Consider the following 57171-nt stretch of genomic DNA (forward strand, 5'->3'; position numbering starts at 1 on the left):
TCGAGGGGGCGCGTGCGCAGGGCCTCGACCACGGCCGGCGTGATGTCCACGAGCTCGTAGCGCGCGAAAACGCCCTCGGCGGTGGCCACATCCGCCCCATCCGCAACCGCTCCCGCCGTCGGGCCCGACGCAGGAAGAATCGAGCAGCCCGACACGAGGCAGGCCATCAGCGCCACAGGCGCCGCCATACGCACCATCACACGTCCTCCGGGCGGCTGTCGACGGCCGCCGTTTCGGGTACAGGCCGCGCGCCCCGTGGAGGCCCGCGTCCGGCGATAAGCTTAAGGGTCGATCACTGCGATCGGTTTAACGGCCGCTAAAAGAGACGGCACGGCGTCGGCGCGACTTGTCGCGGCGCAATGCGTCACGACCGTGGCACCGCCACGCTTGGGCCCGGCCGGCCCTCCGCTCCGGGGTCGAGCGTGGCGCGAAGGGCACGCCCCAGCGCGTCGGCCGCGAGGTCGACGCGGCGCGGGGCGGCGGCCGGGCGGCCGAAGCGGAAGATCGCGTACTCCGTCGCGGTCCCGCCGAAACCGGGGCGGCAGTTCGGCAGGGCGGGCGCGTGGTCGCCGTAGACGCAGAGCACCGCATCGGACCCCGACAGGCCCGCCACGAGATCCTCGACCATCCGCCCCGTATGGACGACATGGTGGAGATACTGCGCCAGCGGGTCGTCGATGCCGGGGAGCCGCCCCGGCTTCCACGGCCCATGATTCTCCATCGTCACCGAGAACAGGAAGAGCGGCCCCGTCCGCCCCTCCGCCTCGGCGAGGATGCGCCGCCCGAGCGCCACGTCGCCGACATAGGGCCCGATCCGCTCGGCGCCGGCGAAATCCTCCTCCATCACGAGGCGATGGAATCCGATCTCCGTGACCACCCGCGCCCGGTCGAAGAAGTCGCGATGGAAGGGATGGACGAAGGCCGTGTCGTAGCCGGCCGCGAGGGCCCGGCGCGCGAGGCTCTCCGGCTCCCGGCCGCCGGCGCTGAGATAGGGATCGAAGACGCCGAAGCCGAGGCTTTCCGCGTCGCGCCCCGTCAGCACGGCGTGCTCGGTGCGCATGGTGTAGGCCCCGTGCGCGGGCACGCGCAGGCGCCCGTATTGCGCGGCGCGGCTGCGGATCAGCTCCATCGCCGCCAGGGGCGGACCGCCGAGCCGCTCGGGATCGACGAAGGATTCGAGCTGGACCACGACGACAAGGCCCGCCCCCGCGAGCCCGAGATCGTCGGCGGCCGCCTGCGGCAAGCCGGTTGCCGAAAGCGCAGCATCAGACCTCGTCCGCCGCCAGCGCAGCGCATAGGCGAGGATCGTCGCCGGCAGCCCGAACCGGGCGATGTCGGCTTCGAGATCGGGCGCCGGAAACCGGCGGGCCAACCCATCGGACAGGGGCGGCCGCCCGGCGGCGAAGGCGAGACCGGCGAGCGCCAGCGGCAGGCCGAGGATCGCCAGAGCCGAGCCGGACACGGAGCGCGGCAGCGCGGTCGGCTCGATCCAGTACCAGAGCGCCACCACGGCGAGGAAACCGGCGAGCGGCCCGGCGATGGTCGGGTGGCTCAGCGGCTTGGTGTAGTAGAGATCGGGATGGCGGGGCACCTGCGGCAGCAGGGCGAAATCGCTGAAGACCAGGGGCTCGCCGATCACCCCGCGCTTGAGGCGGCTGACCACGCAGAGCGCGGCGACGGTGAGGACGAGGGACACCGCCGCCAGCCACGGCCGCCAGGAAAACGCGAACCAGAACAGCATGACGAGGGCATAGGCGCCGAGCCGCAGCGCGAGATCGCCGGGCGCGAGCCGGGCCGGGCGCTCCCGCCCTCCCTCGGCGGCCTCGATGCCGAGGGAGAGGGCGAGCGCGAGGCCCATGGCCATGAGAAAGGTCATCGCGGGCGGCCGTCAGCGTTTGTCGGAGGGGCCGCGGGCCACCCCGCGCCGCGCCCGCAGACGCCGCAGGATCGGGTTCACCACCGCGTAGCGCGCGCGCATGAACAGTTGCCTCGCCCGCCCGATGGAGAGCGCGGAGGCGGGGGCGAGGTCGCGCGCCTCGCTCAGCCGGTCGAGCAGGTGCTCGGGCGTGCAGGGCTTCATCGCCACCGGGTCGAGATAGCGCGGATAGAGGATGAGCGCGGCCGCCGCGAGCTCGTCGAGGGCCAGCCTGCGGCCCCGGTCGGCCCCCGGCGCGAGATCCTCCGTGAGCCCCCAGCCCGCGTAGAAGGGCCGGCCGTGGACCGCGACGGTGAGCCCCCGGATCAGCGCCTCGAACCCGGCAAGCGAGGTCATGGTCTCGACATGGTGCACCCGGTCGAGCAGGTCGACGATGCTGATGCCGGAGACGATCCGGTCGGCGAGCCGCAGGGCCTCCGCCTCCGGGATGGCGCCCACCCGAAAGCCCGCCTCGACGTCGGGATGCGGTTTGAACAGCAGGAAGGCGTCCGGGTTGCGGGCGCGCGCCGCTTCGAGCAGCGCCCGGTTCGAGCGCACATGCGGCGAGCCGTGGAGGACGGAGGCGTCGTCCTCCACCTGCCCCGGCACGAGCACGATGCGGCGCCCCGCCGGCCAGTCCGCGCCCGAGCCCGCGAGCCCGACATTGTACTTGCTGAGGCGCCGCGCCACGATCGATTCGCGCAGCGCCTTGCCACGCGCGACGAGTTCGGCCGGGAACTGCGCCTCGGCGAGGAGACGCGCCAGCCGGCTCTCGCGGCGCGGATCGTAGTAGATGCCGAGATCGTCCACCACGATGGAGGCGCCGGGCTGGAGGCTGGCACCGAGCCCGACGGAGCGGATGAACCCGTCCTCCACCCGCGCCAGCGGCAGGCCGGCCTCCGCGCAGAGCCGTTCGAGCTGCTGCGGCGCGCGCGTCGCCCAGGCCAGCACCTGCCCGCCGTGGCGGCGGCCCTGTTCGACGGCGTCCTCGGCCTTCATGGTGTGGATCGGCCGCCCCCACGGGCCGGCGCCGAAGACGTCCATCGCCGGCCGCTTCCAGCGCGACATGCCGACATAGACCACCCGCCGGTCGTTCCCGGCGAAGCGGTCGCGCAGCCACGCGACCCGCTCGACGCAGTCCCGGAAGTCGATGGGCCGACGCGTCCAGGGATCGAAATAATGGACCCCGGCGCCGTAGGTCCGGGCCAGGAGCGCCGCGTCGGAGGGCTGCTCCTCGGGCAGGATCGGCGCGGCATCCTCATCGGCGACGACATGGGCGAGGCGATGCGCCCGCAGGAGGGAGATCAGGTCGGCGCCCAGCGCATGGCCGCCGATGGGCCGGCCGCCGATGGCGAGCCTCAGGCTGGCGAGCCCGGTCTCGGGGGTATCGTAGGGCGAGAGCAGCGGGCCCGGCTCCACCAGCACCACCGGCCGGCCGGAGAGCGGCAGAAGCCGCGCGCCCGTGCCCCTGCGCCAGACGGCGGCGCCCGCGCCCCGGCTCAGCGGCGCGACGAAGGACAGGCCCGTCGCTCCCGCGATCTCGGCGCGCAGGTTCAGGATGGTCCGGCTGGTCGCGAACAGCGACGGGGGGAGGTTCGGTCGCATGGTCCGTCCGGCGGCAGGCCGCTGCATTAACCCAACTTCGTAACGCTCTATGACCACCGCCAGTGGCAGAGGTGGACCGACACAGGGTTGCCGCGATTGGTCCCTAGCCTGGCATGGTCGAGTCTCTCGCCGCGATGGTGGCGCAAAGGTCACGCGGTGGGAAAAACGCCCGCCGCCCTCAAAGCGCCAGATTGCCGCATTGTCCTCTTCCATGCGACCCGTTGGACCGGACCGTAGGGCCGGGCTTCAAAACCCGGTTAAGGAAAAGCGCCTCAGGAATGCTTGAGACACGCCCCGCCTTCACCCAGGACCGGCCCGCCGCCTTCCTGTTCCTCCAGGGACTGGCATCCCCTTTCTTTTCCGATCTCGGCCGTGCCCTCAAGGCGCGCGGACATTCCGTGCGGCGGATCAATTTCTGCCCCGGCGACTGGCTTTTTTGGCGCCTGCCCTCGGACAACTACCGCGGCACCCGCGACGGCTGGCAGAGCTATCTCGACGCCTATGTCGAGCGCCACGGCATCACCGACATCATCCTGTTCGGGGACTGCCGCCCCTTCCACATGGCCGGCCGGCAGGTGGCCGAGGAGCGGGGCCTGCGCGTCCACGTCTTCGAGGAAGGCTATATCCGGCCGAACTGGATCACCTGCGAACTCGGCGGCGTGAACGGCCACTCCTCGCTGCCGAAGACGGCGGAAGCGGTGCGGGACCTCGCCCGCCGCCTGCCCCAGCCCGGCCGCGCCATGCCCTCCACCGGCGACATGGCCCGGCGCAGCGTCTGGGACGTGGCCTACAACGTCGCCAATATCGGCTTTCCCTATCTCTACCCGCATTTCCGCAGCCACCGGCCGACGCATATCGCGGCCGAATACGCGGGCTGGATCAAGAAGTTCAGCCGGCGCGGGCGCACGAAGCGCGAGGCGCAGCGCTGCAACGAGATCTACAACGCCGTCGGCGCCGACTACTTCCTGCTGCCGCTCCAGCTCGACAGCGACTACCAGATCCGCGTCCACTCGCCCTTCCTCGGGGTCGAGGGCTTCATGGACCGGGTGATCAAGTCCTTCGCCGAGACCTCGAGCGCGCCGACGCGCCTTCTGGTGAAGCTGCACCCCCTCGACAGCGGCCTCATCAACTGGCGCAAGTTCGCCCGTGCCTCGGCCCGCCGCCACGGCGTCAGCGAGCGGCTCGACTTCATCGACGGCGGGGACCTGCCGAGCCTGATCGCGGGCGCGCGCGGCGTCGTCATCGTCAACAGCACGGTCGGCATGCTCTCGCTGGAGCTCGGCTGCCCGACGCTCGCCACCGGCACGGCGATCTACAATATGCCGGGCCTCACCCATCAGGGCGGCCTCGATACGTTCTGGACCGATCCGACCGCGCCCGACATGGGGCTGATGGCGGATTTCCGCCGGGTGGTGCTGCATCGGACCCAGGTGAACGGCGGCTTCTTCGCGCGCGAGGCGATCGAGCGGGCCGTCGCAGGTACGGTGCCGCGCATCGAGGCGAGCCTGCCCGACGCGCTGCTCGCCGCCGCCCGCGCCCTGCGCGAGGACGGCGAGGGCAACGGGCGCCTCGCCCCGGTCTATTGATCGCGGCCCCGCCGCCGGGCTAGCAGCGGGCGGATGTCCATCCTCTTTCCGCGATACCGATGCCCGTCGTCCTGATCACGGGCGCGTCGAGCGGCATCGGCGCCTCCCTCGCCCGCCTCTACGCGCGTGCCGGCGGCACCCTCGTCCTCGTCGCCCGCGAGCCCGCGCGGCTGGAGGCGGTGGCGGCCGAATGCCGGGCGCTCGGCGCCACGGTCGAGACCGCGCGGCTCGACGTGCGCGACCGCGCCGCCACGCGGGCCCTGCTCGCCGAGACCGATGCCCGGCATCCCCTCGACCTCGTCATCGTCAACGCGGCCGTCAACGGCGGCCATCCGACCGGCGATGTCGAGACCGAGGAGACGGGGTTCGAGACCATCGACATCAACCTCGTCGGCGCCATGAACGTCGCGCTGCCTTGCCTCACCCTGATGCTCGCGCGCGGACGGGGCCAGATCGCGCTGATGTCCTCGCTCGCGGCCTATGCGCCGCTGCCCGACGCGCCGGCCTATAGCGGGGCCAAGGCGGCGCTGCTCCTCCACGGGCTGGCGCTGCGCGAGAAGGTCCGCGCGCGCGGCGTGAAGGTCAACGTGGTGACGCCGGGCTACGTCAAGACGCCCATGGGCGGCGACTATAAGGGCTGGCGCCCGCTGGAGATGAGCGCCGACCAAGCCGCCGAGCGGATTGCTCGCGGATTGGCGCGCGACGAGGGCGTGGTCGCCTTCCCGTGGATCATGTTCCACCTGGCGCGTGGGGCCTCGCTGCTGCCGGAATGGCTTCGACGGCTCAGCATGCACGGCTTCCGCTTCCAGATCCGCAAGCGGCGCTGAGATGGCACGGCCCCGCATCGCACTCCTGGTGCTCGAAGCGCTGCCCAACGCGCGGGCGGTCCGGCGCTTCGTCGCCGATCATGCCGCCGAGATCGCCTTCGTCGGCCTTTCGAACGCCGAGCGGCCTTCCAGCGGCGGGCTCGTCGGGCAGGTCAGGAAGCACATCGCCCGCTCCGGCGCGGGCTTCCTGCCCTATCTCGCGGTGAATTTCGGCCTGCCGGACCTGCTGCGACCGATGGCGCCGCTGACCCAGCGGCTCGCCGGCAGCGGCGACGCGCCCGAGGCGACGCCGCTCGCGCCCCTCTGCGCCCGGCTCGGCATCCCGAGCCTCGCGATGGACGACGTGAACGGGCCGGAGGTGCGCGCCGCGCTCGGGCAGCACGGCGCCGACCTGATCGTCACCTTCCACTGCGACCAGATTCTTTCAGGCGAGACGCTGGCCGCCGTGCGGCTCGGCGGGATCAACGTGCATCCCGGCCTGCTGCCGCGCCATCGCGGCCCGGTGCCGACCATCCATGCCCTCGCCGAGGGGCCGGACGCCTTCGGCGTCACGGTCCACAGGCTGGCCGTCGCCATCGATGCGGGCGCGATCCTGGCACAGGAGGCGACGCCTCTACCGGCCGACGTCACGGCATCCCGCGCCTCGGTGCTGCTGCACGAGCGCGGGCGGGTGCTGCTGGAGGGGGTGCTCGGTGCCGTCGCCCGCGACGGCGTGGTGCCGGAGGGGCGCCTCGTCCCCACCCTGCCCTATTGCCCGTTCCCGGATCGCGCCCTGCTGAAGGACCTCCGCCGCCGCGGCCTCAAGCTGACCGACATGGGCGATCTCAGGGACGCGGTGTCGCTGAGCGCACGCGGGTAACGCGCGATCATCCTTCTCCCCCTTGCGGGAGAAGGTGGCCCGCGAAGCGGGTCGGATGAGGGGAAGCGACGGTGCCGGAGAGGGCGTTCCCCTCTCCCGACCCTCGCTGACGCGAGGGCCACCCTCTCCCCGCCCGGCGGGGAGAGGGAAATCCGGTCAACGCGAGAACTTCTTGTACTTGATCTTCTTCGGGATGATCGAGTCGAGTCCGAGGCGGCGCTTCTTGTCGGCCTCGTAATCCGAGAAGTTGCCCTCGAACCACTCCACATGGCTGTCGCCCTCGAAGGCGAGGATGTGGGTCGCGATGCGGTTCAGGAACCAGCGATCGTGGCTGATGATGACGGCGCAGCCGGCGTAATCCTCCAGCGCGTCTTCCAGCGCGCGCAGCGTCTCCATGTCGAGGTCGTTGGTCGGCTCGTCGAGGAGGAGGACGTTGGCGCCGCCCTTGAGGGTGCGGGCGAGATGCACGCGGTTGCGCTCACCGCCCGAGAGCGTGCCGACCTTCTTCTGCTGGTCGCCGCCCTTGAAGGCGAAGGCCGCGCAATAGGCGCGCGAATTGATCTCGCGCTTGTTGAAATAGATGATGTCGTTGCCGCCCGAGACCTCCTGCCAGACGGTGGCGTTCGGGTCGAGCGCGTCGCGCGACTGGTCGACATAGCCGAGCTTCACCGTCTCGCCCACCGCGATGGAGCCGCCGTCGGGCTTCTCGGAGCCGGTGATCATCTTGAAAAGCGTGGTCTTGCCGGCGCCGTTCGGGCCGATCACGCCGACGATGCCGCCCGGCGGCAGCTTGAACGACAGATCCTCGATCAGCAGGCGGTCGCCGAAGGCCTTGTTGAGATGGTCGAACTCGATGACGTTGTTGCCGAGCCGCTCGTCGATGGGGATGACGATCTGGGCCGCAGCATCGACCTTGTTGTTCTGCTTGGCGACCAGTTCCTCGTAGCGGGTGATGCGGGCCTTCGACTTCGACTGCCGGGCCTTGGGCGAGGCCGAGATCCACTCCTGCTCGCGGGCGATGGAGCGCTGGCGGGCCATGTCCTCGCGGCCCTCCTGCTCGAGGCGCTTCTGCTTCTGCACCAGCCAGGCCGAGTAGTTGCCCTCGTAGGGGATGCCCTTGCCGCGATCGAGCTCGAGGATCCAGCCGGTGACGTTGTCGAGAAAGTAGCGGTCGTGGGTCACGATCAGGATCGCGCCCGGATAGGTCTTGAGGTGGCCCTCCAGCCAGTTCACCGTCTCGGCGTCGAGATGGTTGGTGGGCTCGTCGAGCAGCAGCAGCTCCGGCTCCCAGAGCAGCAGACGGCAGAGCGCGATGCGGCGGCGCTCGCCGCCCGAGAGCGTGGCCACCGGCTGCTCGTCGCTCGGGCAGCCGAGCGCCTCCATGGCCTGGTCGACCTTGGAATCGAGTTCCCAGAGGTTCTTGGCCTCGATCTCGTCCTGGAGCCGCGTCATCTCGTCGGCGGTCTCCTCCGAGTAGTTCATGGCGAGCTCGTTGTAGCGCTCGAGCAGCGCCTGCTTCTCGGCCACGCCCTCCATGACGTTCTCGCGCACGGACTTGTTCGGATCGAGCTGCGGCTCCTGCGGCAAGTAGCCGACGCGCGCTCCTTGAGCGACGAATCCGTCGCCGGTATAGTCCTTGTCGATGCCGGCCATGATCTTCAGCAGCGTCGACTTACCCGAGCCGTTGATGCCCAGGACGCCGATCTTGGCGTCCGGGTAGAACGACAGGTTGACGTTCTCGAGAACCTTCTTGCCGCCGACATAGGTCTTGTTCAGACCCCGCATGTGGTAGATGAATTCGCGCGCCATCGTCGGTGTCCTTGGGTGCGGCGCGGCCCTCGAAGGCCGGCTGCCGGTTCGCGTCGGGAGGATCGGCCGCATCGCGGGCTCGTCGCCCGCCTCCGCGCGTCGCTGCCCGAGCAAGACCCGAACCGCGCGCGACCGTAACCCGCTTGTGATGATCGCGCCCGAGTATCAGGGTGGCCCGCGCCCGGCAAGGATCGCGCGAGGGGCGCCCCTCAGGCGAAGGGGTTTTTCACGCGCACCGGCGGCTCGTCCGCTTGCGCCGTCTCGGCGGGAAACGCCGCGCCTTCCAGCGCCTCCACGATGGCGTCGAGGGCCGCCTTGAGGCCGCGGGCGCGCTCCAGCCCGGTCCTGTCGCGGGGGATGTCGAGGGAGCCGTGGATCGCGATGCCCTCGGTCCCGTTCTCGATGGTGAGGCCGCCGATGGTCCGCGCCGCCGCGTCGTCGGCGAAGGGCGAGAAGCGGGGAGGCTCGGCCGGTCTGCTCATCGCGCCAGCCTAGAAGATCGAGCGGAGGATGTCGCGCAGCGCCTTTCGCAGGGCGCGGCCGAGCTCGGCGAGCAGCCAGTCCAGCCAGGATTCGGCGGGACGGCGCTCCGGGCCGCCGCGCGAGAAGGCATGCGGCTCCGGCAGCGCCATAGCCCTGGCCTTCACGGCCGGGGGCGCCGAGGGAAACACCTCGATCCCGGAGCGCTCGCGCAGTTCGTCGAGGGAGAGCGCGCGCCACTCGGCATCGTCCCGGTTCGCCGCCACATAGGCGCCGGCCTCCCCGCGCGCCGGATCGTAGACCGCCTTGTAGATCTCGCCCGGCACCAGGACGCGGCCTTTCAGCGCCTCCACCGAGCCGCCGGAAAAGATCGGCCCCGTCACCACGAAGATCTCGCCGCGCCGCAGGGCCATGCGCCGAACGCTCTCCTCGATGGACGACCACAGGAAGCGGTTCAGGGTGCGGTCCTGCGGGACGATGTTGGCGAGGCTGAAGGACTGCGCCTGCGCCCGGTCGGTGGGCATGTCGCCGGCGGGCGCCATGTGGCCCCGGTCGTAGCCGCTGCGGACGTAGTCGGAGAGCTCGGCCCGCGCCTCGGGCGCGAGCCGCTCCTCCTCGTGGAACGAATCGACGCGGTCGACCCGGCGCGCCGCCTCGACCCCCGCCCGCGTCAGGCGCTCGGCCGCGTAGAGCGGCGCGCGCGCGGTGCCCGAATGCAGCACGGCGAAGGCATCGAAGCAGAGCGGGACCGTGCGTGCGGCGAGCTTCGGGTTGCGCAGGACCGGCGCCGCGCCTCCGGCAAAGAAAGCCGGACAGGTCTCTCCCGCCCACCCCGGCCCCCCGACGAGCAGGAAGGCGAGCACGGCACCCGCCCGAAGGCTCAGGAGCACACGCGCACCTTCCGGGTGCCCGACGGCGTCGGACGCCAGCGCCAGCCGCAGGGGCGGCCGAGGGTGCCCTGGAACGGCGCGACCTGACGGTCGGGAGGGCCGGGAATCGTTCGCGGGCGGCAGTCATGCGAGAATTCGCACGGAATCGTGATGGTGCCGGGATCGAAGAGCGGCGCGGCCTGCGTCTCGCCACAGATCAACGCCGATGCCAGAACCAGAAAACACCGTCGAACGACGCGATTCCAGACCGGTAACATGTTGCAGTCCCGGCACGTCGGGGAAAAAACCAGGCGCATAATATTGATCCGCGGGCCTGAGCCTCGTACCTGAGGCTCAATGGTCGTGGCGACCCTTGCAGGAGACGCCTGCCGGATTGCGACGACACCATGGCGCAGACGGCCCGCCTCCGCGCAAGCGGCCGGCCCGCCTGCCGCCGGGAACGCCAGCCAACGGGTCCGTGTAGTGTCGCAGAATCCTCCTTCCCTTCTAGACGGTTTGTCTGACCCGTCGTCGCTTCGGTTGTTGCCGGAGTCTGAGTTGCAGGCTGTTGCGGACGCGGTTCGGTCGGAGATGATCGACGCGGTGTCGGTGACGGGAGGGCATCTGGGCTCGGGGCTCGGGGTGGTGGAGCTGACGGTGGCGCTGCACCACGTCTTCGACACCCCCGACGACCGCATCGTCTGGGACGTCGGCCACCAGGCCTATCCGCACAAGATCCTCACCGGGCGGCGCGACCGCATCCGCACGCTCCGCCAGGGGGGCGGGCTGTCGGGCTTCACCAAGCGGAGCGAGAGCGTCTACGACCCGTTCGGCGCGGCCCATTCCTCGACCTCGATCTCGGCCGGGCTCGGCATGGCGGTGGCGCGCGATCTCGACGCGGCCGCCGCCAAGGCCAAGGGCGCCGAGGCCCCCAAGCGCAAGAACGTGGTGGCCGTGATCGGCGACGGCTCGATGTCGGCGGGCATGGCCTACGAGGCGTTGAACAACGCCGGCGCCATGCATTCGCGCCTCATCGTGGTGCTCAACGACAACGACATGTCTATCGCCCCGCCGGTGGGGGCGATGTCGGCCTATCTGGCGCGGCTCGCCTCGGGGGGCGCCTATCGGGGCTTGCGCGAGACGGCCAAGCAGCTCGGCAAGCTCCTGCCCAAGGCGATCTACGAGCGCGCCGCGCGCGCCGAGGAATACGCCCGCAACCTGATCACGGGGGGCGGCGGCACCATGTTCGAGGAGATGGGCTTCTACTATGTCGGCCCCGTCGACGGGCACAATCTCGACCACCTGCTGCCCGTGCTCAAGAACGTGCGCGATTCCGACCAGGGCCCGATCCTGCTCCACGTCGTCACGCGCAAGGGCAAGGGCTACGGCCCGGCCGAGGCCAGCGCCGACCGCTATCACGGCGTCGTCAAGTTCGACGTGCTCTCGGGGGTGCAGGCCAAGGCCAAGCCCAATGCGCCGGCCTATACGCGGGTGTTCGGCGAGAGCCTGATCAAGGCGGCGGATGCCGACGACAAGGTGGTGGCGATCACCGCCGCCATGCCCGGCGGCACCGGCATCGACCTGTTCGGCAAGGCGCATCCCGACAAGACCTTCGACGTCGGCATCGCCGAGCAGCACGCGGTGACGTTTGCCGGCGGGCTGGCGACGGAGGGCTACAAGCCGTTCGTGGCGATCTACTCGACCTTCCTGCAACGGGCCTACGACCAGGTGGTGCACGACGTGGCCTTGCAGAACCTGCCCGTGCGCTTCTGCATGGACCGGGCGGGGCTCGTCGGCGCGGACGGGGCGACGCATGCGGGCGCCTTCGACCTCGCCTATCTGTGCTGCCTGCCGAACATGACGGTGATGGCGGCCTCCGACGAGGCCGAGCTGGTGCACATGGTGGCGACGCTGCACGCGCATGACGGCGGCCCGAGCGCGCTGCGCTATCCGCGCGGCGAGGGCGTCGGGGTCGACCTGCCGGAGAAGGGCGAGGTGCTCGAGATCGGCAAGGGCCGGATCGTGCGCCGCGCAGGGGAGACCAAGGGCGGCGCGCGGGTGGCGCTGCTGTCCCTTGGCACGCGCCTCGCCGAGGCGCTCAAGGCCGCCGACAGGCTGGAGGAGGCGGGCGTCGCCGTCACCGTGGCGGACGCGCGCTTCGCCAAGCCGCTCGACGAGGCGCTGATCCTCGATCTCGCCGCCACGCACGACGTGCTGGTGACGCTGGAGGAGGGCTCGGTGGGCGGCTTCGGGGCGATGGTGCTGCATCTGCTCGCCGAGAAGGGCGCCCTCGATGCCGGCCGCGTCCGGGTCCGCACCATGACGCTCCCCGACCGCTACCAGGACCACGACACCCCCGACAAAATGTACGCCGACGCGAAGCTCGACGCCGACGGAATCGTCGAAATCGTCAGCAATACGATCCCCGAGAAAAAGGACGGCCGGGCCGGGCGCCTGCGCCTCGCCTGATCCGGGCCCGCTCCGCCCGAAACCTTGTCCGCCGCCCGTTTCGATGACAGAAAGCGCGCGGCGCGCCCGCGGGCGTCCGGCATGGGCGATGCGCGCGCCCCGATCCTCATGACGATTCGAGCGTGATGCCTGAGGCGACCCCGACCGGCCCCTCCGATCTCGGCCTCCCCGATGCCGGCCCGTTCGATCCCGGCCCCGTGCTGATCACGGGGGCGAGCGGGTTCCTCGGCCCGGCCCTGGTCGACGTCTTCCGCGCGGCCGGTTTCCCGGTGCGCATCCTGGTGCGCAAGACGAGCCCGCGCCGCAATCTCACCTGGAACGACGTCGAGATCGCCGAGGGCGACATGCGCGATCCCGTCGCCGTGGCCGCCGCCATGCGGGGGCAGCGCTACCTCGTCCACGCCGCCGCCGATTACCGGCTCTGGGCGCCGGACATGGAGGAGATCGTCCGCACCAACCGCGACGGCACCCGCATCCTCATGGAGGCCGCGCTGAAGGCCGGCGTCGAGCGGATCGTCTACACGTCGAGCGTCGCCACCATCAAACCGCATGACGACGGCACCCCCGCCGACGAGACCCGGCCGCTGACGCCCGAGACCGCCATCGGCGCCTACAAGCGCAGCAAGGTCGTGGCCGAGCGCGTGGTCGAGGAGATGGTGGCCCGCGACGGCCTGCCGGCCGTCATCGTCAATCCGTCGACCCCCATCGGCCCGCGCGACGTCAAGCCGACGCCCACCGGCCGCATCATCCAGGAAGCGGCCATGGGCCGGATGCCGGCCTTCGTCGACACGGGGCTCAACCTCGCCCATGTGGACGATGTGGCGAACGGGCATCTGCTGGCGCTGCGCAAGGGCCGCATCGGCGAGAAATACATCCTCGGCGGCGAGAACGTGCTGCTCTCCCAGATGCTCGCCGACATCGCCGGCATGGTCGGCCGAAAAGCCCCGACGGTGAACCTGCCGCGCGCGGTGGTCTACCCCATCGCCTTCGTCTCGGAGCAGATGGCGCGCATCACCGGCAAGGCGCCCTTCGCCACCATCGACGGCATCCGCATGTCGCGCTACCGGATGTTCTTCTCCGACGCCAAGGCACGGGCGGAGCTCGGCTATTCGGCGCGGCCCTATCGCGAGGGGCTCTCCGACGCGATTTCCTGGTTCCGCGAAGCGGGGTATCTCAAGTGAGCAGCGCGCTCGCCACCGCCTCCGAGACCCGCTCGGGCAAGGGCCATCGCGACGAGAACTTCCCCGTCGCCTCGCACCTGATCCATCCGAAGCATCGCGGCGCGATCCTGGCCTTCTACAATTTCGTGCGCGCCGGCGACGACATCGCCGACCATGCGGGCCTCAGCCCCGAGCGCAAGATCGCCATGCTCGACGCGCTCGCCGATGCGCTCACCGGCCAGGGGCCCTCCGACCCCGAGGCCGAGCCGCTGAAGCGGGAACTCGCCGCGCGCGGCCTGCCGCCGCTGCACGCGCTCGAACTCCTCGACGCCTTCCGCATGGACGCGCGCAAGAACCGCTACGCCGACTGGGACGAGCTGATCCACTATTGCCGCTACTCCGCGATGCCGGTGGGCCGCTACGTGCTCGACGTGCATGGCGAGGATCCAGCCCGCGTCTGGGCGGCGTCGGACGCCATCTGCGCGGCGTTGCAGGTCCTCAACCACCTCCAGGATTGCGGGAAGGACTTTCGCGGGCTCGACCGGGTCTACATCCCGCAGGACGCGCTCGACCGCCACGGCGCCACCGTCGCCATGATCGGCGCCGACAGGGCCTCGCCGCAGCTGCGCGCCGTGATCCGCGATCTCGCCGAGCGCACCCTGGCCCTCCTCGACGAGGGCGCCGTGCTGCCGCATCTCATCGACGACCTGCGCCTGTCGATGGAGATCGCCGCCATCCACCGGCTCGCCGTGGTGCTGACGCGCGGCCTCTTGGAGCGCGATCCGTTGAGCGAGAAGGTCCATCACGGCAAGGCCGCCTTCGCCATGACAGCGCTCGGCGGCGTCATCGGCACCCTGGCGCGCCGTCCGTTCCGTGGCCGCGTGCGCGCCGCGCAGGGAGCGCAGCGTTGAGCGCCACCGCCAATCCCGTCTCCCCCGAGACGACAGCGGAAGCCTCCGCCCTGCCGGCGGCGGGCTCGTCCTTCTACACGGCCATGCGGCTGCTGCCGAAGGAGCGCCGCGAGGCGATGTATGCCGTCTACGCCTTCTGCCGGGCCGTGGACGACGTCGCCGACGACGGCGGCGCCCGCGAGGTCCGCTCGGCCGAACTCGCCCGCTGGAGCGCCGATATCGACGCGCTCTACGAGGGCCGCGTCGCGGCGCGGGTGCGCGACCTCGTGGAGCCCATCACCAAGTATGGCCTGAAGCGCGAGGATTTCCACGCGGTCATAGACGGCATGGCCATGGACGCGCTGGAGGACATCGTGGCGCCGGACGAGGCCACCCTCGACCTCTATTGCGACCGGGTCGCGAGCGCCGTGGGACGGCTGTCGGTGCGCATCTTCGGCATGCCGGAGGCGGACGGGATCTGCCTCGCCCATCATCAGGGCCGGGCCCTCCAGCTCACCAACATCCTGCGCGACATCGACGAGGACGCCGAGCGCGGCCGCCTCTACCTGCCGCGCGAGAAGCTCGCCCTCGTCGGCCTGACGCATCCGACGCCCGAGGCGGCCATGCGCCATCCGCGCATCGGCGAGGTCTGCGCCGCCGTGGCGGCGGAAGCCGACGCGCATTACCGCGCGACCTGGGAGATCATCGCCCGCTCGCCGCGCAAGGCCACCAAGGCGGCGCGGCTGATGGCGGCGGCCTACCGGCTCTATCTCGACGCCCTGCTGAAGCGCGGCTGGCAGGCGCCCCGCCCGCGCGTGAGGCCGGGCAAGCTCTCGCTCATCGCTGTCGCCCTGCGCCACGGGATCGTCTGATGGCGACGATCCATGTGGTGGGGGCCGGGCTCGCGGGGCTTAGCGCCGCCGTGGGCCTCAGCGGAGGCGGCCGCCGGGTCGTCGTCCACGAGGCGGCCAAGCAGGCGGGCGGGCGCTGCCGATCCTATTTCGACCCGACCCTCGGGCTGACCATCGACAACGGCAACCACCTGCTCCTGTCGGGCAACGCCTCCGCGCTCGCCTTCCTCAAGACCGTCGGCGCACCGGACGACGCGTTGACCGGGCCCGAGGAAGCGGCGTTCGATTTCGCCGATCTCGCCACCGGCGAAAGCTGGCGCCTGCGGCCCAATGCCGGCCGCCTGCCCTGGTGGGTGCTTGATCCGAAGCGACGCGTGCCCGGCACCCGCGCGCGGGACTATCTCGCGCCGCTCGGCATCCTGCGCGCGGCCTCGGGCAAGCGCGACGGCGAAGGCGGCACCATCGGCGAGGCCATGGACTGCGAGGGCACGCTCTACGAGCGGCTCTGGCGGCCGGTGCTGCTCGCGGCCCTCAACACCGATCCGCGCGAAAGCGATGTCGGGCTCGCCGCTACCATCCTGCGCGAATCGCTGGGCGCGGGCGGCCGGGCCTGCCGGCCGCTGGTGGCGGCGGACGGCCTGTCGACCGCCTTCGTGGACCCCGCCCTCGCCTTCCTGGCGCGGCAAGGCGTCGAGGTCCGGTTCGGGCGGCGCCTGCGCGGGCTGGGGCTCGCTGGCACTCGCGTCGAGCGCCTGGACTTCACCGACGAGCCCATCCTCCTGGCGCAGGGCGATTCGGTCGTGCTGGCTCTGCCGCCCTGGGTCGCGGCCGAGATCCTGCCGGGCGTCGCGGCGCCCCAGGAGTTCCGCTCCATCGTCAACGCCCATTTCGCGCGGCGTCCGCCGGCGGGAAGCCCGCTCGTTCTCGGCGTGGTGAACGGCCTGACGGAGTGGCTCTTCGCCTATCCCGACCGCTTCTCCGTCACCATCAGCGGCGCCGACAGGCTGCTCGAGACCCCGCGCGAGGAGCTCGCGCACCGGATCTGGGCGGAAATTGCTGCGTTGCACGATCTTGCACCGGAACCGCCAAGCTGGCAGATCGTCAAGGAAAAGCGGGCCACCTTCGCGGCGACGCCCGCCGAGGCCGCGCGACGCTCCCGCGCCGCAACGGCCTACGACAACCTCGTCCTGGCGGGCGACTGGACCGCGAACGGCCTGCCCTCGACCATCGAGGGGGCCATTCGATCCGGCGACACCGCCGCGCGCGCTCTACGGCGATGACGCCGGGGTGCGGGCGCGCACTGGGACGCGGCGCCGCTTGAGGCATCACGGCTCCCGGCGACGGGGGCCCGTGAAGGAAAGGACCGATGCGAGAGGCTGTAAAGAAGATCGAGGCGCTTCAGCGCCCCAAGACCCAGGAGATCTCCCTCGACGAGGTCGAGCGCGGCGTGGCGAGCGCCACACGGGCCCTGGGCGCGCTGGCGCAGGCCGACGGCCATATCTGCTTCGAGCTGGAAGCGGACGCCACGATCCCCTCCGAGTACATCCTCTTCCATCAGTTCCGCGCCACCGCGCCCCGCGACGGGCTGGAAGCCAAGATCGGCAACTACCTGCGCCGCACGCAGAGCAGGCAGCATGGCGGCTGGGCCCTCGTCCATGACGGCCCCTTCGACATCAGCGCCAGCGTGAAGGCGTATTTCGCCCTCAAGATGATCGGCGACGACATCGAGGCGCCCCACATGCGCCGCGCCCGCGAGGCCATCCTTTCGCGCGGAGGAGCGGCGTCCGCGAACGTGTTCACCCGCTTCCTGCTCGCCCTCTACGGCGAGGTGCCGTGGCGCGCCGTTCCGGTGATGCCCGTCGAGGTGATGCTGCTGCCGAAGTGGTTCCCGTTCCACCTCGACAAGGTCTCCTATTGGGCGCGCTGCGTGATGGTGCCGCTCTTCGTCCTTCAGGCGACCAAGCCGCGGGCGCGCAACCCGCGCGGCATCGGCATCCAGGAGCTCTTCGTGAAGCCGCCGGAGCATGTCGCCGACTGGCCCGGCAGCCCGCACGCGACCTGGCCGTGGACGCCGATCTTCGGCTCCGTCGACCGCGTGCTGCGCAAGGTCGAGGACCGTTTCCCGAAGGCGCCCCGGCGGCGCGCCATGGAGAAGGCCCGCGCCTGGGTCAGCGAGCGCCTGAACGGCGAGGACGGGCTCGGCGCGATCTTTCCGGCGATGGTCAACTCCGTGCTGATGTACGAGGTGATGGGCTACGGCCCGGATCATCCGCAGGTGCGGATCGCCTGCGAGGCCATCGAGAAGCTCGTGGTCGTCAAGGAGCACGAGGCCTATGTGCAGCCCTGCGTCTCGCCGGTTTGGGACACGGCGCTCGCCGGCCACGCGCTGCTGGAGGCCGGCGGCCCCGATGCCGAGCGCAAGGCGCGCGCCGGGCTCGACTGGTTGAAGCCCCGGCAGGTGCTCGACATCAAGGGCGACTGGGCGGCCGCCAAGCCGAACGTGCGTCCCGGCGGCTGGGCCTTCCAATACGCCAACGCGCATTATCCCGATCTCGACGACACCGCCGTGGTGGTGATGGCCATGGACCGGGCCATGAAGCAGCACGGGCTCGTCGCCGGCATGCCCGACTACAAGGCGGCCATCGCGCGGGCCCGCGAGTGGGTCGAGGGACTCCAGTCGAAGGACGGCGGCTGGGCGGCCTTCGACGCCGACAACAACCACATGTATCTCAACCACATCCCGTTCTCGGACCACGGGGCGCTGCTCGACCCGCCCACCGCCGACGTGACGGCGCGGGTGGTCTCGATGCTGTCCCAGCTCGGCGAGACCCGCGAGAGCTCGAAGGCGCTCGATCGCGGCGTCGACTACCTGCTCAAGGAGCAGGAGGCGGACGGAAGCTGGTACGGGCGCTGGGGGATGAACTTCATCTACGGCACCTGGTCGGTGCTGTGCGCGCTCAACGCGGCGGGCGTCGACCACGCCTCGCCCGAGATCCGCAAGTCCGTGGCCTGGCTCGCCAGCATCCAGAACCCGGACGGCGGCTGGGGCGAGGACGCGTCGAGCTACAAGATTAACCCCGCCTTCGAGGCCGGCTACAGCACCGCCTCGCAGACGGCTTGGGCGCTCCTCGCGCTGATGGCGGTGGGGGAGAACGACAATCCGGCCGTCACGCGCGGCATCAACTACCTGAGCCGCACGCAAGGGGCGGACGGCTTCTGGAACGAGGAGCGCTACACGGCGACCGGGTTCCCGCGGGTGTTCTACCTGCGCTACCACGGCTACCCGAAGTTCTTCCCGCTCTGGGCGATGGCGCGCTATCGCAACCTCAAGCGCAGCAACAGCCGCGCGGTCGCCCACGGGATGTGACTTTGTTCGGACTTCGCGCCGGGATCAGGCCCGCAGGCTCCGTGCCGGCGGGCCTTTTTCGTGGCGCGGCCGGCACATCGGCCGCCGTCGGCGCCTGATATGAGCGGGCCCATGCGACACCGGAACGCCCCGCCATGAGCCCCCCCGCCACCGCGCCGGTCGTCCTCGCCGTCACGGGGATGGCCAAGGAAGCCCGCTTGGCGTCGCGCCCCGGCATCGTTGCGGTGGGAGCCGGCGGCAATCCGGACCGGCTGCGCGCCCTCCTCGCCGGGCGGGACGCCTCCGGCTGCCGCGCCGTCCTGAGCATCGGCATCGCGGGAGGGCTCGATCCGGGCCTCGCCCCCGGCGACGTGGTGATCGCTTCCGGCATCTTAGCGGGCGAGCGGCGCTACGAGGCCGATCCCGCGTCGGCAGCGGCCCTGGCATCCCGGCTCGCCGCGGCGCCGGCCTTGCGGGTGATCCGCGCCGACCTCGCCGGGGTCGACGCGGCAGTGATGAGCCGCGAGGCCAAGGCGGCGTTGCGCGCCGCCGCCGGCGCGGCGGCCGTCGACATGGAATCGCATGTCGCCGCCGATTTCGCCGAGCGCCACGGCCTGCCCTTCGCGGCGCTCCGCGTGGTCTGCGATCCCGCCGAGCGCGCGCTCCCGGCCTTCGCGGCGACGGCGCTCAAGCCCAATGGCGAGCCGGACATCCTCGCCGTCCTCGCGGCACTCGCGCGCGGGCAGGCGAGGATCGGCGAACTGGTGCGGCTCGCCCGCGATTCGTCGGCGGCCTTCGCCGCGTTGGCACGGTGCTGCGAGACGCTCGGCCCCGGCCTCGGCATCCCGCCGCGCTGAAAGCGGACACGAAAAAGCCCCGCGCCGCTCGTCGCGGCACGGGGCTCACATCGTTGCCGGCCTGAAAAGGATCAGGCGGCGGTGCGGCTGCGGGCCTCGCGCTTGGTGTCGACGCCGGAGGCTTTGATCTCGGACAGCTTCTGGGCGACGTTGCGCGAGAACACGAACTCGGCCGGGCGCTGGTTCTCCAGGCTCACCTCGGGGGCCATCTCACCGTCCGTCTTGATGCCGCGGATGGCATGGACGAGGGGCTTCCAGGGCTTCCTCACGGAATCGACCACCGAGGAGGCCTCGTAGCCCGAATGGACCATGCAGTCGGCGCACTTCTCGTAGTTGCCGGTGCCGTAGGCGTCCCAGTCGGTCTCCTCCATCAGCTCCTTGAAGGTCGCGGCGTAGCCCTCGCCGAGGAGGTAGCAGGGCTTCTGCCAGCCGAACACTGTTCGGGTCGGGTTGCCCCAGGGCGTGCAGTGGTAGGTCTGGTTGCCGGCCAGGAAGTCGAGGAACAGACCCGACTGCTGGAAGGTCCACTTCTCGCGGCCCTTCTCCTTGCCGTGCCGGAAGACGCCCCGGAACAGGTCCTTCGTGGCCTTGCGGTTGAGGAAGTGCTGCTGGTCGGGCGCGCGCTCGTAGGCGTAGCCGGGCGAGACGGTGATGCCGTCGATGCCCATCTTCGTCACGCTGTCGAAGAAGTCGGCGATCTTGTCGGCGGAGGAATTGTTGAAGAAGGTGCAGTTGATGGTGACGCGGAAGCCCATCTCCTTGGCCTTCGCGATCGCCGCCACCGCCTTGTCGTAGACGCCGCGCTGGCACACCGACTGGTCGTGCATCTCCTTGTCGCCGTCGAGATGGATCGACCAGGTGAAGTACGGGCTCGGCTTATACTCCTTGATCTTCTTCTCGAGGAGCAGCGCGTTCGTGCACACGATCGCGAACTTCTTCTGCGCGATGATGCCCTCGACGATCTGAGGCAGATCCTTGTGGAGGAGCGGCTCGCCGCCGGCGATCACGACCACGGGTGCGCCGCACTCGCGCACCGATTCGAGCGCGTCGGCGACCGGCAGGCGCTTGTTCAGGATCTCGTCCGGATAGTCGATCTTGCCGCAGCCGGCGCAGGCCAGGTTGCAGCGGAACAGGGGCTCCATCATCATCACGAGCGGGTATCGTTTCCGCCCCGTGAGGTGCTGCTTGAGGATGTAGCCGCCGATCTTCGCGACGTACCGGAGGGGAATACCCAAGACGCGACTCCTTGTTCTTGGCCACGATCAGCCGGGCTGCTTAACGTGAAAAGCGCTCGACTTCCAGTGATGTAGATTGGAACAGCTCTCGAAACCGCCTGTTCGGCCCGATTGCGTTCCGTCTTTCGGCGACAGACGCAAGCATGTCACAGGCCGCTTCCGCCGCCTGGACCGACCCAGCGCAATCGCAAGATTGCAGTCCTCTCCGGCGGCACGCCGTCCTAGGCTGCCCGAGAGGAGGATGAACCCATGTTCGGCCCGGACCAAAGCACGGAACGCCCGGCCGGATAACCTTGCCGCAGTGCGAAAGCGCACATCGCCCCGCGCCGCCGCCGCTCTCCGGCCCCGCGTTGCATTCCTGACCGCCGCCCTTTACTGAGCGGCCGACCGAGACGGCGTGCGGGACGACGAAACCCGTGCGCCCGAGGCGGCTCAGGCTCGAGGCCGTCTCCGCCGCGAAACGGCGCTGGATACGCCGGGCCGGCGCGTTCGTTTCCCACGAACGTGTCTTCGTGGCAATCGCCGCGAGCCCCCCGCGGGGGCCTTCTCTCACGGAGCCGCGGCCGTTCGGACGGCGGCGGCTCAAGGCAGGTAGGACCCTCGTGATCGACCGTCTCGTCGCGTTTTCCGTCCGTCGGCGCTGGGCCATCATCGTCGTCGCCGCGCTGCTCACCGCCGCCGGCGGAGGCATCGCCGCCCATCTCTTCCGCATCAACACCGACGTCGAGCGGCTGATCGACCCCAAGGAGCCCTGGCGGCAGGACGAGGTCGCCTTCGAGAAGGCGTTTCCGCAGCGCTCGAACGTCGTCGTCGCCGTGATCGACGGCCGGACGCCCGAGGAGACCGAGGAGGCCGCCTCCAAGCTCACCGACGCGCTGGCGGTCCACAAGAACCTGATCGAGACCGTCTACCGGCCGGACGGCGGCCCGTTCTTCGACAAGAACGGCTTCCTGCTGATGTCCCAGCCGGAGCTGGAGAAGACCACCGAGGAGCTGATCCAGCAGCAGGGCCTGCTCGGCTCCCTCGCGCAGGACCCGTCCCTGCGCGGCGTGATGCGGGTGCTCTCCATGGGCGCGGGCGGCGTCAAGAGCGGCGACGCCAAGATCGAGGATCTCGACCGCCCCCTCGGCAAGATCGACGGCACCCTCAAGAAGGTGCTCGCCGGAGAGCCGGCGCGGCTGTCCTGGCAGCAGCTTCTCGGCGGCGGCGAAACGCGCAGCACGGACCTGCGCAAGTTCGTGATGATCCAGCCGCTGCTGGACTTCAACGCGCTCCAGCCGGGCTACACCGCGACCAAGCTGATCCGCAACGTCGCCAAGGACGTCGGCATCACCGAGGCCAACGGCCTGCGCATGCGGCTCACGGGGCCCGTGGCGGTGGCCGACGACGAGTTCGCCACGCTCTCGGACGACGCGCTCGTCAACAACAGCGTCACGGTCGGCGCCATCGTGCTGTTCCTGTGGCTGGCCCTGCGCTCGCCGCGCCTCGTCGTCGCCGTCATCATCACGACTTTCTGCGGGCTCGTGGTCACGGCGGCGCTGGGGCTCGTCATGGTCGGGGAGCTGAACCCGATCTCGGTGGCCTTCGCCGCGCTGTTCGTGGGGCTCGGCATCGATTTCGGCATCCAGTTCGCCGTGCGCTACCGGGCCGACCGCTACGAGCAGCCGACCCTCGAGGCCGCGCTCGGGGCCGCCACGCGCGGCGTCGGCTGGTCGCTGACGCTGGCGGCGGTGTCGCTGCTGGCGGGCTTCTTCGCCTTCATCCCCACGGCCTTCCGGGGGGTGTCCGAGCTCGGCCTCATCGCCGGCGTCGGCATGATCGTGGCCTACCTGTTCTCCCTCACGTTGCTGCCGGCGCTCATCGCCGTGATGAAGCCGAAGGGCGAGAAGGCCGCCGTCGAGACGACCTGGCTCGCGGGCGTCGACCCCTGGATCATCCGCAACCGCAAGGCGGTGCTGCTCGGCGTCGCGCTCGTCACGCTGGCCGGGGCGCCGCTGCTGTGGAAGCTGCCCTTCGATTCGAACCCGATGCACCTGCGCAGCACGAAGGTGGAATCGATCTCGACCTATCTCGACCTCATCAAGGACCCCGCCACCAGCCCCAACGTCATCGACGTGATCGTGCCCTCGGTGGCCGACATCCCCGAGATGACGAAGAGGCTCCTGGCCCTGCCGACGGTGTCCGGCACCAACAGCGTCGACACCTACATGCCGCGCGACCAAGACCAGAAGCTCGCCACCATCGCGGAGACGGCGGAGCTGCTCGATCAGGTGCTCAACCTGCCGAAGAAGCCCGCTCCGACGGATGCCGAGAACGTCGCCGCCCTGAAGGAGACGGCTAAGGCCCTGCGCGGCATCGCCACCGGCGACAAGCCGGGCGTCGCCAACGCCAAGGCGCTCGCCGGCACGCTCGACACCCTCGCCGCCGCCCCCGAGGCCAAGCGCAAGGCGGCGACGACGGCCCTCGTGACGGATCTCGACCCGATGCTGGCGCGCCTGCGCGGCCTGCTCCACCCGCAGAAGGTCAACCTCGACAGCCTGCCGGCGAAGCTGCGGGCCGAATGGGTCGCGAAGGACGGTCAGGCCCGGATCGAGGTGCATCCGAAGGGCAACTCCAACGACGACGAGGTGCTGCGCGCCTTCGCCAAGGAGGTGCAGAGCATCGCGCCGCACGCCACCGGCGCGCCCGTCGCCACCACCTCGTCGAGCTACACCATCCTCGGCGCCTTCGTGCAGGCGGGCCTCACCGCCTTCGTGCTGATCTTCATCATCCTCTCGGTGGCGCTGCGCAAACCCTGGGACGTGGCGATGACGCTGGGCCCGCTGGTGCTGGCGACCCTGTGGACGCTGATGGCGCTCTACATCCTCGGCATGCCGCTGAACTTCGCCAACATCATCGCCCTGCCGCTGATGCTGGCGGTGGGCGTGGCCTTCCACATCTACTACGTCATCGCCTGGAGGGCGGGCGTCACCGACATGCTGGCCTCCAGCCTGACGCGGGCGATCTTCTTCTCGGCGCTGACCACCGGCACGGCCTTCGGCTCGCTGGTGCTGTCGAGCCATCCGGGCACGGCGAGCATGGGCAAGCTGCTGGCGCTGTCGCTGTTCTTCACCCTGGTGGCGGCGTTCTTCGTGGTGCCGGCCTTCCTCGGCCCGCCCCCGGCCAAGCCCGACGCGGACCGCCCCGAGGGCGATGCGGCCGCCAACGATCCGCTGATCGGCAAGAAGGCGGAAGAGGCGCTGGCGAAGTAGCCGGCGCCGTCCATCCTCAGCGCGTCCGGAAATCCGAGAAGCCGCCGGTCGCGATGCCGTCGCGCCGGACGATCTCGCGCGCTTGCGGGGACACCAGCGCGTCGCGCTCGGCGGCATAGGCGTAGCCCGGCGCCTCGCCGGGAAATCCGCCCGCCGTGGCGGGGTGCGTGTAGAGCTCGGTCAGCCCCTCCGGCAGATGGGCCAGCAGCCCGGCCACGCGCTCCGGCGTCATCGCGCCGGACCATGCCAGCCCGAGCGTCCGATCCGGGACCAGCAGCCCCTTGGCGCGGGCACGGACGGCGAGCAGGGCCGCCCAGGGCGCCGTATCGAGCGCCGCGCGCGGGGCCGCGCCGGGCTCGGCCGCCCGCAGCACGGCGCGCGTCTCGCGCGGCACACGGATCGCCCGCATGCCGTAGCGCGGGCCGATGGCGAGCACCGCGCCGGCGATCAGCGGATGCACATGGAAATGCTTGTGGGCGTTGACGTGGTCGAGGGGCAGGCCGGTCGCACGATACGCCTCGAACTGCGCCGCGATCTCCGCCGAGAGCTGCCGCCGCGCCGAGGGCTTCAAGGCGAGATCGAGCCCGAGCCGCTCCATGTCGGCCCGCATCAGGCCGCGCGCGTCGGTGAGGTCGGGCAGCTCGGAGGGCGGCAGCGTCGGCCATGCCTCCACTAGCACGAGATGCAGCCCGACCCGCAAGGACGGCATCCGCCGGGCGCGCGCCACCGCATCGGCGGCGGCGGGGGCCGAGACCATCAGGCTCGCGGCGGTAAGGATGCCCTCGCGATGGGCCTGCTCGACGGCCTCGTTGACCTCCGGGCTCAGCCCGAAATCATCCGCCGTCACGACGAGCTTCTTCACGTGATGGCCTCGTCAAGGTGTCGAGAGGGCACAAGCCCTCTCTCGGGTCGAGGGCGGAGCCCTCAAAAACGAAAACGGCCGGGCGATGAGGCCCGGCCGCGAATTCGATAGTCCGAAGGCTCAGGCGGCCTTGGCGGTGCCCTGACGGTCACGGAGGAAGTGCCAGAACTCCACGCCCTCGCGCAGACGGCGCTTCATCATGTCGGGGGAGCGGACCATCTCGCTGACGATCGAGGCGATCTTCGGCGCGCGGAAGTAGAACTTCTTGTAGAACTCCTCCACCGCCGCGAAGATCTCGGAATGCGACAGGTGCGGGTAGTGCAGCGGCGCGATCTGCACGCCGTTCTCGTCGACGAGCTCGGCGTTCTCCACGTCGAGCCAGCCGTTCTCGACGGCCTGCTTGTAGAGGAAGGTGCCCGGATAGGGCGCCGCCAGCGAGACCTGGATCGTGTGCGGGTTGATGCGCTTGGCGAAGGCGATCGTCTCCTGGATCGTCTCCTTGGTTTCGCCGGGCAGGCCGACGATGAAGGTGCCGTGGATGGCGATGCCGAGGTCGTGGCAGTCCTTGGTGAAGCGCTCGGCCACCTCGACGCGCATGCCCTTCTTGATGTTGTTCAGGATCTGCTGGTTGCCGGACTCGTAGCCGACCAGCAGCAGGCGCAGGCCGTTCTCCTTGAGAACCTTCAGGGTCTCGCGGGGCACGTTCGCCTTGGCGTTGCAGGACCAGGTGACGCCGAGCTTGCCGAGCTCGCGGGCGATCTCCTCCGCGCGGGGAAGATTGTCCGTGAAGGTGTCGTCGTCGAAGAAGAACTCCTTCGTCTGCGGGAACTCCTTCAGGCAGTACTTGATCTCCTCGATGACGTGAGCCACCGAGCGGGTGCGGTAAGTATGGCCGCCGACGGTCTGCGGCCACAGGCAGAAGGTGCAGCGGCTCTTGCAGCCACGGCCCGAATAGAACGAGATGTAGGGGTGCTTCAGGTAGCCGATGAAGTACTTCTCCATCTCGAGATCGCGCTTGTAGACGCTGGTCACGAACGGAAGCTGGTCCATGTCCGTCATGATCTCGCGGTCCTCGTTATGGACCACGGTGCCGTCGGCATCGCGATAGGACAGACCCTTGATCTGCGACATCGGGGTGCCGTCCGCGACTTCCTTGACGGTGAAGTCGAACTCGTTGCGGGCGCAGAAATCGATTGCCGGCGCCTGAGCCATGGCGCCGGCGGCGTCGACGGCCACCTTCGCGCCGATGAGGCCGGCGATGAGCTTGGGGTTCGCCGCCTTCAGCGCCTCGACCGTCTTCACGTCGGACTTGAAGGACGGCACCGAGGTGTGGAGCACCACGAGATCGAAGTCGTTGGCCTGGGCCACGATTTCGTCGAGCTTGATGTTGTGCGGGGGGGCGTCGATCAGCTTCGAGTTCGGCACCAGGGCGGCCGGCTGAGCGAGCCAGGTCGGATACCAGAACGACTTGATCTCGCGCTTGGCCTGATATCGGGAACCGGCGCCGCCGTCGAAGCCGTCGAAGGTGGGAGCTTGCAGGAAGAGCGTGCGCATGGGGTTCAAGGCCTCAGGGCAAAGCGGGTTGATTCGAAGACGAAGCGAAGGTCAGACGGAGGGCGCTTCAGCATCGCGGCTGAGATTGCCTTCCGGAATAAGCGTTCCATCCGCAACGACGCGATAATCGTGACCTTTCCATGTCACCGCACCCGAGACGAAGCTCCATGAGAAGTTCGCGAAGGAGAGGATGTCGCGAATCGGCAACAGCCAGTAGGCGTGCGGCTCCAGCCCGAACACCCGCTCCAGGCGGATGCACAGGATGATCCGGCAGGCGAGCGCCAGCGCGGCCACGGCCGGAGCGGTCTCCAGGGCCCCCGGCACCAGCGCGCCGATCAGCGCCAGCGGGAAGGCGTGGGTGACGAGGGAGCCCGCGTAGCCGGCGGGATCGACGTTGCGGATGGTGCGGTTCCAGCGCAGCTCGTGCCGCCACAGGCCGGCGAGGTCCGTGTCGACGCAGGTATGGCCGATGGAGAAGTTCGGGATCGCGACGCGGTGGCCGCCCTCGCCCCGGTTCCGCAGCGCCTCGCCGAGCGCGTAGTCGTCGGCGAGATCGTCGCGCAGGGTCTCGAAGCCGCCGATCTCGGCGAGCGCGGCCCGCGTGAAGGCGATGGTCGAGCCGAAGCAGGGCTTGGCGAGGCCGAGCGAGGTGCCCATCACCACGTTGGGCAGGAACTGCACGTCGATGGCGAGCGCCGAGAGATGGGCGAACACGCCGCGATTGGCCGGCACGCCGTGATAGAGGCAGGTGACGCCGCCGACGCCCGGCACCGACAGCTCGGCGACGATCCGCTCCAGGTAGTCGGGCTTCACCACCATGTCGCTGTCGGCGAGCACGATCACGTCGTTCTCGATCAGCGCAGACATGTTGATGAGGTTCGAGACCTTGCGGTTCGAGCCGTGCTGGCGGGAATCGATCACGAGATCGATGCGCAAGGCCGGATGAACCTCGCGCAGGCGCTCGACCACGCCGATGGCCGGATCGGTGGTCTTCTGCACGCCGAACACGATCTGGACCGGGCCGGCATAGGTCTGGCGGCAGAAGCTGTCGAGGTTCTCGAACAGGTTCGGCTCCGAGCCGCAGAGCGGCTTGAGCATCGTCACCGAGGGGCGCGGCGCGTCCGTCGCGAGCGCGGGGGCGGCGGCGCGGGCGACGCGCCCGGCCAGCAGCGCGGCCCCGAGCGCGTAGAGACAACCGGCCAGCGCCAGAAGCAGAAGGATCGCCGAGAGCCAGTTCAGGTCCATGGGGGGCATCGCTCGGTGAGGCATCTCGTTGGCGGAACGGCGCGGGTTTCACCCCGACGCTGTCCGCATGTCGGCGTCGTTCAAGGCGTAGGTGGGGCGGACAGCATCCGGTCGGTGCGCTCGCGCAGGAATTTCAGCAGGCCGTCGACGCCACCCGCCTTCAGGGGCTTGGCATAGAGCGCGTGCTGGCTGGCAACCTCGCTCACCGAGCCGTTGAGGAGCACGTCCTGCACGCGCCCCTCGGGGTTCACGACGAAATCGACCTGGGTGCCGTCGCCGCCCACGCGCACGATCTTGGAATGGACGATCCGGTTCTCGCCGCGCGCCTCGCTCTCGGGCGCGATCTCGACGCGGCCTCCCCCGGACTCGCCGAGGCGGCTGGTGTAGAGCACCGCGAAATGCCGGGCGAAGGCCGCCGTCAGCGCGTCCTGCTGCGCGGGCTCGAGCGCCTTCCAGCGCGGCCCGACGGCCAGCCGGGTCATGGCGGCGAAATCGAAGGCGTCCTTGAGGGGCTGGTCCACGGACGCGCTGCGGCTGCGCACGTCGCCGGGAGCGGTCATCACGCTGTCGAACCGGGCGAAGAGCGCGCGCACCCTCGACACCGCCGCATCGTCGGCTCGGGCAGCCGGCGCGTAGGCGATCGCCGCCCCGGCCAGGGCCAGGGCCAGGGGCGCCGCGAACATCAGGCGCACTTCCTCATCTCTCCCCGCTCGGCCTCGCCGGAACGGCCGCCATGCGCGGCGCTGCGCGGAGGGGCGTAGCTGTAGAAGGGCCCGAGGGTCGCGGGCTGGAGGACGGGCTGGAGCCGCCTGTCGAGGGTGGCGGCGCGCTCCTCGACGCCCTCGGCGCGATCCTTCCGGTCGAGGAGATGCCAGCCGATCAGGCCGGGCACGCCGACGCACAGGTCCGCGAAGCGCTTCACCAGGGAGAGCGCCAGAGCGACCTCGGCCGGGATTCCGAACAGGCCGCAGAGCGCGATCAGGCCGCCCTCCTGGGCGCCGAGCGCGCCGGGAACGGCGAAGGCGGCGCCGCGCACGGCCTGGGCCAGGCTCTCGATCACCAGGGCTTCGCCGAAGCTCACCGGGTAGCCCATGAAATGCAGGCAGACATAGACTTCGAGGGTGCCGATAATCCAGCCGAAGAAATGCACCGCGATCCCGCCGAGGATGCGCGAAGGCCGCGCGTAGAGGCTGCGCAGGCTGTCGTAGAGCACGTCGACGGCGCCGAGCGCCCGCCATTCGCGACCCGAGGCGAAGCGCGAGATCAGGCCCTGGATCAGCCGGTGCCCGGCCCGGCGCTGGATCAGGTAGAACGCGCCGACCGCCGGCACGGCGACGGCGAGGCCGCCCGCGACGGTGCGCGCGATCGGCCCGTCGCCCACCAGCACCACGAGGATCGCCAGCCCGGCGACGGTGAAGAGCAGCTGCGTCACGGCCTGGGTCATCAGGTCGACGAACATGCTGGCCCCGGCAAGCCCCCCCGACACGCCGCGCTTGGCGAGCAGGCGCGCGCCGATGAAGTCGCCGCCGACGGTGGCGACGGGCAGCAGCGTGTTGATGCCCTCGCGCACGAAGCGCAGGCCGACGCAGGTCGCCACGCTCGGGCGGCCGGCGGCCGGGAAGATCGCGAACCAGCCGAGCCCGGCCCACGCCACGGCGGCGGCACGAGCCGCGACGACGAGCAGCGTGCCCCAGCCGGCGGCCAGCACGGCGGTGCCGACGTCTTCGAGACCAGAGGAGACGAACAGCCAACCCGCCGTCAGCAGGCCGGCGATGAGTCCAAGGGTCGTCAGGTGCTTCATGACCCGCTTTCGGTTCCGTCGAAGGCTGGGGGACAACACGTCGCAGAACGCGGTTTCATCCGAAAAATCACTGCGTTGCACGGTCGCGCAAGGTGAAGTTGCAGCTTCGGTAGAGGTTGTCTATCACCCGAGAGACACACTGCGGATCAAAGCAGCAACCGGCCGGGAATCCGGCGAACTAAAGCCTGCCTGAGACCGCCCGAGGGGGGACTGCCATGGACCGCGAATCGCCCATCACGGCCACGGAGGCCGTGCTCGACGACGCTCACCCCGCCGCTTGGACGGGCGAGGGCCGCGGAGCGCCGGGCACCCCCAAGCCGCAATCCCCGGTGATGGCCTGGAACGAGTGGGACCCGCTGGAGGAGGTCATCGTCGGCTCTCTCGACGGTGCCACCATCCCGACGCACCACCTCACGGTGATCTTCAACCTGCCGCGCGCGGCGCAGCCCTTCTACCGCTTCGCCTCCGGGTGGAAGTATCCGAAGTTCATGAAGAAGCTCGCCCAGCAGGAGCTCGACAACTTCATCTCCATCCTCGCCGGAGAGGGCGTGAAGGTCCGCCGTCCCGACACGGTGGATTTCTCGCGCAAGTACAAGGCGCCGCGCTGGTCCTCGCGCGGGTTCTGCGTGGCCTGCCCGCGCGACCCGTACCTCGTCATCGGCGACGAGATCATCGAGAGCCCGATGTGCTGGCGCTCGCGCTACTTCGAGGGCGACGCCTACCGCTCGCTCTTCAAGGAGTATTTCCGGGCCGGCGCGCGCTGGACCTCGGCGCCGCGTCCGCAGCTCACGGACGAGCTCTACAACTACGACTACCGGGTGCCGAACCTGAAGGCCGGCGAGCCCATGCAGTTCACCGTCAACGAGTTCGAGCCGGTCTTCGACGCGGCGGATTTCGTGCGCTGCGGGCGGGACCTGTTCGTCACCCGCTCGAACGTGACCAACCTGATGGGCATCGAGTGGCTGCGCCGCCATCTCGGGCCTGGCTTCCGCATCCACGAGATCGAGAGCCGCTGCCCGCAGCCGATGCATATCGACTCGTCCTTCATGCCGCTGGCGCCGGGCAAGGTGCTGGTCAACCCGGACTATATCGACGTCGAGAAGTTGCCGGCCGTGCTCAAGACCTGGGACGTGCTGATCGCGCCGCGCCCCGATCCGGTCTCCGGCTTCATGAGCAAGATCTCGATGTGCTCGCCCTGGACCTCGATCAACGTCCTCGCCATCGACGAGAAGAAGATCGTCGTCGACGCCAGCCAGCCGACGCTGATCAAGGCGCTGAAGGACTGGGGGTTCGATCCGATCCCGGCGCCGTTCCTGTCCTACGGCCCGTTCGGCGGCTCCTTCCATTGCGCCACCCTCGACGTGCGCCGGCGCGGCCCGCTCAAGTCCTATTTCTGAGGCGCGGCCCCTCGCGAAATCGCAGCGAAAGACCGGGGATACCGAAGGACATCCCGATCGCGCCGCTCTGTTGTTGCCGTTTCCTTAAGGAGGGGGCCGGCTATGTCCCGCGGCGGGTGCGGCAATGCCGAATCTTGACGTTGCCGGTCCGACACAGCCCTTCCGCAATCCGGTCGCCGCCGCAGGATCAGGCGTGCGGTTGTGACCGTATGTGTCCATACTCTCGGCGATCCCGTGCAAGGAAGATTCATGGATTCGCCCCTGTCGGCCCGTTCGATCGCATGCGCCGCCGCCCTCTCCGCCGTTCTCGGCACGGGGAGCGTGAAGGCCGCCGACATGCCGATGGCCGCCCAGCCGCCCGTCTTCACCCAGGTCGACCAGAACCTCTGGATCGTCACGATCACCGGCAACGTGCAGGCCACGCCGCGCTATCCGGGATCGGGCGACTACACCGGCATCGGCTACCCCTCCGCGAGCATCCGTCCGGCCGGGACGCCGGCGCGCTTCTCGGCCCCCGATGACGGCATCAGCTTCTCGCTCTACGACGGCCCGAACTTCCGCATCGGGCCGACCGCGCGCTACGTGCCGGGCCGCTACTACGGCGACGACCGCCGGCATCTCTTCGGCCTGCGCGATGCCCGCTTCGCCATCGAGCCGGGCGTGTTCGCCGAGTTCTACCCGGTCGAATGGCTGCGCGCCCGCGCCGAGCTGCGGCACGGCACCATCGGCCATCACGGCTTCGTCGGGTCCATCGGACTCGACGTGATCCAGCCGGTCGGCGCCTTCCGCGTCTCGATCGGGCCGCGCTTCAATTTCGGCGACGAGTCCTTCGCCCGGCGCTATTTCGGGGTGCTGCCGGTCGAGGCCTTCGTCAACGGGCGCCTGACGGCCTTCCGGCCCGACAGCTTCACCACCGTGGGCGCGCTCGGCGCCGTCACCTACCGCTTCAACGAGCAGTGGGCGGCCACCGGCTATGTCGGCTACAACCGCATCGTCGGCTCCTCGGCCGACAGCCCGCTCCTGAAGCGCGGTTTCGGCACGCCGAACCAGTTCACCTTCGGCGCAAAGGTCGACTACTCCTTCACGATGCCCGCCCTGTTCTGAGGCGGGACGCCGGACCGGCCCGGAGCCGGCCGGCACGCGGGAGATCCGAGCGGTGGCGGACGCGGACGCGCCGGGACCCGAGCGACGCGGCGTCCTCACCACGCTCCAGGCCGGGCGGGCGCTCGCCGCGCTCGCCGTCGTCGCCTACCACTCGGCCATCGCGACGCAGGATTTCGCCGGGCGGATGCCGGAGGGCGTCTTCCGCGTGCTGGAGCGGGGCACTTTCGGCGTCGATTTCTTCTTCGTCCTCAGCGGTTTCATCATCCTGCACGCCCATGGCCGCGACCCCGCCGGCACGCGCGCGGCCCGCGCCTATGCCTGGAAACGGCTGCGGCGCATCTACGTGCCCTACCTGCCGGTCTCGCTGGGGCTGATCGGGCTCTACCTCACCTTGCCCTCGCTCTCCGCCAGCGGGCGCGACTGGGGGCTGCTGACCTCGCTGACGCTGATCCCGACGGGGCTGCCGCCGGCACTCGCCGCCGCCTGGACGCTCGAGCACGAGATGCTCTTCTACGCGCTCTTCCTGGCGTCCTATTTCGTGCGGCCCTTCGCGGTCGTCGTCGCGGCCTGGGTCGGGCTGATCCTTCTCGGCATGCTGGCGGGGCTGCACACGCCCTATGCCGCGCCGACCCTGCTGAGCCTGTTCTCGCCGATCAATGTCGAGTTCGTCGCCGGCATGCTCGCCGCCGCCGCCCTGCCGCGCCTGCCGGCCGGCTGGGCGCTGCCCTGCATCGTCGCCGGATTGCTCGGGCTTACGGCGTTCTTCGGGCTCGGCGTCGATCCGGCGGGCCCGTTGCGCATGAGCTTCGGCTTCGCCGTCGCCCTCGTGGTGCTCGGCGCCGCGCGCCTGGAGACGCAGGGCCGGACCGCGGCGCCCGCCGGCCTGATCCTGCTCGGCAACGCCTCCTATGCGATCTACCTCGTCCACAACCCGCTCGCCTCGCTCGGCGCCCGGATCGCGGGACGGTTCGAGCCGCTGCGCTCCTGGCCGGCGAGCCTGGCGCTGTGCATCGGGCTTGGCGTGGCCTGCGGCCTCGCCTACCACGTCGCCTGGGAGAACCCGGCGCTCAAGCGGCTCGGACGGCGCCGGGGCGCGAACCCCGGCGTGTCGCCTCAGTAGAGACCGCCGGCCTGGGCGGCGCGGTCGGCATCCGGCGGCACGGCGGCCGGCGCGGAGGGCTGGGCCACGTAGGCGTCGGGAGGCGCGGTGCCGGGCTTGAAGGCTTCGAGGATGGTGCCGCCGCCCTCGCCCGAGCCGGCGCGCATGCCCGAGGCCACGTTGACCCGGATCAGCTTGATGCCCGGCGGCACGCGGAAGGGCGTCGGCGGCTTGTCCTTGAGGGCCTGCTTCAGGAAGTCGAGGGCGATGGGCGCGGCCAAGCCGCCGCCGGTGGCGCGGTCGCCGAGAGAGCGCGGCTTGTCGAAGCCGAGATAGACGCCCACCGCCAAGTCCGGCGAGAAGCCCACGAACCACGCGTCCTTGGCGTCGTTGGTGGTGCCGGTCTTGCCGGCGAGCGGCTTGCCGATCTGCTTGAGGATCGTCGCGGTGCCGCGCTGGACCACGCCCTCCATGATCGAGACCATCTGGTAGGCGGTGAGCGGGTCGAGCACCTGCTCGGAATCGTCCACCAGCTTCGGCTCGTCCTGGCCCGACCACTTCTCCGCGTCGCAGCCGATGCACTTGCGGCCGTCGTGACGGTAGATGGTCTCGCCGGTGCGGTCCTGGATGCGGTCGATCAGCGTCGGCCGGATGCGGCGGCCGCCGTTGTCGAGCATCGAATACGCCGAGACCATGCGCATGACCGTGGTCTCGCCGGCGCCGAGCGACATCGGCAGCACCGGCAGCAGGTCGTCGTAGACGCCGAAGCGGCGGGCGTATTCCGCGATGAGCGGCATGCCGACGTCCTTGGCGAGGCGCACGGTCATCAGGTTCTTCGAGTGCTCGATGCCGTAGCGCAGCGTATGCGGCCCGCCGGACTTGCCGTCGTAGTTCGAGGGCGTCCACGCCTCCTGTCCCGGCCCCGCCTCGATGGTGATGGGCGAGTCCTGCACGATGGAGGACGGGGTGTAGCCGTTGTCGAGCGCGGCCGAGTAGACGATCGGCTTGAACGAGGAGCCCGGCTGGCGCATCGCCTGCGTGGCGCGGTTGAACTCGCTCTCGTCGAAGGAGAAGCCGCCGACCATGGCGTGCACGCGGCCCGTATAGGGGTCCATGGCGACGATGGCGCCGGAGATCTCCGGCTTCTGGCGCAGGCGGAAGCGGCCCTGGCCGCCATCCATGGCCTCGACATAGACGACGTCGCCGGGCGAGACGGCGGAGGCCGCCGAGCGGCCGGTCCATTTCAGGCCCTCGGCCGGGATGATGCCGGTCTCGCGCTCCTTCGAGATGGCGCCGCCGGCCTCGCGCTTGGGCTGGAGCCCGATCTGCACGCCGCCGCCGCTGGCGGAGAGCACCACGGCGAGCCGCCAGGGCGCGATGTCGCCGAGCGCCGGCACTTCCGAGGCCGCCTGCCCCCAGTCGCGGCCGGTGAGGTCGACCTTCGTCGTCGCGCCGCGCCAGCCGTGGGACTGGTCGTAGCGCACGAGCCCGTCGACCAGCGCCTTGCGGGCCCAGGCCTGCATCTTCGGATCGACGGTGGTGCGCACCGAGAGGCCGCCCTCGTAGAGCTTCTTCTCGCCGTAGCGCTCGGAGATCTCGCGGCGCACCTCCTCGGTGAAGTAGTTGGCGTTGGCCGCGTTCGGGAAGGCGACGCGCGGGTTGACGCCGAGCGGCATCTTCTTGGCGGCGTCGGCCTCCTCCTTGGTGATGTAGCCGTTCTCCGCCATCAGGCGGATGATCTCGTTGCGGCGGTCGAGGGCCGCCTGCGTCTTGCGGTAGGGGTGGTAGTTGTTCGGCCCCTTCGGCAGGGCGGCGAGATAGGCCGCCTCGTTGATCGTCAGCTCGTGGACGGACTTGCCGAAGTAGTCCAGCGCGGCCGCCGCGACGCCGTGCAGGTTGCGGCCGGGAACGATGGTGCCGAGGAAGATCTCGTTGAGATAGAGCTCGAGGATCTTGTCCTTCGAATAGGCCGACTCGATCCGCAGCGCGATCAGCGCCTCCTTGATCTTGCGATCGTAGGTCTGCTCGGAGGAGAGCAGGAAGTTCTTCGCCACCTGCTGCGTGATGGTCGAGGCGCCCTGCTTCTTGCCGCTCTTGGCGTTGGTGAGCACGGCACGCACGATGCCCTCGGGATCGATGCCGCCATGCTTGTAGAAGTTCTTGTCCTCGGCCGAGAGGAAGGCCGCGACGACGATCTTCGGCATCGCCTGGATCGGCAGATAGAGCCGCCGCTCGCGGGCGTATTCGGCCAGCAGAGACCCGTCCGAGGCATGGACGCGGGTCATCACCGGCGGCTCGTAATTGGCGAGCGCGGCGTGGTCCGGCAGGTCGCGGCTGTACTTCCAGTAGAAGAACGCCCCGGCAGCGGCCAGCAGCACGAAGATGACCGCGCCGGCGCTGAACAGGAAGCCGAAGAAACGAAGGATGAGGCGCATCCGGGGTCCCGTCAGTCGATTGGTGCGGCTTGCGCCCGACGGTGCTCGAACGACGCGTTCGATCCTTCGGCGGGCCGTGTCGGCCCTGTCCGACGCGGGAGGATCGCGCGTCGCGAACGGGGCCTTCGCATGCCCCGTAACGACACCGCTTCTATGGTGAAACTGGGGCGATGGACGCCGCCTTGCGCGGCGGCCCGGACGGGCGCCCGAGGGTGGCGCGGTTGGTGAAGAACTGGTCCACCGCCTTGGCCATGGAGCCCGTCACCGACTCGCGCCACTCCTGCGACTGGAGCAGGTCGAGGTCGCGCTTGCTCGACAGGTAGCCGAGTTCGACGAGCACGCTCGGCACGTCGGGGGAGCGCAGCACCACGAAGCCCGCCTCGCGGTGCGGCTTGCCGCTCATCTCCATCACCGGGCCGATCTGGCCCATCAGGGTCCGGGCGAAGCCGGCGGAGAAGCCGCGCGTCTCGCGCAGGGTCAGTTCCTGGAGGATGTCGGCGACGTCGGTGGGCGGCGCGGCCGAATCCGTGCCGGCGGCGGCGTCCGCCTTGTTCTCGCGGTCGGCGAGCTTGGCGGATTCGGCGTCGGTCGCCTTCTCCGACCCCGTGTAGATCGTGGCGCCGCGCACCTGCGGCGCGGCCGAGATCGAATCGGCATGGATTGAGATGAACAGGTCGGCCTTCGCCTCGCGCGCGATGCGCACCCGCTCGCCCAGCGGCACGAACACGTCGCGGTCGCGGGTCATACGCACCCGGTAGCGGCCGTAGGATTCGAGCCGGGCGACGAGCGCCTGGGCGAAGCCGAAGACGATGTCCTTCTCGAACACCCCGGTGGAGGCGATGGCGCCGGGATCGGTGCCGCCATGGCCGGCGTCGATCATCACCAGGGGGCGGGAATCGGCGGGCTCCGCCGCGAGGGACTTGCGCAGCGCCGGCAGCGGATCGCTCGCCACCGCCGCCTTGCGGAACGCCTCGCGGTCGGCCCTCTGGAACTCGATCGAGAGCAGGGTGGCACCGTCGCGCTGCCGGGCCACGGTCTCGATCTTCCCGACTGTCGCGGGACCGGCGAGGTCGACGACGACGCGCGAGCGCCCCGGCGCGAACAGCCCGTAACGGAAGGACTGCACCAGCCCCTCGCGGCGGCGCCCGGTCTCGGCGTCGACCTGGAAGTTCACCTCGGCGAGGTCGATCACCGCCCGATCCGGCCGCTCCATGACGAAGGCGCGGGCCTCGACGGGCTTCGAGAGCGTGAAGGTCAGCTTGGTGGCGCCGTTCGCACCCGCGGTCAGGTCGGCGGCGATGGCGACGGCGGCGTTGCGGTTGCGCTCGCCGTCCTGCGCGCCGGCGGGGCACGCCGCCAGAAGGCTCAGCGCGAGCAGCAGGCACCGGAACGGGCGGGCGCGTGTCGGCATCGTCGGGCAGCCGTCTCCCATCGACCGTCGGCCGGGCGGCACCCGGACGAGGCGGAATCGGCTCTAGGGCATGGAGCCGCGATGGTTAACAGCCGGTTTCCGGCCACGCTGCGTTCGATCGGGCCCTGTGTCCGGTGCGCGACACCGGCCGGGGCGGGCCCTCAGCCCTCGCCGCGCGCGAGGCGCAGGAGGTTCTTGCCGTAGTTCGTCTTGGCGAAGAGCTCGCCGCGCGCGACGAGCTGCTCGCGGCCGATGAAGCCCTGGAGATAGGCGATCTCCTCGAGACACGCGACCTGGAGGCCCTGCCGGTTCTGGAGGGTACGCACGAACTCGGAAGCCTCCAGCAGGCTGTCATGCGTGCCGGTGTCGAGCCAGGCATAGCCCCGGCCCATCCGCTCCACATGCAGCTTGCCGGCCTGGAGATAGGCTTCGTTGACGGAGGTGATCTCCAGCTCGCCGCGCGGCGACGGCGTCACGGCGGCGGCGATGTCGAGCACCGCGTTGTCGTAGAAATACAGGCCCGTGACGGCCCACTGGGATTCGGGCTTGGCCGGCTTCTCGACGATCTTCGTCGCCCGGCCCTGTCCGTCGAGGCTGACGACGCCATAGGCTTCCGGGTTCTCGACATGGTAGCCGAACACCGTCGCGCCCTCCTTGCGGGCGGCGGCGCGGGCCAGCAGCTCGCCCATGCCGGCGCCGAAGAACAGGTTGTCGCCGAGGATCAGCGAGACCGGATCGGAGCCGACGAAGTCGCGCCCGATCACGAAGGCCTGCGCGAGACCCTCGGGCCTCGGCTGCACGGCGTAGGAGAATTGCAAGCCGAACTGCTCGCCGCTGCCGAACAGGCGGCGGTAGTTGTCGAGATGCTCAGGGCTCGAGATGATCAGGATCTCGCGGATGCCGGCCAGCATCAGCACCGAGACCGGGTAGTAGATCATCGGCTTGTCGTAGACCGGCAGCAGCTGCTTGTTGATCGACAGCGTCGCCGGATGGAGCCGCGTGCCCGAACCGCCTGCGAGGACGATACCCTTCATGCGCGTCACGCTCCCACGCCGCCGACCTGCCCCATGTCCCCCGGCGCGCCCATCAGGCGGTCGAGGATGTCGTCGAGGGCGTCCTGCCAGGGCCGGGGCCGGATGCCGTAGGCTTCGCCTAAGCTCGCCGTGTCGAGGCGCGAATTCGCCGGGCGCCGGGCCGGGGTCGGATAGGCCGAGGTCGGGATGCCGTCCACGGGCACGCTGCGTCCGCCCCGGCGCGCACCGCCGGCCACGATGGCGCGGGCGAACCCGCACCAGGTCGTATGCCCGGCATTGACGCAATGGAACGTGCCCGTGGGCGCGGCCTCGTCGCGGGCGAGCCGCAGGGCGATGCCGGCGCAGGCGGCGGCGAGATCGGCGGCCGAGGTCGGGCAGCCCTGCTGGTCGTCGACCACGGTGAGTTTGTCGCGCTCGCCGGCGAGACGCAGCATCGTCTTGACGAAGTTGCCCCGGTGCGGGCTCACCACCCAGGCAGTGCGCAGGATGGCGTGGCGCGGGTTGGCGGTGCGCACCGCCATCTCCCCGGCGGCCTTGCTGGCCCCGTAGACGCTCTTCGGATTGACGGGAGCGTCGGGCAGATAATCGCCCTCCCCCGAGCCGTCGAAGACATAGTCCGTCGAGACATGGACCAGCGGGATCTTCCTGGCCGCAGTCGCGGCGGCGAGATAGGCGGGTGCCAGCGCGTTCAGGCGCCATGCGGCGCCGACATCGCTCTCGGCCTTGTCGACGGCGGTATAGGCGGCGGTGTTGATGACCGCGCCCCAATCCCGCCCGGCGATGAGCGCGGCCACCGCCACCTCGTCGGTGATGTCGAGGGCGGTCCGCTCCGGCGCGTGGGGCTGCACGCCCTCGGGCCAGGCGAGCGCGCGCAGCTCCGTGCCGACCTGCCCGCCGCCGCCGAGGATGAGGATGTCCATGCGGCTCACGCGCCCTTCGCCGGCGACAGCCCGAGGCGCTCGCCAGTGTAGCGGCCCTCGCGGATCGGCCGCCACCAGGATTCGTTGTCGAGATACCAGCGCACGGTATCCTCCAGCGACTGCTCGAAGGTCCGGGCCGGCACGTAGCCGACCTCGCGCTCCGACTTAGACGGGTCGATGGCGTAGCGCCGGTCGTGGCCCGGCCGGTCGGCGACGAAGTTGATCAGCCGCTCATGCGGCGCGCTCTCGGGCCGCAGCCGGTCGAAGGCCGCGCAGAGGGCCTTCACCACCGCGAGGTTGTTCCTCACCGAGCGGCCGCCGAGCAGGTAGGTCTCGCCCACCGTGCCCCGCTCCAGCACCGCCACGAGGCCGCGCGCATGGTCCTCGACATGGATCCAGTCGCGCTCGTTCAGCCCGTCGCCGTAGACCGGCAAAGGCTTCCCCTCCAGCGCGTTGAGGATCATCAGCGGGATGAGCTTCTCGGGGAAGTGGCGCGGCCCGTAGTTGTTGGAGCAGTTCGTCACCAGCACCGGCAGGCCGTAGGTCTCGTGCCAGGCCCGCGCCAGATGGTCGGAAGCCGCCTTCGAGGCCGAGTAGGGCGAGCGCGGATCGTAGCGGCTGTCCTCGGTGAAGAAGGCGTCCGGCGGCAGCGAGCCGTAGACCTCGTCCGTGGAGACGTGGAGGAAGCGGAACGCGTCCTTCTCCGCGCCTTGCAGCGTGGCGTAATGGGCGCGGGCGCCGTCGAGCATCACCTGCGTGCCGACGACGTTGGTGCGGATGAAGGCGCCTGGCCCGGTGATCGAGCGGTCGACATGGCTCTCGGCGGCCAGATGCATCACCGCCTGCGGCTTGAACTCGGCGAAGGCGCGGCCCACCGCCTCGGCATCGCAGATGTCGCCCTTGACGAAGCGGTGCTTCGGGTCGGCGTCCAGCGGCTGAAGCGAGATCGGGTTCGCCGCATAGGTCAGCGCGTCGAAGGTCAGCACCTCGTGGCCGAGGTCGCGCACCAGATGCAGGACGACCGCGGACCCGATGAAGCCGCAGCCGCCGGTGACGAGGATGCGCATCGCGGGACCTTCCTTCAAAACACGTCGCCGAGATCGGCAAGGCGCGGCGCGCGCTTGTCCTTGTCGGACAGGATCGCCTCTTCGGCCGAGACCGGCCAGTCGATGCCGATCTCGGGGTCGTTCCAGATCAGGGCCCGGTCGTGGGCGGGGCTGTAATAGGCGTCGACCTTGTAGGCCACCATGGTGTCCGGCACCAACGTGCAGAAGCCGTGGGCGAAGCCGGCCGGCACGTAGAGCTGCTCGCCGCCCTCCGCGTCGAGCCGCACCGCCACATGCCGTCCGAAGGTCGGCGAGGCGCGGCGCAGGTCCACCGCCACGTCGAGGATGGCGCCGGAAAGCACCCGAACGAGCTTGGTCTGCGCGGCCGGCGCGAGCTGGAAATGCAGGCCCCGCAGTGTCCCGGCGGGCTTCGAGAAGGACTGGTTGTCCTGCACGAAGGCGATGTCGATGCCGTGCTGCGCCAGAACGTCCGCCCGGAAGGTCTCGGAGAACCAGCCCCGGTCGTCCCCGTGACGCTTCGGGATCACCCGCTTGACCGCGGGAATCGCCGTGTCGATCACCTGCATGTGAGCCCCTTCCCGGCGTGCCGCGGCGAGCCCGATGGGTCGCGCCGACGGTTCGGAGCGCGGCATTCAAGCCATTCCGCGAGGTTGTCAAGGCAAAGGCAGGCCGGCGCTCTTGAGGGCGACGGCGGATCATCAATAAAACCGGAAGTTGCCTGCGGGCGGCGGCGATGTTCTTCCCGATCCTCACATTCGCCGTTTTCGCCCGGCAGGTGGCGGCCGAGGCGGCGGACCTGTTTATCGGAAGGGCGCGCGTGATCCGGTTCGAGAACGTGACCAAGATCTACCGGACGGACGGCCATCGCCGCACCATCCTGGAGAAGGTCTCGCTCACCCTGAAGGCGGGGATCAGCTACGGCATCCTCGGCATCAACGGCGCCGGCAAGTCGACCACCATGCGCCTCATCGGCGGCACCGAGGAGGCGACCAGCGGGCGCATCAAGCGGGGCCTGCGGGTGTCCTGGCCGCTCGGCTTCGGCGGCGGCTTCCACCCGATGATGACCGGCCGCGACAACGTCATCTTCGTCGCCCGCATCTACGGCGAGAACCCGAAGCGCGTGCTGGAGTTCGTCGAGGACTTCGCCGAGCTCGGCAGCTATCTCGACGTCCCCATCCGCACCTACTCGTCGGGCATGGGCGCGCGCCTCGCCTTCGGCATGAGCATGGCGATCCCGTTCGATTGCTACCTCATCGACGAGGTCACGGCGGTGGGCGACGCGCGCTTCCAGAAGCGCTGCAACGAGGCCTTCGCGGCCCGGCGCGAGAACGCCGACGTCATCATAGTCTCGCACGACATGGAGACGATCCGGCACTGGTGCACGCAAGGCATCGTGCTCCTCAACGGACGCGCCATCATCTACGAGAACGTCGACGACGCCATCGAGGTGTATCGGCGGCTGAACGCGTGACGCCCTTCCCTCGGACACGGTTTCGCCGCGTGCGGGTGGCAGGGCTGGGCACGACCGTCGCGGGGCGCGCCGGTCGGGACGAACGGCAGGGCCGATGAACGTCGAGATCCGCAATCCTCAAGGGCAGGCCGTCAGCACGGCGGACCGCTCGGCGGCGGTCGCCGAATCGCTGCGCCAGATCGCGCGCGTCTCCCGCTTCGTCGACCGCAAGAAGGGCATCCGCTCCTATCAGAGCCATGTGAAGAGCGACCCCTGGGTCCCGGTGCTCTTCGCGCTCTGCTTCGTGCTGCCGACGCTGGCCGGCGCGCTCTATTTCGGGCTGATCGCCTCGGACCGCTACGTCACCGAGGCGCGCTTCGCCCTGCGGCCGGCCATCGGCACCGTCGACAAGGCGGCGCCGGATGCGGTCGGCACCAATGCGGGCGTCCCGCACCAGATGGTCGCCCAGGATTCGCTCATCGTCTACAACTACGTCCTCAGCCGGACGATGGTGGAGGTGGTCGGCGCGAAGCTGCCGCTCAAGGACATGTTCGGCCGGAGCAGCATCGACTACCTGTCGCGCTTCGACACGGAAGAGCCGATCGAGAAGCTGCTCAAGTACTGGCGCAAGCGCGTCGACGTCGACATCGAGCAGGGCTCGGGCATCATCTCGGTCACGGTGAACGCCTTCGATCCAGCGGAGTCCCTCGCGATCACCAAGGCGATCATGGCCGAGGCCGAGCGCATGGTGAACGCGCTGACCAACGACGCGCGCAACGACGCGCTCGCGGAAAGCACGCGGGAGCTGAAGCTCGCCGAGGACCGCCTCGCCCGCATCCGCGTGGCGGTGCGCGACCTGCGCAACCGGGACGGCGTGCTCGACGCGCAGAAATCCAACGAATCGAACCTCAAGGTCGTCGGCGAGCTGCGCGCGAACCGGATCAAGCTCGCCGTCGAGCTCGCCCTGTCCTCGCGCGACCTCGCCCCGGAATCGCGCCGCATCCAGGACATGAAGGCGCAGATCAAGGATCTCGACGACAACATCGCCCGGATCGAGAACCAGTCCGCCAGCACCGACCCGGAGCGCAAGCGGCTCCTCTCCGACGCGCTCACGCGCTTCGAGGCCCTCGATACCGAGCGCAAGGACGCCGAGAAGTACTACGCCAAGGTGCTCGTCGCGAGCGAGCGGGCGCGCATCATCGCCGAACGGCAGATCGAGTTCTTCAATCTCGTGGTGCAGCCGGTGATGGCCGAATCCTCGCAGCAGCCGCGCCGCCTGCTGATGATCAGCCTCGTCGCCGCCGGCGCCGCCGTGCTGTTCGCCGCCGCCCTGTTCGCCCGCAAGCAGATGACCTGAGCGGCCGGTTCGGCCCCGCGCCTGCGGAGAACACTCCTCGTTCACGCCTTCGACGGCGCACGCTGTTCGCGATCCGAAGGAGCGCGCCATCGGCGCCCGAATCGGATTGCGTTCGCCCCGCTCACTCGGTTGACGGCGGCTTCCGTCGGAGCGTGGCCGTGAGGCGGCCCTTCGGCTTGCGGGTGACGATCGCGGCGTCGATCGAGCCCCGTTCCGGCCGCGCGTTAACGTCCCGCTAACCCTGCGCCCGGCAAATCTTGCCGGGTCCGCGCGGCGCGGCGAGGGCTTGTCTGGGCATGGCGGAGACGGCGACCGCGAAGAGCGGCATCGGTGGGGCGCTGGCGGGCCTCGGCGCGCTCCAGATGCCCAACCGCGAGAGCCTCAACGCGCTCTCGAAGCGCTCCGACCTGTTCTTCGCCACCGCCGTGATGGGCATCCTCACGGTGCTCATCTTCCCGCTGCCGGCGATCCTGCTCGACCTGATGCTCGCGGTGTCGATCATCATCTCGGTGCTGATCATGATGACGGGCCTGTTCATCGACAACCCGCTCGAGTTCACCGTCTTCCCGACGCTTCTGCTCGTCGCCACCCTGCTGCGGCTGGCGCTGAACCTCGCCTCGACGCGCCTCATCCTCGGCCACGGACACGAGGGCACGGCGGCCGCCGGCCACGTCATCGAAGCCTTCGGCAACTTCGTGATGGGCGGCAACTTCGTCATCGGGATCATCGTCTTCGCGATCCTCATCATCGTGAACTTCGTCGTCATCACGAAGGGCTCGGGCCGCATCGCCGAGGTCGCGGCGCGCTTCACCCTCGACGCCATGCCCGGCAAGCAGATGGCCATCGACGCCGACCTCTCGGCCGGCCTCATCGACGAGAAGGTCGCCAAGGCCCGGCGCGCGGCGCTGGAGGAGGAATCCTCGTTCTTCGGCGCCATGGATGGCGCCTCCAAGTTCGTGCGCGGGGACGCGGTCGCGGCGCTGCTCATCACCTTCATCAACGTGGTGGGCGGCATCATCATCGGCGTCGCCCAGCAGGGCATGCCCATCGGCGCGGCGGCCAAGAGCTACACGCTGCTGACCATCGGCGACGGCCTCGCCAGCCAGGTGCCGGCGCTGATCGTCTCGACGGCGGCCGGCATCCTCGTCTCGAAGGCCGGCGTGAAGGGCTCGGCCGACAAGGCGCTCGGCAAGCAGCTCGCCAACTACCCGAAGGCGCTCGGCATGTCGGCCGGCGTCATGGTGCTGATCGCGCTGCTGCCCGGCATGCCGATGCTGCCCTTCCTGACGCTCGCCGCCGGCGCCGGCTACGCCGCCTGGAAGATCTCGAAGACCGCCGGGGCCGCCGCCGCCGTCGTCGCCGAGACCGCCACGGCGGAAGCCGCCACCGCCGCGGCGGCCAAGGAGGAGACGGTCACGGACCTCCTCAAGCTCGACGACCTCAAGCTCGAGATGGGCTACGCGCTCCTCGCCCTCGTGAACGGCGAGGGCCAGGACCGGCTCACCGACCAGATCCGGGCGCTGCGCCGCCAGCTCGCCGCCGATCTCGGCTTCGTGATGCCCTCGGTGCGCATCCTCGACAACGTGCAGCTCGACGCCAACGCCTATGTGGTGCGGGTCAAGGAGATCGAGGCCGGCACCGGCCAGATCTTCCCCGGCCAGTTCATGGCCATGGACCCCATGGGCGGACAGGTGCAGCTCCCCGGCCAGCACATGATGGAGCCGACCTTCGGGCTGCCGGCCACCTGGATCGACGCGTCCTTGCGCGATCAGGCCCAGCTCAAGGGCTACACGGTGGTCGACGCGGCCACCGTCGTCTCGACGCATCTCACCGAGATCATCAAGAGCCACGTCTCGGAGCTCCTCAACCACGTCGAGGTGCAGAAGCTGCTGCGCGAGCTGCCCAAGGAGCATGGCGAGTTGCTCAAGGAGGTGGTGCCGAGCCAGATCTCCACCACCGGCATCCAGCGCGTGCTCCAGTTCCTGCTGGCCGAGCGCGTCTCGATCCGCGACCTCGGCTCCATCGTCGAGGGCATCGCGGAGGTCGCGGGCAGCGTGAAGAACCCGCGCGACATCGTCGAGCATGTCCGCGCCCGGCTCGGCCGCCAGATCTGCGCCCAGTACCAGGGCCATGACGGCACGCTGCCGATCATCACCATGGGGCCCGCCTGGGAGCAGGCATTCCTCGATTCCATCGTCGGCGAGCGCGAGGAGCGCTACCTCGCCATGCAGCCCTCGAAGCTCTCCGAGTTCGTGAACACCGTGCGCGACCGCTTCGAGACCGCCGCGCGCATGGGCGAGATGCCGGTGCTCGTCACCTCCCAGCAGACGCGGCCCTTCGTGCGCTCGATCATCGAGCGCTTCCGCCGCGAGACGCCGGTGATGAGCCAGGCCGAGATCCACCCCCGCGCGAGACTGCGCACGGTCGGGTCGGTGTGATTGCTGTCGCGGCAAAGAAAAAGGCGCGCCGTTGCCAGCGCGCCGAAGGGCTTGTTGAGACAACTCTCGGGAGGAGAGTTAACGAAACCTTAACAGGAATTTCGCATCTGCAAAAGTGCATTCACTATGCAATGCTGGGCTATTCTCTGCCGAGAACGCTCGGCACCCCCGCGCCGAACGCATTGCCGAATTGTCCTCACGCCGCCGCTATGCGCCTCACGCGCTCCGGCATCACCCTGCTTCCGAACGGTGCCGCCGCGATGAGTCGGCGCAGGCGCTCCACGTCGGCGAGGTTGCCGGACAGGAGATCGGTGACGTCGCCGTCGACGATGGCATCGACATGCCGGCAGCGCCGCGCATTGCGCCCGGCGAGGCAGGAGCAGCGCAGATACAGGCCGAACGGACGCCGCTCCAGGGCGATGGCGTAGCGGTTGCCCGTGCTGCCGCGCATGGCGAAGGCGAGATCGGGCTCCGGGGCCGCCCGCTCCGCACGAGCGGCGGCGACGGCGCGGGCCGAGACGGCTCCCGGCCTTTCCCGAGGCGGCGGCGGCCCGGCTGGCACCGCCGTGACCGGCATGCCGAGCGCGTGGGTCAGCCCGAGCACCCCGTCGGCGCCGGTCTCGCGGACGGCGGCCAGCGCGATCTCGGCGCAGGCATAAGCGTCCTCGCCGGCATCGTGATGGCTGAAGCGGATGCCGAGCCGGCCCGCGACCTTGCCGAGCCCGCACCCTGCCGGATCGGGGAAGACGCGCCGCGCGATCTGGAGCGTGCAGAGATAGGCGAGCCCCGGCACCGGCAGCCCGTAGGCGCCAAGCGAGGCGCGCAGCACGCCGATATCGAAACCCGCGTTATGCGCGAGGATCAGCCCGCGCGAGAGATCGGGCAGGAACTCGGCCATGGCGTCGGGGAATTCGGGCGCGTCGCGCACATCCGCCGGCAGGATGCCGTGGATGCGGATGTTCCCCGGCGAGAAGCGCATCTCGGAAGGCCGGATCAGGCGCGATTCCCGCCGCACCACGGCGCCCCCCTCGATCCAGGCGAGCCCCACCGCGCAGGCGCTGTCGCGCCGCTCGTTGGCCGTCTCGAAATCGAGGGCGAGGACCGTCATGCTCTCCGGTGTATGGCCGGCGGAGTCCGCCTTCAAGCATCCGCGACCAGGGCGAGCCACTCGTCCTCCGAGACGACCCTCACCTTCAGGCGCTCGGCGTCCTTGAGCTTCGAGCCCGCGCCGGGGCCGGCCACCACGAGATCGGTCTTGGCCGAGACCGAGCCCGAGACCTTCGCGCCGAGCCGCTCGGCCGTCGCCTTGGCCTCGTTGCGGGTCATCTTCTCCAGCGTGCCGGTGAAGACCAGGGTCTTGCCGGCGAACGCCGCCGCGGCGGCCGCCGATTCCATGGGCTCCACCGTCACCGCCTCGAGGAGGGCGTCGACCGCGGCCGCGTTATGGGGCTCGCCGAAGAAGTCGATCAGGCTTTCGGTAGCCACCGGGCCGATCTCGCCGTCGTCGGCGAGGAAATGGTAGCCCTCGCCCGGCCGCTGCGCCGCCGCCCGCGCGATCGCCGCCTCGATCTCCTCCTCGCTGCCGTAATGGGCGAGCAGATTCTCGCGCTGAGGCGCGCTGAGGCGAAGGCCGAGCCTCCCGCCGCCCGGTCGCTGCTCCTCATCCGATTTCCCGTCCTCCACCTCGTCCTGAGGTGGCGCGCCAGCGGCCTCGGGATGAGGATGCCAGAGGGAAAACGCGGCGATCAGCCGGTCGCGGGTCGTCGGGCCGACGCGGGGCACAGCCGACAGGGCGAGCCAGTCTGGCCCCGGCTGCTGAAGCGCTGCGGCGGCGACGGCCTCCCGTAGCGCCGGCATGTCCGAGAAGCGCTTCGCCAACGCCTTCGCGGTCGATTCGCCGATATGCCGGATGCCGAGCGCGAACAGGAACCGGTTGAGGGGGATGGTTCGCCGCGCGTCGAGCGAGGCGAGCAGGTTACGGATCGCCTTGTCCTCGTCGTCGCCCTTCTTCTTCGCCTTCTTCGGCGCAGGCTCGCCCTCGGCCCGCTTGGCGGCGGACAGCGCCTCACGGCGCTTCACGATCTCGGCCTTCAACGGCTCGAATGCGAGCGCGAAGAGATCCGCCGGCTGGCGCACCAGCCCGGCCTCGAACAGCAGTTCCACATAGGTCTGGCCGAAGCCTTCGAGATCGAAGGCGTTGCGCGAGACGAAGTGCTTGAGCCGCTCCACCCCTTGCGCCGGGCAGATCAGGCCGCCGGTGCAGCGGCGGATCGCGTCGAGCCGGCCGGTCCTCGGGTTCACCTCGCGCACCGCGCGGCTGCCGCAGGCCGGGCAGACATCCGGGAAGACGTAGGGCTTCGCATCGGCCGGGCGCTTGTCGAGGTCGACGTCCATCACCTTCGGGATCACGTCGCCGGCGCGCAGCACCACCACCGTGTCGCCGAAGCGGATGTCGCGGCCCTCGCGGATCGGCTCGCCGTCGCCGCCGACGCCCTGGACGTAACCCTCGTTGTGGAGCGTCGCGTTCGAGACCACGACACCGCCCACCGTGACGGGCCTGAGCCGCGCCAGCGGGTTCAGCGAGCCCGTGCGGCCGACCTGGATGTCGATGGCCTCCACCACCGTGGTGGCCGTCTGCGCGGGGAACTTGTGCGCCAGCGCCCAGCGCGGGCTGCGCGAGACGAAGCCGAGCCGCCGCTGGAGCGCGAGGTCGTCCACCTTGTAGACGACGCCGTCGATATCGTAGCCGAGATCGGGCCGCGCCTCCTCGATGGCGCGGTACTGTGCGAGCATCGCGGACGCGTCCTCGCAGACGGCCATGCGCGGGTTCACCGGCAGGCCCCAGCGCCGGAACCGCTCGATCACGCCGGCCTGCGTGCCTTCGAAGGCGGGGCTCACCTCGCCCCAGGCATAGGCGAAGAAGCGCAGCGGCCGCGAGGCCGTGATGCTCGGGTCGAGCTGGCGCAGCGACCCGGCGGCCGCGTTGCGCGGATTGGCGAAGAGCGGCTTCCCCGCCACCTCCTGCCGCGCGTTGATGGCGGCGAAATCCGCATGCGAGAGATAGACCTCGCCGCGCACCTCGCAGACCGGCGGCACGTCGTCCCCTGTGAGCGTCGCGGGAATGTCGGCGATCTCGCGGGCATTGGCGGTGACGTTCTCGCCGACCTCGCCGTCGCCGCGCGTGGCGGCGGTGACGAGGCGGCCCTCTTCGTAGCGCAGAGAAAGCGACAGCCCGTCGATCTTCGGCTCGGCGGTGAAGGCGAGCGCCCGGTCGGCCGGCCAGTTGAGGAAGCGGCGCACCCGCGCCACGAACTCCTCGACCTCCTCGTCGGCGAAGGCGTTGCCGAGGGAGAGCATCGGCACGACGTGGCGCACCTTCGAGAAGGTGTCGGACGGTTTGGCGCCCACCGAGGCGCTCGCCGGCCCCGTCCCGGCGAGCTCGGGAAAGCGCGCCTCGATGTCCTCGAGCGCACGGCGGAGTCGATCGTACTCCGCGTCGCTCATGATCGGCGCGTCCTCGCCGTGATAGGCGGCATCGGCCTCGACGATCTCGGCGGACAGCGCCGCGTGGCGCTCGCGGGCCTCGGCGGCGGTCATGGCCTCCGGCTCCTCGGCCGGAGCGGGCTTGGCGGACGCGGTGTCGGTCTTAGCGGCCATGGGGCTCGGGTCGGATGCGCCTCCGCGCGGGCCGCGACCCTAGACGAGGCGGGGAGGCGATGCGACGGCGGCCGAGACGCCCCTTGGGGAAATCGGCCTCCGGCGTGGTAACTCCAGGCTGGCCGCCGCGAAGACCGGACAGGCGCGCCACGCGGCCGGCCGCCATCGGCGGGCAGCGCGACGACGCCCGACAATGCCACGGACGCCCTCCCCCGGATGACCATGGACGCACGGCTCCCCCTCCCCTGGCTCGACCGCTCCGGGCGCCTCTCGCTTCTCAAGCTCGCGGTGTTCGTCGCCGCGTTCCTGCCGGGGCTGTACCTCGCCCTCGCCTATGCGGCGGATGCCCTCGGGCCGAAGCCGCTCACGGCGCTGCTGCACGGGACGGGGGAATGGACGGTGCGGTTCCTGCTGGCCTCGCTCGCGGTCACGCCACTGCGGCGCATCGCCAACCTCCCGAGCCTCATTCTGGTGCGGCGCATGCTCGGCCTGACGGCGCTGGCCTACGCGCTCCTCCATCTCGGCCTCTACGTGGCGGACCAGAATCTCGACCTTGCGAAGGTGGTCTCCGAGATCGCCCTGCGGTTCTACCTGACCATCGGCTTCGTCGCGCTCGCCGGGCTCGCGGCGCTGGGCGCCACCTCGACGGACGCCGCCATCCGGCGGATGGGTCCGGCCTGGAACCGGCTGCACCGCATCGTCTACGCCATCGCGGTGCTCGGGCTGCTGCACTACTTCCTGCAATCGAAGATCGACGTCTCCGATCCGGTGTTCTGGACGGGGCTCTTCCTGCTGCTGATGGGCTGGCGGCTCATGCACCGGCTCGGCCTGCCGACGGCGGTGCTGCCGCTCCTCGGCCTTGCGCTCGCGGGGGGCGTCGCCACGGCCCTGCTCGAAGCCGCCTGGTACGCCTTGCGCAACGGCATTCCGATGGAGGCGGTCCTGTCCGCCAACCTGGATTTTTCCGGGATCGTGCGGCCGGCCTGGTGGGTGCTCGCCGCCGGGCTGGCGCTGCCGCTGGCGAGGCTCGTCCGGCCGGCGCCCAAGGGGCGGACACGATCGCTCTCGCGGGCCGAGCCTGCGCGTCGGCCGGTCGCGGCGGGATAACGGCGCGCGGCTTGTCCCGCGGCGGCCGATCCCGCAGAAGCGTCGCCTCGGCCCCTTCAGGCCCTTTGCGAGGCGCGCGATGCTCCGATCCCTGCTCCTGACGGGCTGCCTGCTGGCGGCCGGCGGCCCCGTCCTCGCGGCGCCTCCGGCGAAGGCGCCGCCGGCACCGGCCGCCGCCCCGACAGCGGCCCCCGTCGCGAGCGCCTGCACCCGCCCCGAGCCGCCCGCGCCGGATTCGAAGCCCGTCCGTCCGGCGGTGCCGGAAAAACCCGCCTGCCTCGATGCCAAGGGCGGCTGTCCGGGCTGGGAGGCCTACAGCTTCAACGACGCCGTGAAGGCCTACAACCTCCAGATCCAGGCGTTCCGTCCGCTGGCCGAGGCCTATGTGCAGAAGCTCAACGCCTACGTGAAGGCCGCCGGCGACTACGCGCAATGCGAGGTCAAGACCCTGCAATAGACCGACCTTCGCGGCGCATGTCCGCCGTGATAAGCTCACGCCATGAGCGTGCAGCCCAAACCGTACATGGACGTGGACGAGTTTTTGGACTGGGCTAAGGATCGGCCCGGCCGCCACGAACTCGTCGACGGCGAGGTCCACGCGATGTCGCCCCAGCGGGCGCGGCACGCCCGCGCAAAATACCGCATCCAGGCCGCTCTCGATCGCGCGATCGCGGCGGGGCGCCTTTCCTGCGAAATGCTGCCGGACGGCATGACCGTCAAGGTCGACGCGACCACCGCCTACGAGCCGGATGCGCTCGTCCAATGTGGAGAGCGCGCAGCGGACGACGCGGTGACGGCCACGCATCCGATCATCGTGGTGGAGGTGCTCTCCCCCGGCACGCAGGCGACCGACACGGGCGAGAAGCTCGGCGGCTACTTCAAGCTCGCCAGCGTGATGCACTATCTGATCGTGGACCCGAGGAAGCGTCTCGTGATCCACCATCGCCGCGGCGAGGGCGAGCTGATCGAGACCCGGATCGTCTCCGCCGGCAGCCTCGACCTGACGCCGCCCGGCCTCTCCCTGTCTCTCGCCGAGGCTTTCGCCGACCTGTGAGCGGCGGCTGCCTCGCTTGACGCCTCCGGGCACCGATGCGACAGCGCCGGGCGACGATCCGCGAAAGAGACCCTCGCATGACCGCTCCCCTCGACCTGCTCGTCATCGGCAACGCCATCGTCGACGTCATCGCGCGCACCGACGACGCCTTCCTCGCCGCCCAGAAGGTCGCCAAGGGCGCCATGCAGCTCATCGACGAGCCGCGCGCCGAGGAGCTCTTTCAGGCCATGGGCCCGGCGACGATCGTCTCCGGCGGCTCGGGCGCGAACACGGCGGTGGGCGCGGCGCTGCTCGGCGCCAGGACCGGCTTCATCGGCAAGGTCCGCGACGACGAGCCCGGCCATCTCTTCGCCCACGATCTCAAGGCGACGGGCGTCGGCTTCACCGTGCCGCCGGCGACGGACGGGCCTGCCACCGCCCGCTGCTTCGTGCTGGTGACGCCCGACGGCGAGCGCACCATGAACACCTATCTCGGCGCCTGCCAGGGCCTCTCGCCGGCCGACGTGGACGAGGCGGTCGTGGCCTCGGCCCGCGTGGTCTATCTCGAAGGCTATCTCTGGGACCCGCCGGCCGCCAAGGAGGCCTTCCGCAAGGCCGTGAAGATCGCCCATGCCGCCGGCAACGCGGTCGCCCTGACCCTGTCCGACGCGTTCTGCGTCGGGCGCTACCGCGACGAGTTCCTCGGCCTGATCCGCGACGGCAGCATCGACATCCTGTTCGCCAATATCGGCGAGCTGATGAGCCTCTACGAGACCGAGGACGCGGACGCCGCCGTGCAGGCGCTGCGCGACGAGCGCGACGCCCGAGGGCGGCACCTGCTCGGCCTCGTCACCCGCTCGGCGGAAGGGTCGCTGGTGGTGAAGGGCGGCGAGATCCGCGCCGTCGAGGCGTCCCTCGTCCACGAGGTGGTGGATACCACCGGGGCGGGCGATCTCTTCGCGGCGGGCTTCCTGGCGGGGCAGGCGCGCGGGCTCGATTACGTCACCTGCGCCAAGCTCGGCTCGCTGGCGGCGGCGGAGGTGATCCAGCATATCGGAGCTCGTCCGCAGAGCGACCTCGTCGCCCTGGCCAAGAAACGCGGCCTGCTCTGATCCCGCCGCGTCCCCGAACGGCACCGTTCGAGGGCGCGTGCCGGCTCAGGGGCGCAGCAGCACCTTCCCCACGGCCTCGCGCCGGGTGAGGATGCCGAGCGCCGCCTCGTAATCTTCCAGCGGGTAGACGCCGTGCACCTTCGCGGTGAGGCGCCCCTGCGCGACCCAATCGAGCAGCAGGCGCTGGTTGGCGGCGTGGGCCTCCGGCTCGCGCTCCACGAACACGCCCCAGTGCACGCCCTGCACGTCGATGCCCTTCAGCAGGACGAGGTTCAGCGGGATTTTGGGGATCTCGCCGGCTGCGAAGCCGACGACGAGATAGCGCCCCTTCCAGGCGAGCGCCCGCAGCGCCGGCTCGGCATAGGCGTCGCCCACCGCGTCGTAGACGACATCGACGCCGTTGCCGCCGGTCAGCGCCTTCAGGTCGTCCTTGAGAGTGGCCGGATCGTAGACGAGCGTCTCGGCGGCGCCGTGCGCGCGGGCGATAGCGAGCTTGTCCTCGGAGGAGGCGCAGGCGATCACCCTGGCGCCAAGCACGGCGCCGAGCTCCACCGCCGCCAGACCGACGCCGCCCGAGGCGCCGAGCACGGCGAGCGTCTCGCCGGGCTGGATGCGCGCGCGGTCGCGCAGCGCGTGCAGCGAGGTGCCGTAGGTGATGGTCAGCCCGGCCGCCTGCTCGTCGGAGACCGCGTCCGGCACCGGCGTGAGATGGCGCGTGGCCACCGCGATGCACTCGCGGCAGGTGCCGTATTTGACATGCACCACCACCCGCTGCCCGACGGAGAAGCCCTCCGTGTCCGGCCCGAGGGCCTCGATCACCCCGCAGGCTTCCCCGCCGGGGGAGAAGGGCAGCTCCGGCTTCACCTGGTATCGGCCGGCGATGATGAGCGTGTCGAAGAAGTTCAGCGCCGCGACGCGGATACGCACCAGCGCCTCGCCCGGACAGGGACGCGGGTCGGGCAGGCTCTCGATGGAGAGGTCGGCCGCGCCGCCGAGCGTCGTGCAGAGCAGCGCCTTCACGAGGCGGCTCCCGGCCGGCTCGCGGTGAGCATGTAGTTCACCGCCGTGTCCCGGCTCGGCCGCCAGGTGTCGCCGAGCGGATTGTAGACCACGCCGGTCACGTCGCTCACGGACAGGCCGCCGGCCTCGATGTCCCGCGTCAGCTCCTCGGGGGTCACGAACTTCTCCCAGTCATGCGTGCCCTTCGGCAGCCAGCGCAGAACATACTCGGCGCCGACGATGGCGAGGGCGAAGGAGCGCAGCGTCCGGTTTATGGTGGCGGCGAAGAGCAGGCCGCCGGGCTTCACCGCCCGCGCCGCCGCGCCGAGGAAGGCGGCCCGGTCGGCGACGTGCTCCACCACCTCCATGGCGAGCACGACGTCGAAGCGCGCCCCCGAGGCGACCACGGATTCGATAGTCTCGGGCCGGTAGTCGACGGCGAGCCCCGCCGCCTCCGCATGGGCGCGGGCGACGGCGACGTTGCCCTCTGCCGGGTCGAGCCCCATCACGGTGGCGCCGAGCCGCGCCAGGGGCTCGGAGAGCACCCCGCCGCCGCAGCCGATATCGACCACGCTCAACCCGTCGAGGGCGAAGGGCGTGGCCGGATCGCGCCCGAAATGCCGGCAGGCGGCGTCGCGGATATAGGCGAGGCGGACGGGGTTGAAGCGGTGCAGCACCCGCATCGGCCCGCGTTCGTCCCACCACGTCGCCGAGAGCGCGTCGAAGCGCGCCACCTCGGCGTGGTCGACGGTGGAACGGGCGGTTGAATTCATCATGTCTGCCGGTTGCGCCGCGCGCGGCCCCGGCCCTCTCATTGACAGGCTTGGGCACCCCTTGTACCCGCCGGGCCTCGGTCCGGTAAGCCGTCGACGCGTCGGGCCGCGAGATCGGTACGGTACGTCTCGTACCGACCGGAGTTCGAGAGATACGGCGCGGACGCGACATGCCCCGTTTGGTGATGAAGTTCGGCGGCACCTCGGTCGCCAACGTGGACCGGATCCGCAACGTGGCGCGCCACGTCGCCCGCGAGGTCGCGGCCGGCTACGACGTGGCCGTGGTGGTCTCTGCGATGTCCGGCAAGACCAACGAACTCGTGGACTGGGTGAAGGACGCCAACGCCCTCTACGACACCGCCGAATACGACGCCGTGGTGGCCTCGGGCGAGCAGGTGACCTCCGGGCTGCTCGCGATCGCGCTCCAGAAGGACGGCATCAAGGCCCGCTCCTGGCAGGGCTGGCAGATCCCGATCCTGACCTCGGACGCGCACGGCTCCGCCCGCATCGCCGATATCGACCCGAAGAACCTCGACGCCGGTTTCGCGCGCGGCGAGGTGGCGGTGATCGCCGGCTTCCAGGGCATCCATGCCGAGACGGGGCGGTTGACGACGCTGGGGCGCGGCGGGTCCGACACCAGCGCGGTGGCCATCGCGGCCGCCATCGGCGCCGAGCGCTGCGACATCTATACGGACGTGGACGGCGTCTACACCACCGATCCGCGCGTGGTGCAGAAGGCCAGGCGCATGGAGCGCGTCACCTTCGAGGAAATGCTGGAGATGGCCTCGCTGGGGGCCAAGGTCCTCCAGGTCCGCTCCGTCGAGCTCGCCATGGTGCACCGGGTGCCGACGACGGTGCGCTCCTCCTTCGATCCCCCCGACGCCGCGCGTCCGGGCACCCTCATCTGCGGCGAGGAAGACATCGTGGAACAGCAGATCATCACCGGGATCGCCTTTGCCCGCGACGAGGCTCAGATCACGCTCCGCGGCGTCAAGGACAGCCCCGGCATCGCCGCCGCCATCTTCGGGCCGCTGGCGGACGCCAACATCAACGTCGACATGATCATCCAGACCGTGTCGGGCGACCAGTCGACCACGGACATGACCTTCACGGTGCCGGCGGCCGACTACCAGCGCGCCCGCACCATCCTCGACGCCCAGCGCGACCTCATCGCCTACGGCCAGATCGAGGGCGCCACCGACGTGGTGAAGGTCTCCGCCATCGGCGTCGGCATGAGGAGCCATGCGGGCGTCGCCGCGAAGGCCTTCCGGGCGCTTGCCCAGAAGGGCATCAACATCCGCGCCATCACCACCTCGGAGATCAAGTTCTCCGTGCTGATCGACGCTGCCTACACGGAGCTTGCCGTTCGCACGCTCCACTCGCTATACGGCCTCGATCAGGCCTGAACCGCAGCGTCGGCTCTAGCCGGCGCCCCATGTTTGGCGTCAAGGTTGCAACGGGTGGCAAGGCTGAACTTGCCGCCTCAAGCTTGCCGCCTCAGGGTGGATTGACGAGACCATGCCCGCTGCGCCCGGAGGCCCGCGCCTGCTGCTGCGCCGCCTCCGCGAAGCGATGGCGGAGCCGGTCAGCCCGCAAGCACGCCTGGACCGCATCGTGGTCCTCATCGCGCAGAACGTCATCGCCGAGGTCTGCTCGGTCTACGTTCTGAGGGACGACAACACCCTCGAGCTCTTCGCCACCGAGGGCCTCAACCGCGAAGCGGTCCACATCACCCGCATGCGCGCCGACGAGGGCCTCGTCGGCCTGATCGCGCAGACCGCCGAGCCGCTCTCCCTCTCCGACGCCCAGTCGCATCCGGCCTTCTCTTACCGGCCGGAGACGGGCGAGGAGGCGTACCACGCCTTCCTCGGCGTGCCGCTGCTGCGGGCCGGCAACACGCTCGGCGTGCTCACCGTCCAGAACAAGACCTACCGCGTCTATTCCGAGGAGGAGATCGAGGCGCTCCAGACCACCGCCATGGTGCTCTCGGAGATGATCGCCTCGGGCGAGTTGCAGGGGCTCTCGCCGGGCGCCGGCACCGCCGCGCGCAGGTCCGTGAGCCAGAAGGGCGTCGTGCTCGCCGACGGCATCGGCCTCGGGCATGTGCTCCTGCACGAGCCACGCATCGTGGTGAAGACGCTCATCGCCGAGAACGCGGAGAAGGAGACCGAGCGCCTGGAATCGGCCATCGGCGTGGTGCGCTCCGCCATCGACGATCTCGTGGAGCGCGGCGACAGCATCGGCACCGTCGAATCCCGCGAGGTGCTGGAGACGGTGCGCATGTTCGCCCACGACAAGGGCTGGCTGCGGCGCATGCGCGAGGCGGTGCTCTCCGGCCTGACCGCGGAGGCGGCGGTGGAGCGCGTCCAGTCCGACAACCGGGCGCGCATGATGCGCCAGAGCGACCCGTATCTGCGCGACCGGCTGCACGATCTCGACGATCTCGCCAACCGTCTCCTGCGCCAGCTCATCGGCCCGGATGCCGGCGGCAACGCCGCGATGGTCCACGAGAACGTGATCCTCGTCGCCCGCTCCATGGGGCCGGCGGCGCTCCTCGAATACGACCGCTCGCGGCTGCGCGGCGTCGTGCTGGAGGAAGGCGGCCCGACGAGCCACATCGCCATCGTCGCCCGCGCGCTCGGCATCCCGGCGGTGGGCGAGGTCGCCAACGCCACCGCGCTCTGCGACTCGGGCGACGCCATCATCGTCGACGGCGTGGCGGGCGAGATCCAGGTCAGGCCGGGCCCGGAGGTCGAGGCCGCCTATGCCGAGATGGTGCGCCTGCGCGCCCGCCGGCAGGAGCAGTACCGGGCGCTGCGCGACGTGCCCGCGCAGACCCTCGACGGGGTGCGCATCGGCCTCCACCTCAACGCGGGGCTGCTGGTCGACCTCACCCACCTGCCCGAGACCGGCGCGGAGGGCATCGGCCTGTTCCGCACCGAGTTGCAGTTCATGGTGGCCGAGCGGATGCCGTCTGCCGCCGAGCAGCAGTCGCTCTACGAGGCGGTGTTCGCGGCCACCGGCGACAAGCCCGTCACCATCCGCACCCTCGACATCGGCGGCGACAAGATGCTGCCCTACATGCCCAAGCTCGAGGAGGAGAATCCGGCGCTCGGCTGGCGGGCGATCCGCATCGGGCTCGACCGGCCGGCGCTGCTGCGCGTGCAGCTGCGCGCCCTGCTGCGGGCGGCGGGCGGGCGCGCCCTCAAGATCATGTTCCCGATGGTGGCGACGGTGGACGAGTTCGTCCGCGCCAAGGCCATCGTCGACCGCGAGAAGGCGCATCTCTGCCGTCACGGCCACCCGC

General features: G+C 70.3%; 45 protein-coding genes and 1 pseudogene (1 of these 46 only partly in view). 23 read left to right on the plus strand and 23 right to left on the minus strand.

Annotated features, from left to right (window positions below; all coding sequences use genetic code 11):
- From ACP56T_RS18770 to ACP56T_RS18780, 3 genes and pseudogenes are all read right to left on the minus strand, one after another.
- A pseudogene (locus ACP56T_RS18770) lies at positions 1-197 on the minus strand (polysaccharide biosynthesis/export family protein); the annotation flags it as partial.
- A 167-nt stretch (positions 198-364) separates the two neighbouring features.
- Positions 365-1876 carry an LTA synthase family protein gene (locus tag ACP56T_RS18775; RefSeq protein WP_430913692.1) on the minus strand — a complete coding sequence of 504 codons (1512 nt, stop codon included), beginning with the start codon at positions 1874-1876 and terminating at the stop codon, positions 365-367.
- A 12-nt stretch (positions 1877-1888) separates the two neighbouring features.
- Positions 1889-3520, minus strand: coding sequence for a capsular polysaccharide export protein, LipB/KpsS family (locus tag ACP56T_RS18780; RefSeq protein ID WP_430913693.1), 1632 nt, complete (start codon positions 3518-3520; stop codon positions 1889-1891).
- Between the two features lie 278 nt (positions 3521-3798).
- Between ACP56T_RS18780 and ACP56T_RS18785 the strand changes: the two genes are divergently transcribed.
- Genes ACP56T_RS18785 through ACP56T_RS18795 form a run of 3 tightly spaced genes read left to right on the plus strand, consistent with a single transcriptional unit; the run spans position 3799 to position 6792 of the window.
- Positions 3799-5106 (plus strand): capsule biosynthesis protein, encoded by a 1308-nt coding sequence (locus ACP56T_RS18785; RefSeq protein ID WP_430913694.1) that lies wholly within the window; start codon positions 3799-3801, stop codon positions 5104-5106.
- Between the two features lie 59 nt (positions 5107-5165).
- The gene (locus ACP56T_RS18790; RefSeq protein ID WP_430913695.1) at positions 5166-5933 is read left to right on the plus strand and encodes an SDR family NAD(P)-dependent oxidoreductase; all 768 of its coding nucleotides are present in this window, start codon (positions 5166-5168) and stop codon (positions 5931-5933) included.
- Position 5934: 1 nt separating this feature from the next.
- Positions 5935-6792 carry a formyltransferase family protein gene (locus ACP56T_RS18795; protein ID WP_430913696.1) on the plus strand — a complete coding sequence of 286 codons (858 nt, stop codon included), beginning with the start codon at positions 5935-5937 and terminating at the stop codon, positions 6790-6792.
- 156 nt (positions 6793-6948) lie between these two features.
- On the opposite strand, the gene ettA is transcribed toward ACP56T_RS18795, so the two are convergent.
- The 4 genes from ettA to ACP56T_RS18815 form a co-directional block, all read right to left on the minus strand.
- Positions 6949-8601 (minus strand): energy-dependent translational throttle protein EttA, encoded by a 1653-nt coding sequence (gene ettA / locus ACP56T_RS18800; RefSeq protein ID WP_430913697.1) that lies wholly within the window; start codon positions 8599-8601, stop codon positions 6949-6951.
- Positions 8602-8810: 209 nt separating this feature from the next.
- Positions 8811-9083, minus strand: a complete 273-nt coding sequence (locus tag ACP56T_RS18805; RefSeq protein ID WP_430913698.1) for a hypothetical protein — start codon at positions 9081-9083, stop codon at positions 8811-8813.
- Positions 9084-9092: 9 nt separating this feature from the next.
- On the minus strand, positions 9093-9965 hold the full coding sequence (locus tag ACP56T_RS18810; RefSeq protein WP_430913749.1) for a DNA/RNA non-specific endonuclease: 873 nt from the start codon (positions 9963-9965) through the stop codon (positions 9093-9095).
- A complete protein-coding gene (locus tag ACP56T_RS18815; RefSeq protein WP_430913699.1) occupies positions 9962-10228 on the minus strand; it encodes a hypothetical protein in 267 nt (88 codons plus the stop codon). Before ACP56T_RS18815 ends, ACP56T_RS18810 begins: the two co-directional genes overlap by 4 nt.
- 205 nt (positions 10229-10433) lie before the next feature.
- Between ACP56T_RS18815 and dxs the strand changes: the two genes are divergently transcribed.
- The 7 genes from dxs to ACP56T_RS18850 all read left to right on the plus strand — a co-directional run bounded on the left by dxs (position 10434) and on the right by ACP56T_RS18850 (position 19523).
- A complete protein-coding gene (gene dxs / locus ACP56T_RS18820; RefSeq protein ID WP_430913700.1) occupies positions 10434-12419 on the plus strand; it encodes a 1-deoxy-D-xylulose-5-phosphate synthase in 1986 nt (661 codons plus the stop codon).
- Between the two features lie 125 nt (positions 12420-12544).
- Complete coding sequence (hpnA, locus tag ACP56T_RS18825; protein ID WP_430913701.1) at positions 12545-13600, plus strand: hopanoid-associated sugar epimerase; 1056 nt, start codon at positions 12545-12547, stop codon at positions 13598-13600.
- On the plus strand, positions 13597-14490 hold the full coding sequence (gene hpnC / locus ACP56T_RS18830; protein ID WP_430913702.1) for a squalene synthase HpnC: 894 nt from the start codon (positions 13597-13599) through the stop codon (positions 14488-14490). The genes hpnA and hpnC overlap by 4 nt, the downstream gene beginning before the upstream one ends.
- Positions 14487-15341, plus strand: a complete 855-nt coding sequence (gene hpnD / locus ACP56T_RS18835; protein WP_430913703.1) for a presqualene diphosphate synthase HpnD — start codon at positions 14487-14489, stop codon at positions 15339-15341. Before hpnC ends, hpnD begins: the two co-directional genes overlap by 4 nt.
- Positions 15341-16600, plus strand: a complete 1260-nt coding sequence (hpnE, locus tag ACP56T_RS18840; protein WP_430913704.1) for a hydroxysqualene dehydroxylase HpnE — start codon at positions 15341-15343, stop codon at positions 16598-16600. Before hpnD ends, hpnE begins: the two co-directional genes overlap by 1 nt.
- An 86-nt stretch (positions 16601-16686) precedes the next feature.
- On the plus strand, positions 16687-18687 hold the full coding sequence (shc, locus tag ACP56T_RS18845; protein ID WP_430913705.1) for a squalene--hopene cyclase: 2001 nt from the start codon (positions 16687-16689) through the stop codon (positions 18685-18687).
- 134 nt (positions 18688-18821) lie between these two features.
- Positions 18822-19523: a phosphorylase gene (locus tag ACP56T_RS18850; RefSeq protein ID WP_430913706.1), complete on the plus strand. Its 702-nt coding sequence runs from the start codon at positions 18822-18824 to the stop codon at positions 19521-19523.
- 71 nt (positions 19524-19594) lie between these two features.
- Here the strand turns inward: ACP56T_RS18850 and hpnH are convergent, their stop codons facing one another.
- Positions 19595-20758 (minus strand): adenosyl-hopene transferase HpnH, encoded by a 1164-nt coding sequence (gene hpnH, locus ACP56T_RS18855; protein ID WP_430913707.1) that lies wholly within the window; start codon positions 20756-20758, stop codon positions 19595-19597.
- Between the two features lie 602 nt (positions 20759-21360).
- Here hpnH and ACP56T_RS18860 point away from each other — a divergent pair.
- Positions 21361-24009: an MMPL family transporter gene (locus ACP56T_RS18860; RefSeq protein WP_430913708.1), complete on the plus strand. Its 2649-nt coding sequence runs from the start codon at positions 21361-21363 to the stop codon at positions 24007-24009.
- Between the two features lie 16 nt (positions 24010-24025).
- On the opposite strand, the gene hpnK is transcribed toward ACP56T_RS18860, so the two are convergent.
- The 5 genes from hpnK to ACP56T_RS18885 all read right to left on the minus strand — a co-directional run bounded on the left by hpnK (position 24026) and on the right by ACP56T_RS18885 (position 29471).
- Complete coding sequence (gene hpnK, locus ACP56T_RS18865) at positions 24026-24871, minus strand: hopanoid biosynthesis-associated protein HpnK (RefSeq protein WP_430913709.1); 846 nt, start codon at positions 24869-24871, stop codon at positions 24026-24028.
- Positions 24872-24991: 120 nt separating this feature from the next.
- Positions 24992-26425 (minus strand): hopanoid biosynthesis associated radical SAM protein HpnJ, encoded by a 1434-nt coding sequence (hpnJ, locus tag ACP56T_RS18870; RefSeq protein ID WP_430913710.1) that lies wholly within the window; start codon positions 26423-26425, stop codon positions 24992-24994.
- A 51-nt stretch (positions 26426-26476) separates the two neighbouring features.
- Entirely contained in the window at positions 26477-27670 is a 1194-nt protein-coding gene (hpnI, locus tag ACP56T_RS18875) for a bacteriohopanetetrol glucosamine biosynthesis glycosyltransferase HpnI (protein ID WP_430913711.1), read from the minus strand.
- A gap of 80 nt (positions 27671-27750) precedes the next feature.
- A complete protein-coding gene (locus ACP56T_RS18880; RefSeq protein ID WP_430913712.1) occupies positions 27751-28353 on the minus strand; it encodes an MlaC/ttg2D family ABC transporter substrate-binding protein in 603 nt (200 codons plus the stop codon).
- Positions 28353-29471, minus strand: a complete 1119-nt coding sequence (locus ACP56T_RS18885; RefSeq protein WP_430913713.1) for a flippase-like domain-containing protein — start codon at positions 29469-29471, stop codon at positions 28353-28355. The genes ACP56T_RS18880 and ACP56T_RS18885 overlap by 1 nt, the downstream gene beginning before the upstream one ends.
- Before the next feature lie 215 nt (positions 29472-29686).
- Here ACP56T_RS18885 and ACP56T_RS18890 point away from each other — a divergent pair, with 215 nt between their 5' ends.
- From ACP56T_RS18890 to ACP56T_RS18900, 3 genes are all read left to right on the plus strand, one after another.
- On the plus strand, positions 29687-30868 hold the full coding sequence (locus ACP56T_RS18890) for an amidinotransferase (RefSeq protein WP_430913714.1): 1182 nt from the start codon (positions 29687-29689) through the stop codon (positions 30866-30868).
- 249 nt (positions 30869-31117) lie between these two features.
- Complete coding sequence (locus ACP56T_RS18895; protein ID WP_430913715.1) at positions 31118-31972, plus strand: MipA/OmpV family protein; 855 nt, start codon at positions 31118-31120, stop codon at positions 31970-31972.
- Positions 31973-32024: 52 nt separating this feature from the next.
- A complete protein-coding gene (locus tag ACP56T_RS18900) occupies positions 32025-33092 on the plus strand; it encodes an acyltransferase family protein (protein ID WP_430913716.1) in 1068 nt (355 codons plus the stop codon).
- Here the strand turns inward: ACP56T_RS18900 and ACP56T_RS18905 are convergent.
- The 6 genes from ACP56T_RS18905 to rfbC form a co-directional block, all read right to left on the minus strand.
- Positions 33086-35506, minus strand: coding sequence for a penicillin-binding protein 1A (locus ACP56T_RS18905; RefSeq protein WP_430913717.1), 2421 nt, complete (start codon positions 35504-35506; stop codon positions 33086-33088). The genes ACP56T_RS18900 and ACP56T_RS18905 overlap by 7 nt on opposite strands.
- A gap of 151 nt (positions 35507-35657) precedes the next feature.
- Positions 35658-36917: an N-acetylmuramoyl-L-alanine amidase gene (locus ACP56T_RS18910; protein WP_430913718.1), complete on the minus strand. Its 1260-nt coding sequence runs from the start codon at positions 36915-36917 to the stop codon at positions 35658-35660.
- Positions 36918-37078: 161 nt separating this feature from the next.
- A complete protein-coding gene (gene rfbA / locus ACP56T_RS18915; protein WP_430913719.1) occupies positions 37079-37951 on the minus strand; it encodes a glucose-1-phosphate thymidylyltransferase RfbA in 873 nt (290 codons plus the stop codon).
- A 5-nt stretch (positions 37952-37956) separates the two neighbouring features.
- The gene (gene rfbD, locus ACP56T_RS18920; protein ID WP_430913720.1) at positions 37957-38871 is read right to left on the minus strand and encodes a dTDP-4-dehydrorhamnose reductase; all 915 of its coding nucleotides are present in this window, start codon (positions 38869-38871) and stop codon (positions 37957-37959) included.
- Between the two features lie 5 nt (positions 38872-38876).
- Positions 38877-39938 (minus strand): dTDP-glucose 4,6-dehydratase, encoded by a 1062-nt coding sequence (gene rfbB / locus ACP56T_RS18925; protein WP_430913721.1) that lies wholly within the window; start codon positions 39936-39938, stop codon positions 38877-38879.
- A 14-nt stretch (positions 39939-39952) separates the two neighbouring features.
- A complete protein-coding gene (gene rfbC / locus ACP56T_RS18930) occupies positions 39953-40504 on the minus strand; it encodes a dTDP-4-dehydrorhamnose 3,5-epimerase (RefSeq protein WP_430913722.1) in 552 nt (183 codons plus the stop codon).
- Positions 40505-40755: 251 nt separating this feature from the next.
- On the opposite strand from rfbC, the gene ACP56T_RS18935 reads away from it, so the two are divergent.
- From ACP56T_RS18935 to flhA, 3 genes are all read left to right on the plus strand, one after another.
- Positions 40756-41409 carry an ABC transporter ATP-binding protein gene (locus ACP56T_RS18935; RefSeq protein WP_430913723.1) on the plus strand — a complete coding sequence of 218 codons (654 nt, stop codon included), beginning with the start codon at positions 40756-40758 and terminating at the stop codon, positions 41407-41409.
- A 94-nt stretch (positions 41410-41503) separates the two neighbouring features.
- Positions 41504-42745, plus strand: a complete 1242-nt coding sequence (locus ACP56T_RS18940; protein ID WP_430913724.1) for a KpsE/RkpR family capsule polysaccharide export protein — start codon at positions 41504-41506, stop codon at positions 42743-42745.
- A 296-nt stretch (positions 42746-43041) separates the two neighbouring features.
- Positions 43042-45183 (plus strand): flagellar biosynthesis protein FlhA, encoded by a 2142-nt coding sequence (flhA, locus tag ACP56T_RS18945; protein ID WP_430913725.1) that lies wholly within the window; start codon positions 43042-43044, stop codon positions 45181-45183.
- A gap of 196 nt (positions 45184-45379) precedes the next feature.
- On the opposite strand, the gene ACP56T_RS18950 is transcribed toward flhA, so the two are convergent.
- On the minus strand, positions 45380-46291 hold the full coding sequence (locus tag ACP56T_RS18950; protein ID WP_430913726.1) for a 3'-5' exonuclease: 912 nt from the start codon (positions 46289-46291) through the stop codon (positions 45380-45382).
- Positions 46292-46323: 32 nt separating this feature from the next.
- Positions 46324-48780, minus strand: coding sequence for an NAD-dependent DNA ligase LigA (gene ligA, locus ACP56T_RS18955; protein ID WP_430913750.1), 2457 nt, complete (start codon positions 48778-48780; stop codon positions 46324-46326).
- 276 nt (positions 48781-49056) lie between these two features.
- Between ligA and ACP56T_RS18960 the strand changes: the two genes are divergently transcribed.
- From ACP56T_RS18960 to ACP56T_RS18975, 4 genes are all read left to right on the plus strand, one after another.
- On the plus strand, positions 49057-49947 hold the full coding sequence (locus tag ACP56T_RS18960) for a protein-methionine-sulfoxide reductase heme-binding subunit MsrQ (protein WP_430913727.1): 891 nt from the start codon (positions 49057-49059) through the stop codon (positions 49945-49947).
- 79 nt (positions 49948-50026) lie between these two features.
- Positions 50027-50404 (plus strand): hypothetical protein, encoded by a 378-nt coding sequence (locus ACP56T_RS18965; protein ID WP_430913728.1) that lies wholly within the window; start codon positions 50027-50029, stop codon positions 50402-50404.
- Between the two features lie 42 nt (positions 50405-50446).
- Complete coding sequence (locus ACP56T_RS18970) at positions 50447-51001, plus strand: Uma2 family endonuclease (RefSeq protein WP_430913729.1); 555 nt, start codon at positions 50447-50449, stop codon at positions 50999-51001.
- A gap of 77 nt (positions 51002-51078) precedes the next feature.
- A complete protein-coding gene (locus tag ACP56T_RS18975) occupies positions 51079-52092 on the plus strand; it encodes an adenosine kinase (RefSeq protein ID WP_430913730.1) in 1014 nt (337 codons plus the stop codon).
- Between the two features lie 45 nt (positions 52093-52137).
- Here ACP56T_RS18975 and ACP56T_RS18980 read toward each other — a convergent pair whose 3' ends face one another.
- Both ACP56T_RS18980 and ubiG read right to left on the minus strand, forming a co-directional pair.
- Entirely contained in the window at positions 52138-53112 is a 975-nt protein-coding gene (locus tag ACP56T_RS18980) for an NADPH:quinone oxidoreductase family protein (protein ID WP_430913731.1), read from the minus strand.
- Positions 53109-53864 (minus strand): bifunctional 2-polyprenyl-6-hydroxyphenol methylase/3-demethylubiquinol 3-O-methyltransferase UbiG, encoded by a 756-nt coding sequence (gene ubiG, locus ACP56T_RS18985; RefSeq protein WP_430913751.1) that lies wholly within the window; start codon positions 53862-53864, stop codon positions 53109-53111. The genes ACP56T_RS18980 and ubiG overlap by 4 nt, the downstream gene beginning before the upstream one ends.
- Before the next feature lie 170 nt (positions 53865-54034).
- Between ubiG and ACP56T_RS18990 the strand changes: the two genes are divergently transcribed.
- Positions 54035-55270 carry an aspartate kinase gene (locus ACP56T_RS18990; RefSeq protein ID WP_430913732.1) on the plus strand — a complete coding sequence of 412 codons (1236 nt, stop codon included), beginning with the start codon at positions 54035-54037 and terminating at the stop codon, positions 55268-55270.
- Positions 55271-55382: 112 nt separating this feature from the next.
- Positions 55383-57171 carry the 5' portion of a phosphoenolpyruvate--protein phosphotransferase gene (gene ptsP, locus ACP56T_RS18995; RefSeq protein WP_430913733.1) on the plus strand. Its footprint extends 476 nt past the window's final position, so only the first 1789 of its 2265 coding nucleotides appear in the window; the start codon lies at positions 55383-55385; its stop codon lies beyond the right edge, outside the window.

It is taken from the genome of Methylobacterium endophyticum (genome assembly GCF_050591105.1).
GTDB lineage: Bacteria > Pseudomonadota > Alphaproteobacteria > Rhizobiales > Beijerinckiaceae > Methylobacterium.

Excerpts from the sequence above, each read along its gene's own strand:
- ACP56T_RS18775 (WP_430913692.1), bottom strand. The coding sequence starts at position 1,876 with ATGACCTTTCTCATGGCCATGGGCCTCGCGCTCGCCCTCTCCCTCGGC.
- ACP56T_RS18780 (WP_430913693.1), bottom strand. The coding sequence starts at position 3,520 with ATGCGACCGAACCTCCCCCCGTCGCTGTTCGCGACCAGCCGGACCATC.
- ACP56T_RS18785 (WP_430913694.1), top strand. The coding sequence starts at position 3,799 with ATGCTTGAGACACGCCCCGCCTTCACCCAGGACCGGCCCGCCGCCTTC.
- ACP56T_RS18790 (WP_430913695.1), top strand. The coding sequence starts at position 5,166 with ATGCCCGTCGTCCTGATCACGGGCGCGTCGAGCGGCATCGGCGCCTCC.
- ACP56T_RS18795 (WP_430913696.1), top strand. The coding sequence starts at position 5,935 with ATGGCACGGCCCCGCATCGCACTCCTGGTGCTCGAAGCGCTGCCCAAC.
- ettA (WP_430913697.1), bottom strand. The coding sequence starts at position 8,601 with ATGGCGCGCGAATTCATCTACCACATGCGGGGTCTGAACAAGACCTAT.
- ACP56T_RS18805 (WP_430913698.1), bottom strand. The coding sequence starts at position 9,083 with ATGAGCAGACCGGCCGAGCCTCCCCGCTTCTCGCCCTTCGCCGACGAC.
- ACP56T_RS18815 (WP_430913699.1), bottom strand. The coding sequence starts at position 10,228 with ATGTTACCGGTCTGGAATCGCGTCGTTCGACGGTGTTTTCTGGTTCTG.
- hpnA (WP_430913701.1), top strand. The coding sequence starts at position 12,545 with ATGCCTGAGGCGACCCCGACCGGCCCCTCCGATCTCGGCCTCCCCGAT.
- hpnE (WP_430913704.1), top strand. The coding sequence starts at position 15,341 with ATGGCGACGATCCATGTGGTGGGGGCCGGGCTCGCGGGGCTTAGCGCC.
- shc (WP_430913705.1), top strand. The coding sequence starts at position 16,687 with ATGCGAGAGGCTGTAAAGAAGATCGAGGCGCTTCAGCGCCCCAAGACC.
- ACP56T_RS18850 (WP_430913706.1), top strand. The coding sequence starts at position 18,822 with ATGAGCCCCCCCGCCACCGCGCCGGTCGTCCTCGCCGTCACGGGGATG.
- hpnJ (WP_430913710.1), bottom strand. The coding sequence starts at position 26,425 with ATGCGCACGCTCTTCCTGCAAGCTCCCACCTTCGACGGCTTCGACGGC.
- hpnI (WP_430913711.1), bottom strand. The coding sequence starts at position 27,670 with ATGGACCTGAACTGGCTCTCGGCGATCCTTCTGCTTCTGGCGCTGGCC.
- ACP56T_RS18880 (WP_430913712.1), bottom strand. The coding sequence starts at position 28,353 with ATGTTCGCGGCGCCCCTGGCCCTGGCCCTGGCCGGGGCGGCGATCGCC.
- ACP56T_RS18885 (WP_430913713.1), bottom strand. The coding sequence starts at position 29,471 with ATGAAGCACCTGACGACCCTTGGACTCATCGCCGGCCTGCTGACGGCG.
- ACP56T_RS18890 (WP_430913714.1), top strand. The coding sequence starts at position 29,687 with ATGGACCGCGAATCGCCCATCACGGCCACGGAGGCCGTGCTCGACGAC.
- ACP56T_RS18895 (WP_430913715.1), top strand. The coding sequence starts at position 31,118 with ATGGATTCGCCCCTGTCGGCCCGTTCGATCGCATGCGCCGCCGCCCTC.
- ACP56T_RS18905 (WP_430913717.1), bottom strand. The coding sequence starts at position 35,506 with ATGCGCCTCATCCTTCGTTTCTTCGGCTTCCTGTTCAGCGCCGGCGCG.
- ACP56T_RS18910 (WP_430913718.1), bottom strand. The coding sequence starts at position 36,917 with ATGCCGACACGCGCCCGCCCGTTCCGGTGCCTGCTGCTCGCGCTGAGC.
- rfbA (WP_430913719.1), bottom strand. The coding sequence starts at position 37,951 with ATGAAGGGTATCGTCCTCGCAGGCGGTTCGGGCACGCGGCTCCATCCG.
- rfbD (WP_430913720.1), bottom strand. The coding sequence starts at position 38,871 with ATGGACATCCTCATCCTCGGCGGCGGCGGGCAGGTCGGCACGGAGCTG.
- rfbB (WP_430913721.1), bottom strand. The coding sequence starts at position 39,938 with ATGCGCATCCTCGTCACCGGCGGCTGCGGCTTCATCGGGTCCGCGGTC.
- rfbC (WP_430913722.1), bottom strand. The coding sequence starts at position 40,504 with ATGCAGGTGATCGACACGGCGATTCCCGCGGTCAAGCGGGTGATCCCG.
- ACP56T_RS18940 (WP_430913724.1), top strand. The coding sequence starts at position 41,504 with ATGAACGTCGAGATCCGCAATCCTCAAGGGCAGGCCGTCAGCACGGCG.
- flhA (WP_430913725.1), top strand. The coding sequence starts at position 43,042 with ATGGCGGAGACGGCGACCGCGAAGAGCGGCATCGGTGGGGCGCTGGCG.
- ACP56T_RS18950 (WP_430913726.1), bottom strand. The coding sequence starts at position 46,291 with ATGACGGTCCTCGCCCTCGATTTCGAGACGGCCAACGAGCGGCGCGAC.
- ligA (WP_430913750.1), bottom strand. The coding sequence starts at position 48,780 with ATGACCGCCGCCGAGGCCCGCGAGCGCCACGCGGCGCTGTCCGCCGAG.
- ACP56T_RS18960 (WP_430913727.1), top strand. The coding sequence starts at position 49,057 with ATGACCATGGACGCACGGCTCCCCCTCCCCTGGCTCGACCGCTCCGGG.
- ACP56T_RS18965 (WP_430913728.1), top strand. The coding sequence starts at position 50,027 with ATGCTCCGATCCCTGCTCCTGACGGGCTGCCTGCTGGCGGCCGGCGGC.
- ACP56T_RS18970 (WP_430913729.1), top strand. The coding sequence starts at position 50,447 with ATGAGCGTGCAGCCCAAACCGTACATGGACGTGGACGAGTTTTTGGAC.
- ACP56T_RS18975 (WP_430913730.1), top strand. The coding sequence starts at position 51,079 with ATGACCGCTCCCCTCGACCTGCTCGTCATCGGCAACGCCATCGTCGAC.
- ubiG (WP_430913751.1), bottom strand. The coding sequence starts at position 53,864 with ATGAATTCAACCGCCCGTTCCACCGTCGACCACGCCGAGGTGGCGCGC.
- ACP56T_RS18990 (WP_430913732.1), top strand. The coding sequence starts at position 54,035 with ATGCCCCGTTTGGTGATGAAGTTCGGCGGCACCTCGGTCGCCAACGTG.